This is a genomic window from Kosakonia pseudosacchari (assembly GCF_015167415.1).
Taxonomy (GTDB): domain Bacteria; phylum Pseudomonadota; class Gammaproteobacteria; order Enterobacterales; family Enterobacteriaceae; genus Kosakonia; species Kosakonia pseudosacchari.
In genome coordinates this window covers 2592366-2650036 of sequence record NZ_CP063425.1, presented here as the reverse complement: position 1 = coordinate 2650036, position 57671 = coordinate 2592366, and the positions used below count along the sequence as shown (strand labels likewise).

55 protein-coding genes, 2 tRNA genes, 2 other RNA genes, 1 pseudogene and 1 other annotated feature (2 of these 61 cut by a window edge) are annotated in these 57671 nt (G+C 52.6%); of the genes and pseudogenes, 34 read left to right on the top strand and 26 right to left on the bottom strand.

Features of this window, described 5'->3' with window-relative positions; translation table 11 throughout:
* The 4 genes in view from IP581_RS12425 to narI are tightly spaced (each overlapping or abutting the next) and all read left to right on the top strand, a layout consistent with a single transcriptional unit that may run on beyond the window.
* On the top strand, nt 1–2488 hold the 3' portion of the coding sequence (locus IP581_RS12425) for a nitrate reductase subunit alpha (protein WP_193820509.1). It extends 1256 nt beyond the left edge of the window; only the last 2488 of its 3744 coding nucleotides appear in the window; the start codon falls outside the window, past its left edge; the stop codon is at nt 2486–2488.
* A complete protein-coding gene (gene narH / locus IP581_RS12420) occupies nt 2485–4020 on the top strand; it encodes a nitrate reductase subunit beta (RefSeq protein ID WP_097399700.1) in 1536 nt (511 codons plus the stop codon). The genes IP581_RS12425 and narH overlap by 4 nt, the downstream gene beginning before the upstream one ends.
* Entirely contained in the window at nt 4017–4727 is a 711-nt protein-coding gene (gene narJ, locus IP581_RS12415) for a nitrate reductase molybdenum cofactor assembly chaperone (RefSeq protein WP_193820508.1), read from the top strand. The genes narH and narJ overlap by 4 nt, the downstream gene beginning before the upstream one ends.
* Nucleotides 4727–5404, top strand: a complete 678-nt coding sequence (gene narI / locus IP581_RS12410; protein ID WP_193820507.1) for a respiratory nitrate reductase subunit gamma — start codon at nt 4727–4729, stop codon at nt 5402–5404. Before narJ ends, narI begins: the two co-directional genes overlap by 1 nt.
* 31 nt (nt 5405–5435) lie before the next feature.
* Here narI and IP581_RS12405 read toward each other — a convergent pair whose 3' ends face one another.
* Entirely contained in the window at nt 5436–6323 is an 888-nt protein-coding gene (locus tag IP581_RS12405) for a DMT family transporter (RefSeq protein WP_193820506.1), read from the bottom strand.
* 109 nt (nt 6324–6432) lie between these two features.
* Here IP581_RS12405 and IP581_RS12400 point away from each other — a divergent pair, with 109 nt between their 5' ends.
* Nucleotides 6433–6876, top strand: a complete 444-nt coding sequence (locus IP581_RS12400) for an Lrp/AsnC family transcriptional regulator (RefSeq protein ID WP_193822690.1) — start codon at nt 6433–6435, stop codon at nt 6874–6876.
* 160 nt (nt 6877–7036) lie between these two features.
* Here IP581_RS12400 and IP581_RS12395 read toward each other — a convergent pair.
* The 6 genes from IP581_RS12395 to IP581_RS12370 all read right to left on the bottom strand — a co-directional run bounded on the left by IP581_RS12395 (nt 7037) and on the right by IP581_RS12370 (nt 9106).
* A non-coding RNA gene (locus IP581_RS12395) (RtT sRNA) lies at nt 7037–7169 on the bottom strand.
* 44 nt (nt 7170–7213) lie between these two features.
* A non-coding RNA gene (locus IP581_RS12390) (RtT sRNA) lies at nt 7214–7346 on the bottom strand.
* Nucleotides 7347–7390: 44 nt separating this feature from the next.
* Nucleotides 7391–7475 (bottom strand) — tRNA-Tyr (locus IP581_RS12385).
* A 34-nt stretch (nt 7476–7509) separates the two neighbouring features.
* Nucleotides 7510–7594, bottom strand: a tRNA-Tyr gene (locus IP581_RS12380).
* Between the two features lie 162 nt (nt 7595–7756).
* Nucleotides 7757–8599, bottom strand: coding sequence for a formyltetrahydrofolate deformylase (gene purU, locus IP581_RS12375; protein WP_016495830.1), 843 nt, complete (start codon nt 8597–8599; stop codon nt 7757–7759).
* Nucleotides 8600–8647: 48 nt separating this feature from the next.
* Entirely contained in the window at nt 8648–9106 is a 459-nt protein-coding gene (locus tag IP581_RS12370; protein ID WP_193820505.1) for a YchJ family protein, read from the bottom strand.
* A 110-nt stretch (nt 9107–9216) separates the two neighbouring features.
* Here IP581_RS12370 and rssA point away from each other — a divergent pair, with 110 nt between their 5' ends.
* The 3 genes from rssA (at nt 9217) to galU (ending at nt 12339) form a co-directional block, all read left to right on the top strand.
* Complete coding sequence (gene rssA, locus IP581_RS12365) at nt 9217–10125, top strand: patatin-like phospholipase RssA (RefSeq protein WP_086868640.1); 909 nt, start codon at nt 9217–9219, stop codon at nt 10123–10125.
* Nucleotides 10126–10215: 90 nt separating this feature from the next.
* Entirely contained in the window at nt 10216–11229 is a 1014-nt protein-coding gene (gene rssB, locus IP581_RS12360) for a two-component system response regulator RssB (protein ID WP_086868641.1), read from the top strand.
* A 198-nt stretch (nt 11230–11427) separates the two neighbouring features.
* Nucleotides 11428–12339, top strand: a complete 912-nt coding sequence (galU, locus tag IP581_RS12355) for a UTP--glucose-1-phosphate uridylyltransferase GalU (protein ID WP_086868643.1) — start codon at nt 11428–11430, stop codon at nt 12337–12339.
* A gap of 273 nt (nt 12340–12612) precedes the next feature.
* On the opposite strand, the gene hns is transcribed toward galU, so the two are convergent.
* A complete protein-coding gene (gene hns, locus IP581_RS12350; protein ID WP_017457162.1) occupies nt 12613–13026 on the bottom strand; it encodes a histone-like nucleoid-structuring protein H-NS in 414 nt (137 codons plus the stop codon).
* 546 nt (nt 13027–13572) lie between these two features.
* Between hns and tdk the strand changes: the two genes are divergently transcribed.
* Complete coding sequence (gene tdk / locus IP581_RS12345; protein ID WP_193820504.1) at nt 13573–14187, top strand: thymidine kinase; 615 nt, start codon at nt 13573–13575, stop codon at nt 14185–14187.
* Nucleotides 14188–14252: 65 nt separating this feature from the next.
* On the opposite strand, the gene adhE is transcribed toward tdk, so the two are convergent.
* Nucleotides 14253–16931, bottom strand: a complete 2679-nt coding sequence (gene adhE / locus IP581_RS12340; RefSeq protein ID WP_086868647.1) for a bifunctional acetaldehyde-CoA/alcohol dehydrogenase — start codon at nt 16929–16931, stop codon at nt 14253–14255.
* A 486-nt stretch (nt 16932–17417) separates the two neighbouring features.
* Between adhE and IP581_RS12335 the strand changes: the two genes are divergently transcribed.
* The 7 genes and pseudogenes from IP581_RS12335 (at nt 17418) to tnpA (ending at nt 25178) form a co-directional block, all read left to right on the top strand.
* Nucleotides 17418–18056 carry a YchE family NAAT transporter gene (locus IP581_RS12335; RefSeq protein WP_370447798.1) on the top strand — a complete coding sequence of 213 codons (639 nt, stop codon included), beginning with the start codon at nt 17418–17420 and terminating at the stop codon, nt 18054–18056.
* 848 nt (nt 18057–18904) lie between these two features.
* Nucleotides 18905–20536, top strand: coding sequence for an oligopeptide ABC transporter substrate-binding protein OppA (gene oppA / locus IP581_RS12330; protein WP_025263594.1), 1632 nt, complete (start codon nt 18905–18907; stop codon nt 20534–20536).
* A gap of 128 nt (nt 20537–20664) precedes the next feature.
* Nucleotides 20665–21585 carry an oligopeptide ABC transporter permease OppB gene (gene oppB, locus IP581_RS12325; protein ID WP_016495840.1) on the top strand — a complete coding sequence of 307 codons (921 nt, stop codon included), beginning with the start codon at nt 20665–20667 and terminating at the stop codon, nt 21583–21585.
* A 14-nt stretch (nt 21586–21599) separates the two neighbouring features.
* Nucleotides 21600–22508 (top strand): oligopeptide ABC transporter permease OppC, encoded by a 909-nt coding sequence (gene oppC / locus IP581_RS12320; protein ID WP_086868649.1) that lies wholly within the window; start codon nt 21600–21602, stop codon nt 22506–22508.
* An 11-nt stretch (nt 22509–22519) separates the two neighbouring features.
* Nucleotides 22520–23533 (top strand): ABC transporter ATP-binding protein, encoded by a 1014-nt coding sequence (oppD, locus tag IP581_RS12315; RefSeq protein WP_045513483.1) that lies wholly within the window; start codon nt 22520–22522, stop codon nt 23531–23533.
* Nucleotides 23530–24534 carry a murein tripeptide/oligopeptide ABC transporter ATP binding protein OppF gene (gene oppF, locus IP581_RS12310; RefSeq protein WP_016495843.1) on the top strand — a complete coding sequence of 335 codons (1005 nt, stop codon included), beginning with the start codon at nt 23530–23532 and terminating at the stop codon, nt 24532–24534. The genes oppD and oppF overlap by 4 nt, the downstream gene beginning before the upstream one ends.
* Before the next feature lie 184 nt (nt 24535–24718).
* A pseudogene (gene tnpA / locus IP581_RS12305) lies at nt 24719–25178 on the top strand (IS200/IS605 family transposase).
* Between the two features lie 120 nt (nt 25179–25298).
* On the opposite strand, the gene IP581_RS12300 reads toward tnpA, so the two are convergent.
* The gene (locus tag IP581_RS12300; RefSeq protein ID WP_016495844.1) at nt 25299–25628 is read right to left on the bottom strand and encodes an HI1450 family dsDNA-mimic protein; all 330 of its coding nucleotides are present in this window, start codon (nt 25626–25628) and stop codon (nt 25299–25301) included.
* A 30-nt stretch (nt 25629–25658) separates the two neighbouring features.
* On the bottom strand, nt 25659–27119 hold the full coding sequence (gene cls, locus IP581_RS12295; RefSeq protein WP_016495845.1) for a cardiolipin synthase: 1461 nt from the start codon (nt 27117–27119) through the stop codon (nt 25659–25661).
* Between the two features lie 140 nt (nt 27120–27259).
* Between cls and IP581_RS12290 the strand changes: the two genes are divergently transcribed.
* The 3 genes from IP581_RS12290 to IP581_RS12280 all read left to right on the top strand — a co-directional run bounded on the left by IP581_RS12290 (nt 27260) and on the right by IP581_RS12280 (nt 28476).
* On the top strand, nt 27260–27433 hold the full coding sequence (locus IP581_RS12290) for a YciY family protein (RefSeq protein WP_017457170.1): 174 nt from the start codon (nt 27260–27262) through the stop codon (nt 27431–27433).
* Nucleotides 27434–27498: 65 nt separating this feature from the next.
* Nucleotides 27499–28119: a LysE family translocator gene (locus IP581_RS12285; protein ID WP_193820503.1), complete on the top strand. Its 621-nt coding sequence runs from the start codon at nt 27499–27501 to the stop codon at nt 28117–28119.
* A gap of 18 nt (nt 28120–28137) precedes the next feature.
* A complete protein-coding gene (locus tag IP581_RS12280) occupies nt 28138–28476 on the top strand; it encodes an SMR family transporter (RefSeq protein ID WP_086868654.1) in 339 nt (112 codons plus the stop codon).
* A gap of 178 nt (nt 28477–28654) precedes the next feature.
* Here IP581_RS12280 and IP581_RS12275 read toward each other — a convergent pair whose 3' ends face one another.
* Nucleotides 28655–28951, bottom strand: a complete 297-nt coding sequence (locus IP581_RS12275) for a YciI family protein (protein WP_016495849.1) — start codon at nt 28949–28951, stop codon at nt 28655–28657.
* Between the two features lie 221 nt (nt 28952–29172).
* On the opposite strand from IP581_RS12275, the gene tonB reads away from it, so the two are divergent.
* Complete coding sequence (gene tonB / locus IP581_RS12270) at nt 29173–29892, top strand: TonB system transport protein TonB (RefSeq protein WP_193822689.1); 720 nt, start codon at nt 29173–29175, stop codon at nt 29890–29892.
* A 28-nt stretch (nt 29893–29920) separates the two neighbouring features.
* Here tonB and yciA read toward each other — a convergent pair whose 3' ends face one another.
* From yciA to IP581_RS12250, 4 genes are all read right to left on the bottom strand, one after another.
* Nucleotides 29921–30319: an acyl-CoA thioester hydrolase YciA gene (gene yciA, locus IP581_RS12265; RefSeq protein ID WP_086868656.1), complete on the bottom strand. Its 399-nt coding sequence runs from the start codon at nt 30317–30319 to the stop codon at nt 29921–29923.
* A 100-nt stretch (nt 30320–30419) separates the two neighbouring features.
* Nucleotides 30420–30962, bottom strand: coding sequence for a septation protein A (locus tag IP581_RS12260; protein WP_016495852.1), 543 nt, complete (start codon nt 30960–30962; stop codon nt 30420–30422).
* Between the two features lie 51 nt (nt 30963–31013).
* Nucleotides 31014–31757, bottom strand: coding sequence for a YciC family protein (locus IP581_RS12255; protein WP_193820502.1), 744 nt, complete (start codon nt 31755–31757; stop codon nt 31014–31016).
* 24 nt (nt 31758–31781) lie between these two features.
* Nucleotides 31782–32186 (bottom strand): YkgJ family cysteine cluster protein, encoded by a 405-nt coding sequence (locus IP581_RS12250; protein ID WP_086868661.1) that lies wholly within the window; start codon nt 32184–32186, stop codon nt 31782–31784.
* A gap of 281 nt (nt 32187–32467) precedes the next feature.
* Between IP581_RS12250 and ompW the strand changes: the two genes are divergently transcribed.
* The gene (gene ompW, locus IP581_RS12245) at nt 32468–33103 is read left to right on the top strand and encodes an outer membrane protein OmpW (protein WP_086868663.1); all 636 of its coding nucleotides are present in this window, start codon (nt 32468–32470) and stop codon (nt 33101–33103) included.
* A 294-nt stretch (nt 33104–33397) separates the two neighbouring features.
* Here ompW and IP581_RS12240 read toward each other — a convergent pair whose 3' ends face one another.
* The 6 genes from IP581_RS12240 to IP581_RS12215 form a co-directional block, all read right to left on the bottom strand.
* Nucleotides 33398–34639 (bottom strand): chloride channel protein, encoded by a 1242-nt coding sequence (locus IP581_RS12240; RefSeq protein ID WP_228007759.1) that lies wholly within the window; start codon nt 34637–34639, stop codon nt 33398–33400.
* A 132-nt stretch (nt 34640–34771) separates the two neighbouring features.
* The gene (gene trpA / locus IP581_RS12235; RefSeq protein WP_193820500.1) at nt 34772–35581 is read right to left on the bottom strand and encodes a tryptophan synthase subunit alpha; all 810 of its coding nucleotides are present in this window, start codon (nt 35579–35581) and stop codon (nt 34772–34774) included.
* Nucleotides 35581–36774 carry a tryptophan synthase subunit beta gene (gene trpB / locus IP581_RS12230; protein ID WP_086868667.1) on the bottom strand — a complete coding sequence of 398 codons (1194 nt, stop codon included), beginning with the start codon at nt 36772–36774 and terminating at the stop codon, nt 35581–35583. The genes trpA and trpB overlap by 1 nt, the downstream gene beginning before the upstream one ends.
* Before the next feature lie 12 nt (nt 36775–36786).
* Complete coding sequence (gene trpCF / locus IP581_RS12225) at nt 36787–38145, bottom strand: bifunctional indole-3-glycerol-phosphate synthase TrpC/phosphoribosylanthranilate isomerase TrpF (protein ID WP_193820499.1); 1359 nt, start codon at nt 38143–38145, stop codon at nt 36787–36789.
* A gap of 3 nt (nt 38146–38148) precedes the next feature.
* On the bottom strand, nt 38149–39744 hold the full coding sequence (trpD, locus tag IP581_RS12220; RefSeq protein WP_097399711.1) for a bifunctional anthranilate synthase glutamate amidotransferase component TrpG/anthranilate phosphoribosyltransferase TrpD: 1596 nt from the start codon (nt 39742–39744) through the stop codon (nt 38149–38151).
* Nucleotides 39744–41306, bottom strand: coding sequence for an anthranilate synthase component 1 (locus IP581_RS12215; protein ID WP_193820498.1), 1563 nt, complete (start codon nt 41304–41306; stop codon nt 39744–39746). Before IP581_RS12215 ends, trpD begins: the two co-directional genes overlap by 1 nt.
* 26 nt (nt 41307–41332) lie before the next feature.
* Nucleotides 41333–41427, bottom strand: a sequence feature (Trp leader region).
* A 145-nt stretch (nt 41428–41572) separates the two neighbouring features.
* Here IP581_RS12215 and rnm point away from each other — a divergent pair.
* The 3 genes from rnm (at nt 41573) to rluB (ending at nt 44076) form a co-directional block, all read left to right on the top strand.
* Nucleotides 41573–42469: an RNase RNM gene (gene rnm, locus IP581_RS12210; protein WP_193822688.1), complete on the top strand. Its 897-nt coding sequence runs from the start codon at nt 41573–41575 to the stop codon at nt 42467–42469.
* Nucleotides 42466–43086, top strand: a complete 621-nt coding sequence (locus IP581_RS12205; RefSeq protein WP_016495863.1) for an L-threonylcarbamoyladenylate synthase — start codon at nt 42466–42468, stop codon at nt 43084–43086. Before rnm ends, IP581_RS12205 begins: the two co-directional genes overlap by 4 nt.
* A gap of 99 nt (nt 43087–43185) precedes the next feature.
* Nucleotides 43186–44076, top strand: coding sequence for a 23S rRNA pseudouridine(2605) synthase RluB (gene rluB, locus IP581_RS12200; protein WP_097399714.1), 891 nt, complete (start codon nt 43186–43188; stop codon nt 44074–44076).
* Nucleotides 44077–44283: 207 nt separating this feature from the next.
* Here the strand turns inward: rluB and cobO are convergent, their stop codons facing one another.
* Nucleotides 44284–44874 (bottom strand): cob(I)yrinic acid a,c-diamide adenosyltransferase, encoded by a 591-nt coding sequence (cobO, locus tag IP581_RS12195; RefSeq protein WP_097401102.1) that lies wholly within the window; start codon nt 44872–44874, stop codon nt 44284–44286.
* A complete protein-coding gene (locus IP581_RS12190; protein WP_193820497.1) occupies nt 44871–45626 on the bottom strand; it encodes a YciK family oxidoreductase in 756 nt (251 codons plus the stop codon). The genes cobO and IP581_RS12190 overlap by 4 nt, the downstream gene beginning before the upstream one ends.
* A 214-nt stretch (nt 45627–45840) precedes the next feature.
* On the opposite strand from IP581_RS12190, the gene sohB reads away from it, so the two are divergent.
* The gene (gene sohB, locus IP581_RS12185; RefSeq protein ID WP_086868677.1) at nt 45841–46887 is read left to right on the top strand and encodes a protease SohB; all 1047 of its coding nucleotides are present in this window, start codon (nt 45841–45843) and stop codon (nt 46885–46887) included.
* A 30-nt stretch (nt 46888–46917) separates the two neighbouring features.
* Here sohB and IP581_RS12180 read toward each other — a convergent pair whose 3' ends face one another.
* Entirely contained in the window at nt 46918–47169 is a 252-nt protein-coding gene (locus IP581_RS12180; protein ID WP_193820496.1) for a YciN family protein, read from the bottom strand.
* Nucleotides 47170–47564: 395 nt separating this feature from the next.
* On the opposite strand from IP581_RS12180, the gene topA reads away from it, so the two are divergent.
* The 6 genes from topA (at nt 47565) to acnA (ending at nt 55054) form a co-directional block, all read left to right on the top strand.
* Complete coding sequence (topA, locus tag IP581_RS12175) at nt 47565–50162, top strand: type I DNA topoisomerase (RefSeq protein WP_086868681.1); 2598 nt, start codon at nt 47565–47567, stop codon at nt 50160–50162.
* 180 nt (nt 50163–50342) lie between these two features.
* Nucleotides 50343–51317, top strand: coding sequence for an HTH-type transcriptional regulator CysB (gene cysB, locus IP581_RS12170; protein ID WP_193820495.1), 975 nt, complete (start codon nt 50343–50345; stop codon nt 51315–51317).
* A gap of 317 nt (nt 51318–51634) precedes the next feature.
* Nucleotides 51635–51796, top strand: coding sequence for a YmiA family putative membrane protein (locus IP581_RS12165; protein ID WP_082071763.1), 162 nt, complete (start codon nt 51635–51637; stop codon nt 51794–51796).
* Nucleotide 51797: 1 nt separating this feature from the next.
* Entirely contained in the window at nt 51798–51968 is a 171-nt protein-coding gene (locus IP581_RS12160) for a hypothetical protein (RefSeq protein WP_193820494.1), read from the top strand.
* A 138-nt stretch (nt 51969–52106) separates the two neighbouring features.
* A complete protein-coding gene (gene ymiC, locus IP581_RS23905; RefSeq protein ID WP_228007861.1) occupies nt 52107–52205 on the top strand; it encodes a small membrane protein YmiC in 99 nt (32 codons plus the stop codon).
* A 173-nt stretch (nt 52206–52378) separates the two neighbouring features.
* The gene (gene acnA / locus IP581_RS12155) at nt 52379–55054 is read left to right on the top strand and encodes an aconitate hydratase AcnA (protein ID WP_193820493.1); all 2676 of its coding nucleotides are present in this window, start codon (nt 52379–52381) and stop codon (nt 55052–55054) included.
* Between the two features lie 47 nt (nt 55055–55101).
* On the opposite strand, the gene ribA is transcribed toward acnA, so the two are convergent.
* On the bottom strand, nt 55102–55689 hold the full coding sequence (ribA, locus tag IP581_RS12150; protein ID WP_016495874.1) for a GTP cyclohydrolase II: 588 nt from the start codon (nt 55687–55689) through the stop codon (nt 55102–55104).
* Between the two features lie 196 nt (nt 55690–55885).
* On the opposite strand from ribA, the gene pgpB reads away from it, so the two are divergent.
* From pgpB to lapB, 3 genes are all read left to right on the top strand, one after another.
* Nucleotides 55886–56650, top strand: coding sequence for a phosphatidylglycerophosphatase B (pgpB, locus tag IP581_RS12145; protein WP_193820492.1), 765 nt, complete (start codon nt 55886–55888; stop codon nt 56648–56650).
* A 140-nt stretch (nt 56651–56790) separates the two neighbouring features.
* Nucleotides 56791–57099 (top strand): LapA family protein, encoded by a 309-nt coding sequence (locus IP581_RS12140; protein ID WP_086868689.1) that lies wholly within the window; start codon nt 56791–56793, stop codon nt 57097–57099.
* Nucleotides 57100–57105: 6 nt separating this feature from the next.
* Nucleotides 57106–57671: the start of a lipopolysaccharide assembly protein LapB gene (gene lapB, locus IP581_RS12135; RefSeq protein WP_193820491.1), read on the top strand. Its footprint extends 604 nt past the window's final position; only the first 566 of its 1170 coding nucleotides appear in the window; the start codon lies at nt 57106–57108; its stop codon lies off the right edge, out of view.

The window sequence follows — 57671 nt, the reverse complement described above, 5'->3', positions numbered from 1 at the left end:
CCTGCTGGGCAAACACGACGAGATCGCGCAGGTCGGCTTCCCGTATTTCGGTGGCGACAATACTGAGCATTTCGCTGGCGTTGAGCTTGATAACGTCCTGATGCACAAGCTGCCGGTGAAACGCCTGCAACTGGCGGATGGCACCAGCGCGCTGGTCACCACGGTTTACGACCTGACCATGGCGAACTACGGCCTGGATCGCGGCCTGGGTGATGAAAACTGCGCCACCCGTTACGACGAAGTCAAAGCTTACACACCGGCCTGGGCTGAGAAAGTTACCGGGGTTTCACAGGCGCAAATTATCCGCATCGCCCGTGAATTTGCCGATAACGCCGATAAAACGCACGGTCGTTCGATGGTGATCATCGGCGCCGGGATGAACCACTGGTATCACCTCGATATGAACTACCGTGGGATCATCAATATGCTGATCTTCTGCGGTTGCGTGGGGCAGAGCGGCGGCGGCTGGGCACACTACGTTGGCCAGGAAAAACTGCGTCCGCAAACCGGCTGGCAGCCGCTGGCATTTGCCCTCGACTGGCAGCGTCCGGCGCGTCATATGAACAGTACCTCCTATTTTTATAACCACTCCAGCCAGTGGCGTTACGAGACGGTAACCGCCCAGGAATTCCTGTCGCCATTAGCGGATAAATCCCGCTATACCGGTCATCTGATCGACTTTAACGTGCGCGCTGAGCGTATGGGCTGGCTGCCGTCCGCGCCACAACTGGGCACCAACCCGCTGCGTATCGCCGCTGAAGCGGAAAAAGCAGGCATGAGCGCGGTCGATTACACCGTCAAATCACTGAAGGACGGATCACTGCGTTTCGCGGCGGAGCAGCCAGAAAACGGCAAAAACCACCCGCGTAACCTGTTTATCTGGCGCTCCAACCTGCTGGGTTCCTCGGGTAAAGGCCACGAGTTTATGCTTAAGTACTTGCTGGGTACCGAACACGGTATTCAGGGCAAAGATCTGGGCAAACAGGGCGGTGTGAAACCGGAAGAAGTGGAATGGCATGACAACGGTCTCGACGGCAAACTGGATCTGGTGGTGACGCTTGATTTCCGTCTCTCCAGCACCTGTCTCTACTCCGATATCGTGCTGCCAACCGCCACCTGGTACGAAAAAGACGACATGAATACCTCGGATATGCATCCGTTTATTCATCCGCTCTCCGCCGCTGTTGACCCGGCGTGGGAATCCAAAAGCGACTGGGAAATTTATAAAGGCATCGCCAAATCCTTCTCCGCGCTGTGCGTTGGTCATTTAGGTAAAGAGACCGATGTCGTGACGCTGCCAATTCAGCATGACTCCGCCGCTGAACTGGCGCAGCCGCTGGGTGTGAAAGACTGGAAAAAAGGCGAATGTGACCTGATCCCGGGCAAAACTGCGCCGCACATTATTCCGGTAGAACGCGATTACCCGGCAACCTACGAGCGCTTTACCTCTATTGGCCCGCTGATGGAAAAAATCGGCAACGGGGGTAAAGGAATCGCCTGGAATACCCAGAGCGAAATGGATCTGCTGCGTAAGCTCAACTACACCAAAGCGGACGGTCCGGCGAAAGGGCAGCCGATGCTCAATACCGCCATCGATGCGGCAGAAATGATCCTCACGCTGGCACCGGAAACCAACGGCCATGTGGCGGTGAAAGCCTGGGCGGCGCTCAGTGAATTTACCGGTCGTGACCATACGCATCTGGCCACGAATAAAGAAGAAGAGAAGATCCGCTTTCGCGATATTCAGGCGCAGCCGCGCAAAATCATCTCCAGCCCGACCTGGTCAGGTCTTGAAGATGAGCATGTTTCCTACAACGCCGGTTACACCAACGTGCATGAGCTGATTCCGTGGCGCACGCTCTCTGGTCGTCAGCAGTTGTATCAGGATCATCAGTGGATGCGTGACTTCGGCGAAAGCCTGCTGGTGTACCGTCCGCCGATTGACACCCATTCAGTGAAAGAAGTGATGGGCGTGAAATCCAACGGTAACCCGGAAAAAGCGCTGAACTTCCTGACGCCGCACCAGAAATGGGGCATCCACTCCACCTACAGCGACAATCTGCTGATGCTGACGCTGGGGCGCGGTGGCCCGGTGGTGTGGATGAGCGATAAAGATGCCAAAGAGATCGGCATTGAGGATAACGACTGGATCGAAGTCTTTAACGCCAACGGCGCGTTGACGGCGCGTGCGGTTGTCAGCCAGCGTGTGCCGGCCGGTATGACCATGATGTACCACGCGCAGGAACGTATCGTGAACCTGCCTGGTTCAGAAATTACCGGGCAGCGCGGCGGGATCCATAACTCCGTTACCCGTATTACCCCGAAACCGACCCATATGATCGGCGGCTACGCCCAGCTGGCTTATGGCTTTAACTACTACGGCACGGTCGGTTCCAACCGCGATGAGTTCGTGGTGGTGCGTAAGATGAAGAACATTAACTGGTTGGATGGCGAAGGCAATGACCAGGTACAGGAGAGCGCAAAATGAAAATTCGTTCACAAGTCGGCATGGTGCTGAATCTCGATAAGTGCATCGGCTGTCATACCTGTTCAGTGACCTGTAAAAACGTCTGGACCAGCCGTGAAGGTATGGAATACGCGTGGTTCAACAACGTGGAAACCAAACCGGGCACCGGTTTCCCGACCGACTGGGAAAACCAGGAAAAATGGAAGGGCGGTTGGATCCGCAAAATCAACGGCAAACTGCAACCGCGCATGGGTAACCGTCCGATGTTGCTGGGTAAAATTTTCGCTAACCCGCACATGCCGGAAATTGATGATTACTACGAGCCGTTTGATTTTGACTACCAGCGTTTGCATAACGCGCCGGAAGGCAAACATCAGCCGATTGCCCGCCCGCGTTCGGTAATAACCGGTCAGCGGATGGACAAAATCACCGCTGGCCCGAACTGGGAAGATGATTTGGGCGGTGAGTTCGACAAACTGAGCCGCGATCAGAACTTCGAGAACATGCAGAAGGCGATGTACGGCCAGTTTGAAAACACCTTCATGATGTATCTGCCGCGCCTGTGCGAACACTGCCTGAACCCGGCCTGTGTCGCGACATGCCCGAGCGGTGCCATCTACAAGCGTGAAGAAGACGGCATTGTGCTGATCGATCAGGATAAATGTCGCGGCTGGCGCATGTGCGTAACCGGCTGCCCGTACAAAAAAATCTACTTCAACTGGAAGAGCGGCAAATCCGAGAAGTGCATTTTCTGCTATCCGCGTATTGAAGCGGGTATGCCGACCGTGTGCTCGGAAACCTGCGTTGGCCGTATTCGTTACCTCGGCGTGCTGCTGTATGACGCTGACGCGATTGAAAATGCGGCCAGCACCGAGAGCGAAAAAGATCTCTACCAGCGTCAACTGGATGTGTTCCTCGATCCAAACGACCCGGCGGTGATCGCTCAGGCGCTGGAAGATGGCGTGCCGCAGAGCGTGATTGACGCGGCGCAGAAATCGCCGGTCTACAAAATGGCGATGGACTGGAAACTGGCGCTGCCGCTGCATCCGGAATACCGCACATTGCCGATGGTCTGGTACGTGCCGCCTCTGTCACCGATCCAGTCTGCCGCTGACGCGGGCGAACTGGGCAGCAACGGCATCCTGCCAGATGTGGAAAGCCTGCGTATTCCGGTGCAATACCTGGCCAATCTACTGACCGCAGGCGATACCGGCCCGGTTCTGCTGGCGCTGAAGCGGATGCTGGCAATGCGCCACTTCAAACGTGCGGAAACCGTTGACGGTGTTGAAGATACCCGCGCACTGGAAGAAGTTGGCCTGACAACTGCCCAGGCGCAGGAGATGTACCGTTACCTCGCGATTGCTAACTACGAAGATCGTTTCGTGGTGCCGTCGAGCCACCGTGAGCTGGCACGTGAAGCCTTCCCGGAGAAAAACGGTTGTGGCTTTAGCTTCGGTGATGGTTGCCACGGTTCGGACAGCAAATTCAACCTGTTCAACAGCCGTCGCATTGACGCGGTGGATGTGACAGTGAAAACGGAGCCGCGCCCATGATTGAACTGGTGGTCATTTCCCGTTTGCTTGAGTACCCGGATGCTGCCTTATGGCAGCACCAGCAGGAAGTTTTCGATGTGCTGGCATCGGGCGAAAACCTGACAAAAGCCGACGCGCAGCAGGTTGGCGTCTTCCTGCGTGATCTGACGTCTCAGGATCTGCTGGACGCGCAAGCGAACTACAGCGAATTGTTTGATCGTGGTCGTGCAACCTCGCTGCTGCTGTTCGAACACGTTCATGGTGAATCCCGCGATCGCGGGCAGGCGATGGTCGATCTGCTGGCGCAATATGAGCGCCACGGCTTGCAGCTGGATAGCCGTGAATTGCCGGATCATCTGCCGCTCTATCTGGAGTATCTGGCGCAGTTGCCTCTGGCTGAGGCTATCGGTGGTTTGCAGGATATCGCGCCAATCCTCGCGCTGTTAAAAGCGCGTTTAGCGCAGCGCGAAAGCCACTATGCCACGCTGTTCGATGCGCTGTTATCACTGGCGAATACCCAGGTGGATAACGCGCAGGTCGCGGAAAAAATTGCCGGTGAAGCCCGCGATGATACGCCGCAGGCGCTGGATGCCGTATGGGAAGAGGAGCAGGTGAAATTCTTCGCCGAACAGGGCTGCGGGGATGCCGACATCACTGCGCATCAGCGTCGTTTTGCGGGTGCCGTTGCGCCGCAATATCTGAATATCACAACCGGAGGAGAGCGCTAATGCACTTCCTAAATATGTTCTTCTTTGACATCTATCCGTACATTGCCGGGGCGGTTTTCCTGCTCGGCAGTTGGCTGCGCTACGACTATGGTCAGTACAGCTGGCGGGCGGGCTCCAGCCAGATGCTGGATCGTAAAGGGATGACGCTGGCTTCGAACCTGTTCCATATCGGTATTCTGGGGATCTTTGCCGGTCACTTCCTCGGTATGTTAACGCCGCACTGGATGTATGAGTCCTTTCTGCCGATTGACGTGAAGCAGAAGATGGCGATGATTGGCGGCGGTGCCAGCGGGGTGCTGTGCCTGGTGGGCGGTTTGTTGCTGCTGAAACGCCGTCTGTTCAACCCGCGTATTCGTGCGACGTCTACCGCTGCGGATATCCTGATCATGTCGCTGTTGATGGTGCAGTGTGCGCTGGGTCTGCTGACCATTCCGTTCTCTGCCCAGCATATGGATGGCAGCGAGATGATGAAACTGGTGGGTTGGGCGCAGTCCGTGGTGACCTTCCAGACGGGGGCTTCCGCGCATCTTCAGGGCGTGGCTTTTATCTACCGCGTGCATCTGGTGCTGGGCATGACGCTGTTTGTGCTGTTCCCGTTCTCGCGCCTGGTGCATATCTGGAGTGCGCCGGTGGAGTACCTGACGCGCAAATACCAGATTGTTCGCGCCCGTCGCTAATCAGAAAAAGCCCCGCAACGCGGGGTTTTTTTTACTGTCGCGTTGGCATTATCGCGGGCGAGCTTTTTCGCTCACCCCAGCCAAGGTTATTGCCGGCGGCAGCCAGCAGGATTAACACACCTCCCGCCATTTGCACCGCGCTTAATGTATGCCCAAACAGCGCGTTATCCACCACAATCGCCACCAGCGGATAGATAAACGACAGCGAGCCAATCAGCGGTGTGGGTAACTTTTGTATCGCGCTATACAACAGCTGATACATCACGCCGGTATGCACAATACCGAGTGTTAGCAGAATGCCCCACGGCAATGTCCCGCCAGTCGTGGGCAGATGAACCAGCGGCAATAACATTACCGTGCCGGTTAATACCTGAATCAGGGCGATATGCTGTGGCGGAAGTTGCTTAAGGTGGCGGGCAATTAACGCGGTGACGGCATAGAAAAAAGCAGCGCCCAGCGCCATGGCAATGCCGATAAGCCACTGCGCGTTCGGATGATGTAATTCACTGAGCAACAGGAGCACCACCCCGGAAAACGCCAGTAACAGCCATCCCCATTTCGCCAGCGTGACGCGCTCGCCGAGCAACATACTCATCAGCACTAACATAAAAGGCTGGGTGTTGTAGACCACCGTGGCGAGCCCCATTGAAATGCGGCTGTAAGCGGCAAACAGCAGCAGCCAGTTAATCACCAGCGCGATGCCGCCCGCTATTACCAGCAGTAACACCGGGAACGCAAGGCGCGCGAACGGTTGTCCGCCAACGCGGATAAAAAGAAATAGCGCGCCTGCGCCAATCAGGCAGCGCCAGAACACCACATCAATCACTGGCAAACCGCTAAGCAATACAAATGCGCCAATCGACCCGGAAATCAGCATCGCCAGGCTCATCTGCCAGGTGCCATTAGGGATAGTTTTCATTTTTCATCTCCTGAACGTTGTTGGCATATTGTGAAAAAACGGCGGCCAGCTTTATATGGTTGTTGTAAGGTGTATGATGACTAATTCCTTTAAAAATTAGGTGAAGATGATGGATTACCTTATTGACGATATCGACAGGGCTATTCTTGCCTGCCTGGCAGAGGATGCGCGCCAGTCACTGAAGGTATTAAGTGCGCGAGTGGGGCTGACATCGCCCAGCACGGCAGAGCGCGTGAAACGGCTGGAAGAGCGCGGCGTGATAGAAGGCTATGGCGCGCGCGTAAACCTGACCGCGCTGGATTACCGCTTGCAGGCGCTGGTGCGTGTTCGCCCGATGCCCGGTATGTTGCAGAAAGTGGATAAAATGCTCCAGGCGCTGCCGGAATGCATCGAGTGTGACAAAGTGACTGGGGAAGATTGCTTTGTGATGCGGTTGGTGGTGCGCTCAATCGAGCAACTGGATAACTTGCTTGATGGCATTGCCGAATATGCGCAGTGCAATACATCGATAGTGAAGAGTTCACCGGTTAAACGTCGGTTACCGCCGCTGTGAGGTTCAACTGCCAGCCGCGCGGCGCGCCTGGTTTTCCCCGTTGCGGCAACGTTCTCTCGCGTTGCTCGAGTCGAACCTTAATCGAAGGTTCTCGTCCTTTCCGGATCGGTAAGGCATGCAGGAACTGGACAGTTTGAATACAGGGTTTTATTTGAAGAGATGGTGGTGGGGGAAGGATTACTCGTCGCTTGCGCTCCTCGCCCTTCGGGCCGTTGCCTGCGGCAACGTTCTCTCGCATGCGCTCGAGTCGAACCTTAATCGAAGGTTCTCGTCCTTCCCGGATTGGTAAGGTATGTAAGAACTGAGCGGTTTGAATACAGGGTTTTATTTGAAGAGATGGTGGTGGGGGAAGGATTACTCGTCGCTTGCGCTCCTCGCCCTTCGGGCCGTTGCCTGCGGCAACGTTCTCTCGCATGCGCTCGAGTCGAACCTTAATCGAAGGTTCTCGTCCTTCCCGGATTGGTAAGGTATGTAAGAACTGAGCGGTTTGAATACAGGGTTTTATTTGAAGAGATGGTGGTGGGGGAAGGATTCGAACCTTCGAAGTCGATGACGGCAGATTTACAGTCTGCTCCCTTTGGCCGCTCGGGAACCCCACCAGGGGAAAATCAAATTGTCGATGCATGATGTAGATGGTGGTGGGGGAAGGATTCGAACCTTCGAAGTCGATGACGGCAGATTTACAGTCTGCTCCCTTTGGCCGCTCGGGAACCCCACCACGGGGTAAAGCAATTTCTTACTGGCATGCTTCCATCTCGGGAAGCGCGGCGCATCATATCAAATGACGCGCCGCTGTAAAGCGTTGAAACGAGAAAAATGAATCAGTTGTCTGCTTTTTGCCCGTAACGATGCAAAGCCGAACAACGCATTTAATGAACGGTTAAAGAATAATCGTGCGGTTGCCGTAAACGAACACGCGTTGCGCTAAAACCTGATACAACGCGCGGCTCAATACGTTCTTCTCGACATCCCGACCCGCGCGCATCATATCCTCGGCGGTATAGGTGTGATCGACATGAATCACGTCCTGCATAATGATTGGGCCTTCATCCAGATTGTCATTCACATAGTGCGCAGTAGCACCAATTATCTTCACGCCACGCTCGTAAGCCTGATGATAGGGGCGTGCGCCGATGAAAGCGGGCAGGAATGAGTGGTGAATATTGATGATTTTATTCGGAAAGCGAGACACAAACTCTGGCGTTAATACGCGCATATATTTTGCCAGCACCACGTAATCCGGCTGGTGCGCTTCGATGGCCTGCGCCATCTGCTGGTCGTGGGCTTCACGCGTCAGCCCTTCATGGCTAACCAGTTCAAACGGGATATCAAAACGTTCAACTAAAGACCGCAGCGTTTCATGGTTGCCAATCACGGCGGCAATATCGACATCCAGGCCGCCGTAATTGGCTTTCATCAGCAAATCGCCAAGGCAGTGCGCCTCTTTGGTGACCAGAATGACGACGCGGCGGCGACCGGCTGGATTCAGCTCACGCACAGAACCTTCCGGGAGCGCACTATCGAGATCCGCAAGCAGCGTGGCGTCGTTAAAAATGCCTTCGAGCTCGGTACGCATAAAGAAGCGACCGGTGCGGTGATCGACAAACTCATTATTCTGCACAATGTTCAGTTCGTGCTTGTAACAAATGTTCGTGATCCGCGCGATGAGGCCTTTCTGGTCTGGGCAAATGGTGCGCAAAATTTTACGTTGTGTTGAATGCATTGCCGGGTAAATCCTGTTGATGGTGTTTGCTGTAAGGTGTTGGCAGGCCTATTGCCCGCAGCACTTTTTAAATTTTTTACCTGACCCGCAAGGGCAGGGATCGTTACGGCCAAATTGCGGCCGCGTTCCGTCGATATAGTACCACTGGCCGTTCTCCTTTAAGAATCGGGAACGTTCGATAATTGCGCCGTCTTTGCCGTGCTCATTAAACCGCGCCACAAAGCTGACGAAGCCTTCGTTATCCTTTTCGCCGTAAGCATGTTCAAATACCGTCAGACCGCGCCATGTGGTCGCCGCAAAGCTCGCTTCAATTTGCTGGCGGAACGCCTCAGCGCCACAAGACGGGTGCCAGGTTTTTACCAGGTACTCTGACTGATGTAATACAAAAGCCGTATAGCGCGATCGCATCAGGCGTGACGGATCCGGCGCAACCTGCCTGCCAGACAGATAAGGCTGGCAACATAGGCTATACTCCAGAGCGCTACCGCAAGGGCAAGATTGTGACAAAATAGCATTCCAGGAATAAAAATAACGGCGCGTTAGCGCCAGGGTAGCGATATGTTAACTGAGCCGTAGCGCTGTGGCTACAGTAAGCCGGGGGAAGTAAAATAAGCGTTATGAGAAAGGTAAAAATTGGTCTGGCGCTCGGTTCCGGCGCGGCCAGAGGTTGGTCACATATCGGCGTGATTAATGCTTTACAGCGCGCGGGTATCGAAATTGATATTGTAGCGGGGTGTTCGATTGGTTCACTGGTCGGTGCCGCTTACGCGTGTGGACGTCTGCCGGCGCTGGAAAAATGGGTACGCTCTTTTCGCTACTGGGATGTGTTGCGACTGATGGATCTCTCCTGGCAGCGCGGTGGTCTGTTGCGTGGTGAACGCGTGTTCAATCAGTATCGCCAGTTGTTGCCGTACGCGGATTTTACTCACTGCCAGAAACGCTTTGGCGCCGTGGCAACCAACCTTAGCACCGGGCGCGAGCTCTGGTTCACTGAAGGTGATTTACATCATGCTGTTCGCGCCTCCTGTAGTATGCCCGGATTAATGTCACCGGTTCCGCATAATGGTTACTGGCTGGTGGATGGCGCGGTGGTGAATCCCGTACCGGTTTCCCTTACCCGTGCGCTGGGCGCTGATGTGGTGATTGCGGTGGATTTGCAGCATGACGCCCACCTGATGCAGCAAGATCTGCTGTCGGTAAATCTTTCTAATAATGATAAAGACAGCGACACTGTTGCCACGCAGCGTTGGCATCAACGCCTGCGTGAACGGCTGGGGCGGATAACGCCAAAACGGCCGATCGCGCCCACGGCGATGGAAATCATGAGCACCTCGATTCAGGTGCTTGAGAACCGACTGAAACGTAATCGTATGGCTGGCGATCCGCCAGATATCCTGTTGCAACCTCTCTGCCCACAAATTTCGACGCTCGATTTTCATCGGGCGGATGCTGCTATTGCAGCGGGGCAACTGGCGACAGAAAAGAAAATGGATGAATTGCTTCCTTTAGCACGAACCCTTTCGTAAGTAGATTTTTTATAGACTTCAGCAAATTCTGACAGGCGATTATCGGTGAAGCATGCCACTATTGATCTATCGTCAGGCAGGGGAGATAAGATGACGCAGCCGTTGGCCGGAAAACAGATACTGATCGTTGAAGACGAGCCCGTTTTCCGCTCTCTGCTGGATTCGTGGTTGCAATCTTTAGGCGCGATAACGCTGCTGGCAGAAGATGGGGTCGTCGCGCTTGAGCTGTTGGCAGCAAACAAACCCGATCTGATGATTTGCGATCTTGCTATGCCGCGCATGAATGGCCTTGTTCTCATTGAGACGTTACGCAATCGGGGTATGCAAACGCCGGTGCTCGTAATATCGGCGACAGAAAATATGGCCGATATCGCTAAAGCATTGCGTCTTGGTGTTCAGGATGTCGTTCTTAAACCCGTTAAAGATCTTAATCGATTAAAAGAAACGCTCTTCGCCTGCCTTTATCCCAATATGTTTAATTCGCGCGTTGAGGAAGAGGAGCGCTTGTTTCAGGACTGGGACGCGCTGGTCGATAATCCTCAGGCCGCGGCGAATTTACTGAAAGAGCTCCAGCCCCCGGTGCAACAAGTTATTTCCGGTTGCCGGGTTAATTATCGCCAACTGGTTTCTGTGGAAAGCCCCGGTCTGGTGCTTGATATCGCGCCGATATCAGGTCAGGACCTGGCGTTTTATTGTCTGGATGTGACGCGCGCAGAAAATAATGGTGTGCTGGCGGCACTGCTGTTGCGAGCCTTATTTAATGGGTTGCTGCAAGAACAACTTTCTCATCAGCGCCAGCGCTTACCCGAGATGGGCGCGCTGCTCAAGCAGGTAAACCAATTATTGCACCAGGCTAATTTACCCGGCCAGTTTCCACTGCTTGTGGGCTATTACCACAGTGAATTGAAAAATCTGATACTCGTTTCAGCTGGCCTTAACGCAACGTTAAATACCGGCGATCATCAAATTCAAATCAGCAATGGGGTGCCTCTCGGTACGCTTGGTAATACCTATTTAAATCAGCTGAGTCAGCGTTGCGACTCCTGGCAATGTCAGGTATGGGGCGCTGGCGGGCGTCTGCGTTTAATGTTGAGCGCGGAATGAGCGATCGAATCATACATTGCAGATAGATTTACCCTCCGCATAAAAACGGGTGGTACTATCGCCGCAGTTTATGCGTATTAGTCCTAATTAGATGTAAGCGCGTCCTTTTCAGACCTGGTCGATGGGTTGGTACTGATATACTCAGACGCGAGTTAATTCATGAACATGTTCAAGCATGGACAGTCCAGGAGATTTTCAATGGCTGCAATAAATTCGAAAGTGACTAAAGCAGTAATCCCGGTTGCGGGATTGGGAACCAGGATGTTACCAGCGACTAAGGCAATTCCTAAAGAAATGTTACCGCTGGTTGATAAGCCATTAATTCAGTATGTCGTAAATGAGTGTATCGCTGCCGGCATTACTGAAATCGTTCTGGTAACACATTCATCTAAAAACTCTATCGAAAACCACTTCGATACCAGCTTCGAACTCGAAGCAATGTTGGAAAAACGCGTAAAACGTCAGTTGCTGGAAGAAGTTCAGTCTATTTGCCCGCCGCACGTGACTATTATGCAGGTGCGCCAGGGGCTGGCGAAAGGCTTGGGACACGCTGTATTGTGTGCACACCCGGTAGTCGGTAACGAGCCCGTAGCGGTTATTCTGCCGGACGTGATTCTGGATGAATATGAATCCGATCTCTCCCAGGATAACCTGGCAGAGATGATTAAACGTTTTGACGAAACCGGTGCCAGCCAGATCATGGTTGAGCCTGTGGATGATGTTACGGCTTACGGCGTGGTGGATTGCAAAGGCGCAACGCTGAATCCGGGTGATAGCGTTCCGATGGTGGGGGTGGTTGAAAAACCAAAAGCGAATGTCGCGCCATCTAATCTTGCCGTTGTAGGTCGCTATGTTCTGAGCGCAGAAATTTGGCCGCTGCTGGCGAAAACTCCTCCGGGAGCAGGCGATGAGATCCAGCTTACCGATGCTATCGATATGCTGATCGAAAAAGAAACCGTAGAAGCCTATCATATGAAAGGCAAAAGCCATGACTGCGGTAATAAACTTGGCTATATGCGCGCATTCGTAGAGTACGGGATTCGTCACAATTCGCTGGGTGCGGAATTTAAAGCCTGGCTCGAAGAAACCGTAGGTGCCGGGAAAGCATAATACGCTTTCTATAGCCGGAATAAGGCCGGAGATAATAGTGCAGCGCACTGCTTATCTCCGGCCTTTTTTATTTTTGAATGTTCCGAATGAGAAGGTTACATCGAAGCTGCACAGAAGATATAGCACGAAACAATAAATGAATTGCCCAGGATTTGAGCAATATGCATTTGAAAAACGTATATTCCAGATGCCATACACTATATTTGTGAAGAGAATGTGTGCTTTGTCAAAAAAATCCCGCCAGTTGGCGGGATCCTTTGAAATCTGGCTTGATTACTCTTCGATCAGGAAATCGTCGAGTTGTTTACCTTGCTCGTCCATTGCTTTTTTGATGACTGCCGGAGTACGACCCTGACCCGTCCAGGTTTTGGTCTCGCCATTTTCATCAACATAGCTATATTTAGCCGGGCGTGCTGCACGTTTTGCTTTAGTACCGGTCTTAGCGGTAACCATGCTGTTCAGCAATTCGTTCGGATCAATACCGTCAGCGATCAGCATTTCACGATATTGTTGTAATTTACGCGTACGCTCTTCAACTTCGGCTGCGGCAGCGCTTTCTTCCTCTCGGCGCTCATTAACCACAACTTCTAATTTCTCCAGCATCTCTTCGAGCGTTTCCAGAGTGCATTCTCTTGCTTGCGCACGAAGAGTACGGATGTTGTTCAGAATTTTAAGTGCTTCGCTCATTGTAGTAATCTCAAACTTATATTGGGGTGGTTTGTCGGGCTAATAATAGAGCGTTAATTTCGTCAGTGCAATAGCTGTGAATGTAAGGAATTCAAAATGCCGCTTTATTAAGTCGATTTATAAATATCGCTAACTTAAATTTTTCTTGAAGAAACGCACAAAAAAACCGCTTATACCGATGTACTGTCAGCGCCGCTGACAGCGTGTTTATGCATTAACTTCTGATTAATCCGATCCGCGTTTATAGCCATTATGGATAAATATCGACCTTGGGTATTCCGGTGTGGAAAGTGCTTCTTCCTTAAATTATTAATAATTTCCATATGTTTGGGTGAGAATGTTCCGATTAAAAAATTTGTAAGATCATGAATTTCTTATTGCTGTTTCTTTGGCAGTAACAACACCGATGATTAACTATTGGAATATGTGTGAGTCCGCTATTGAGGAGTGATTTACTTCATTCGCGAAGCGACGACAGGACGACCAGATAAAATATGGTACACTTCGCGCCGGGAATATCACACTTTGATTGGGGTTTTGCACGCAATGGCACAGCTTTATTTCTACTATTCAGCAATGAATGCGGGGAAATCAACGGCGTTACTACAATCCTCTTACAATTATCAGGAAAGAGGAATGCGCACGGTGGTTTATACCGCCGAAATTGACGATCGCTTCGGAGCAGGCAAGGTTAGCTCTCGTATCGGTTTATCTTCACCTGCGCGTTTGTTTAATCACAACTCGTCGTTGTTTGACGAAATCAACGCTGAGCATCAACAACAAGCTGTGCACTGTGTGCTGGTTGACGAGTGCCAGTTTTTAACGCGTGAACAGGTTTATGCGTTATCTGAAGTTGTCGATCAACTGGATATTCCTGTGCTCTGTTATGGTTTGCGCACGGATTTTCGCGGTGAGTTATTTGTGGGCAGCCAGTATTTGCTGGCATGGTCGGATAAACTGGTTGAGCTAAAAACTATCTGTTTCTGCGGGCGTAAAGCCAGTATGGTGCTGCGCCTTGATCAAGCGGGGCGCCCTTATAACGAAGGGGAACAGGTGGTCATTGGCGGTAATGAACGCTATGTATCCGTGTGCCGCAAACACTACAAAGAAGCCCTGCTAGAAGGATCTTTAACGACGATTCAGCAACGTGCCAGAGGTTAGCTTTTCGTTTTCTCTCGTTAGCAATAAAAAACCCGCCGAAGCGGGTTTTTTATTAGCGTTAACAATTAAGCGAGTTTCTTCGCTTTTTTGTCTGCTTTAACTGGAGCAGCTTCAGCTTTCACTGCTGCCACTTCACCTTCTTTGTACTCACGACCGTAGAAAGTATCCAGCAGGATCTGTTTCAGTTCAGAGATCAGCGGATAGCGCGGGTTAGCACCGGTACACTGGTCATCAAACGCATCTTCAGACAGCTTGTCCACGTTGGCCAGGAAGTCAGCTTCCTGAACGCCAGCTTCACGGATAGATTTCGGAATACCCAGTTCAGCTTTGATGCTTTCCAGCCATGCCAGCAGTTTTTCGATCTTCGCTGCAGTACGGTCACCGGCAGAAGTCAGACCTAAATGGTCGGCGATTTCTGCATAACGGCGGCGTGCCTGCGGGCGGTCATACTGACTGAACGCAGTCTGCTTAGTCGGGTTGTCGTTCGCGTTATAGCGAATAACGTTACAGATAAGCAGGGCGTTAGCCAGACCATGCGGAATGTGGAACTGCGAACCCAGTTTGTGCGCCATGGAGTGGCACACACCAAGGAAGGCGTTGGCAAAGGCGATACCGGCGATGGTAGCAGCACTGTGAACGCGTTCACGAGCAACCGGGTTTTTGGAACCTTCGTTGTAAGAAGCTGGCAGGTTCTCTTTCAGCAATTTCAGCGCTTGCAGCGCCTGGCCGTCAGAGAATTCAGAAGCCAGTACGGAAACGTAAGCTTCAAGCGCGTGAGTTACCGCATCCAGGCCACCGAAGGCGCACAGGGATTTCGGCATATCCATCACCAGGTTGGCATCGACAATCGCCATATCCGGCGTCAGAGCATAGTCTGCCAGTGGATATTTCTGACCGGTAGCATCATCCGTTACTACCGCAAACGGCGTAACTTCAGAACCGGTACCGGAAGTGGTGGTGATAGCGATCATTTTCGCTTTCACGCCCATTTTCGGGAACTTGTAGATACGTTTACGGATATCCATAAAGCGCAGCGCCAGTTCTTCGAAATGGGTTTCCGGATGTTCGTACATCACCCACATAATTTTTGCGGCGTCCATCGGGGAACCACCGCCCAGGGCGATAATCACGTCCGGTTTGAAGGAGTTCGCCAGCTCAGCACCTTTACGCACGATGGTCAGTGTCGGGTCTGCTTCAACTTCAAAGAACACTTCGGTTTCAACACCGGCCGCTTTCAGTACCGATGTAATCTGGTCTGCATAACCGTTGTTGAACAGGAAACGGTCAGTCACGATAAGCGCGCGTTTGTGACCATCAGTAATCACTTCATCCAGCGCGATTGGCAGAGAGCCACGGCGGAAGTAGATAGATTTCGGAAGTTTGTGCCACAACATGTTTTCAGCTCGCTTAGCAACGGTTTTCTTGTTGATCAGGTGTTTCGGACCAACGTTTTCAGAGATGGAGTTACCACCCCAGGAACCACAACCCAGAGTCAGGGAAGGTGCGAGTTTGAAGTTATACAGGTCACCGATACCACCCTGAGAAGCCGGGGTGTTAATCAGGATACGCGCGGTTTTCATCTTCTGACCGAAGTAAGAAACACGTTCCTGCTGGTTATCCTGGTCGGTATACAGGCAAGAGGTGTGACCGATGCCACCCATGGCGACAAGTTTCTCAGCTTTTTCGACCGCGTCTTCGAAATCTTTCGCGCGGTACATTGCAAGCGTCGGGGACAGTTTTTCGTGTGCGAACGGCTCGCTCTCATCGACAACTTTCACTTCACCAATCAGGATCTTAGTGGTCGTAGGAACGGTGAAACCGGCCAACTCAGCGATTTTGTAAGCAGGCTGACCAACGATAGCGGCGTTCAGCGCACCATTTTTCAGGATAATGTCCTGAACTGCTTTCAACTCTTTACCCTGAAGCAGGTAACCGCCGTGGCTGGCGAAACGCTCACGAACCGCGTCATAGACAGAATCAACAACAACAACGGACTGTTCAGAAGCACAGATAACGCCGTTATCAAAGGTTTTAGACATCAGTACGGACGCCACTGCACGTTTAATATCGGCAGTTTCATCAATCACAACCGGGGTGTTACCTGCACCTACACCGATAGCCGGTTTACCGGAGCTGTATGCCGCTTTTACCATGCCCGGGCCGCCAGTGGCGAGGATCAGGTTGATATCCGGGTGGTGCATTAATGCGTTGGACAGTTCAACAGACGGTTGGTCAATCCAGCCGATCAGATCTTTCGGAGCACCAGCGGCAATAGCTGCTTGCAGTACGATATCAGCCGCTTTGTTGGTGGCATCTTTAGCGCGCGGATGCGGGGAGAAAATGATTGCGTTACGGGTCTTCAGGCTAATCAGCGATTTAAAGATCGCGGTGGAGGTTGGGTTAGTGGTTGGAACAATACCACAGATAATGCCGATGGGTTCTGCGATGGTAATGGTGCCGAAGGTGTCATCTTCAGACAGCACGCCGCAGGTTTTCTCATCTTTATACGCGTTATAAATATATTCGGAAGCGAAGTGGTTTTTAATCACTTTGTCTTCAACGATACCCATGCCGGATTCGGCGACCGCCATTTTTGCCAGCGGGATACGAGCATCTGCGGCGGCCAGAGCGGCAGCACGGAAGATTTTATCTACTTGCTCTTGAGTAAAGTTGGCATATTCACGCTGGGCTTTCTTCACGCGTTCAACGAGTGCGTTAAGTTCAGCGACATTAGTAACAGCCATAATGCTCTCCTGATAATGTTTAAACTCTTTTAGTAAACCAGCTGCCTAATTGGAAAGTATAGACAGACCGGCTGCAGGTTGCGTAAATTTCGTAAAAACAAAGAGTTAACGCTAAACCATCCACCACTGATTTACTGAAAGAGCCTCGAGGATACAACGCACTTACTGACACTTTTGAGCTCTTTTCGTGCCATCAAGATTACCCACTTCTGAGTAAGCATTGCGTGATCTACATCAAATTTCAGCGAAGCTGACACCTTTCAGCAGCCCGTTTTTGGGCATTTGTAGCAAATGTTAATGGCATATGGCCAGGCGCGCTCTAAGATTATCACAATTCCCACAACTGAATAACATGCTGTATTGCTGCGAATTTCCACGGAAATCATGATGAACTGCGCGGCGAAAACGCGTATCTTCTGCATGGATTTTCCTGTCGCGCCGATAGGTTATTTATCTGACAACGTTACGGAACCTACTGTGGAGCACATCGTGTTCGATCTTCCCCTCTATTTTAAATTTTTTATTGGCCTGTTTGCGTTGGTCAACCCGGTCGGCATTATTCCGGTCTTTATCAGCATGACCAGCTACCAGATGACCGCCGCGCGGAATAAAACGAATCTCACCGCCAATCTTTCCGTAGCCATTATTCTCTGGACGTCACTGTTTCTTGGGGATGCGATATTGCAGCTGTTTGGTATTTCGATCGATTCGTTCCGTATTGCCGGGGGCATTCTGGTGGTGACTATCGCCATGTCGATGATCAGCGGGAAACTGGGTGAAGATAAGCAGAACAAACAAGAGAAGTCAGAGACAGCCATCCGCGAAAGTATCGGCGTGGTGCCGCTAGCTTTACCTCTAATGGCGGGGCCGGGGGCGATCAGTTCCACGATTGTCTGGGGAACGCGCTACCACACGGTTGAGCATCTGATCGGTTTCACCGTCGCGATCGCGCTGTTTGCACTCAGCTCCTGGGGGCTATTTCGTATCGCGCCCTGGCTGGTGCGTTTGCTTGGGCAAACGGGTATTAACGTCATTACACGTATTATGGGGTTATTACTCATGGCGCTCGGTATTGAGTTTATTGTTGCCGGGGCGAGATCGCTATTTCCTGGTTTGCTGAACTGATTCACTTCTTCCTTTAATAGGACCAGGAAATAAAAGGTTGTCGTTATGCTTTCTTTTATATAGCGATAGCCGTTGTATAGAGAAAAATCGCTGTAAAGGAACGCGCAAAATCAGCAAAACATATGACGAATCCGCAAAACAGCAGAAAGTATAATAAATTACACTAATCAGAAAATCTTTTTTCTATCAGTGGATTATAAGTATAACGAATCTCTGCTGTGCGGAATTCGCGCAATCACACCTGTTATTTCTGTCACATCATACTATTGGGCTTGCCGTGACATACTTGAAATGATATTAGTACTTTCAATCTTCTCGCAGATGAATGTGCTAAAAAGTAGTCAATTGTTGCTTTTTTGTGCAAAAAAGCACAGCATCAGTCGAAAAACATCACACGGTGGTGGTGTTCATTTATCTCATTGATAATAATAGATAAAAAAGTAACAGGGAGGCTGAAAAGCTATCGCCTTGCGGTTGATGCTGCGCCGTAAAAGAGAAATGGTTAACAAATTTGCAAAATGTATTGGCGGCAGAAGAGGGCATTTGTTATTTTCCGCCCATTATGTTTCTCGACCTTATAATTTGCAGAATAAACAGCTCAGATGAGAATCGTTTTCATATAAAACTATTCTCATAGTGAATACAGCGCGTCTCGACAGGGGAGACGCGTAACAGAATCGACGCAAGATTGCCGTTTGAGCAGTCCGTAATAAAAAAGTCGGTGATAGCAGCAGTAAAAAAAGATGTCTGATAGCGCCAAAAAGCTCCTGCGCTATACAGGCCCCCAACAGGGGATGAAACACGCTGGCGTGAACGTCAGTAATTATAATGAGTGGAGTAACAACACAATGTCCATCATCACAAAGAAAAGTCTGGTAGCTGCGGGGATTTTGACTGCGCTAATTACCGGTAATGCGGCAATGGCTGCCGACGTACCGGCAGGAGTTCAACTGGCGGAGAAGCAAACGCTGGTTCGTAACAACGGTTCTGAGGTGCAATCTCTCGACCCGCATAAAATCGAAGGCGTTCCTGAATCCAACATCAACCGCGACCTGTTTGAAGGTCTGCTGATCTCCGATGTTCAGGGGCATCCGACTGCCGGTGTCGCAGAGACATGGGATAATAAAGATTTTAAAGTCTGGACCTTCCATCTGCGTAAAAACGCGAAATGGTCCGACGGTACGCCTGTAACGGCGCATGATTTTGTTTATAGCTGGCAGCGCCTGGCGGATCCGAAAACCGCCTCTCCGTATGCGAGCTATCTGCAGTACGGTCACATCGCCAATATCGACGATGTTATCGCTGGCAAAAAACCGACCAGCGATCTTGGCGTAAAAGCAATTGATGATTACACCTTCGAAGTTACCCTGAGCGAGCCGGTTCCTTATTTCTATAAACTGCTGGTTCACCCATCTGTTTCCGCTGTGCCTAAAGCCACCATTGAAAAATTCGGCGAAAAATGGACGCAGCCGGCTAACATCGTGACCAACGGTGCTTACAAACTGAAAGATTGGGTGGTCAACGAACGTATCGTTCTTGAGCGCAACACCAATTACTGGGATAACGCGAAAACCGTTATTAACCAGGTCACTTACCTGCCAATCTCTTCTGAAGTGACAGACGTTAACCGCTACCGCAGCGGCGAAATCGACATGACTTATAACAACATGCCGATCGAACTGTTCCAGAAACTGAAAAAAGAGATCCCTAAAGAAGTACACGTTGACCCGTACCTGTGCACTTACTACTACGAAATCAACAACCAGAAAGCCCCGTTCACTGACGTTCGCGTTCGTACCGCGCTGAAACTGGCGCTGGATCGCGACATCATCGTCAACAAAGTGAAAAACCAGGGCGATCTACCGGCATACAGTTACACGCCGCCGTACACCGATGGTGCAAAACTGACTGAACCGGCCTGGTTCAAAATGACCCAGGAACAGCGCAACGCTGAAGCGAAAAAACTGCTGGCCGAAGCGGGCTACACCGCAGACAAACCGCTGTCGTTCAGCCTGCTGTATAACACTTCCGATCTGCATAAAAAACTGGCGATCGCTGTGGCTTCCATCTGGAAGAAAAACCTTGGCGTAGACGTGAAGCTGGAAAACCAGGAGTGGAAAACCTTCCTCGACACGCGCCATCAGGGCACCTTTGATGTTGCACGTGCGGGCTGGTGTGCGGACTACAACGAGCCGACCTCCTTCCTGAATACCATGCTCTCTGACAGCTCCAACAACACCGCGCACTATAAGAGCCCGGCGTTTGACAAGCTGATCGGCGACACGCTGAAAGTGACTGACGAAGCACAGCGCAGCGAACTTTATTCCAAAGCTGAACAGCAACTGGATAAAGACTCGGCGATCGTTCCGGTTTACTACTACGTGAACGCCCGTCTGGTGAAAACCTGGGTTGGTGGTTACACCGGTAAAGACCCGATGGATAATATCTACGTTAAAAACTTGTATATTATCAAGCATTAATGGCAATGAGTGGGGCAGGGCGACCTGCCCCACAGTGTCTTATTTTATCGCACCAGAACACACATCGGTCGCAGGCTTAACCGCCTGAAAGAGAATGTGTAAAAGGCACAGGCCAGAAGGTACGGGCAATGTTGAAATTTATCCTACGTCGCTGTCTTGAAGCGATCCCAACACTTTTCATTCTTATTACCATCTCGTTCTTTATGATGCGTCTCGCGCCGGGAAGTCCATTTACCGGTGAACGTGCGCTGGCGCCAGAGGTTATGGCGAATATTGAAGCGAAATATCATTTAAACGACCCGATCACTACGCAATATTTCAGTTATCTGAAACAGCTGGCGCATTTCGATTTCGGGCCGTCATTCAAATACAAAGACTACACCGTGAATGACCTGGTAGCGGCAAGCTTCCCGGTTTCCGCAAAATTAGGTGCGGCGGCCTTTATTCTGGCGATTGTCTTTGGCGTTACGGCCGGTGTCGTCGCCGCGCTTAACCAGAACACCCGGTGGGACTATACGGTTATGGGGCTGGCAATGACCGGGGTCGTTATCCCGAGCTTCGTTGTTGCGCCATTATTGGTGATGATCTTCGCCATCGTGCTGAAGTGGCTGCCCGCGGGCGGCTGGAATGGCGGAGCACTGAAATTCATGATCCTGCCGATGGTGGCGTTATCACTGGCTTATATTGCCAGCATCGCGCGTATCACTCGCGGTTCGATGATTGAAGTCCTGCACTCAAACTTTATTCGCACTGCGCGTGCCAAAGGTTTACCGATGCGCCGGATCATTTTCCGTCATGCGCTCAAACCCGCACTGCTGCCAGTGCTCTCCTATATGGGCCCGGCGTTTGTCGGCATCATTACCGGTTCCATGGTTATCGAGACCATTTATGGTCTGCCGGGTATTGGCCAGCTGTTCGTTAATGGCGCGCTGAACCGTGACTATTCGCTGGTGCTGAGCCTGACCATCCTGGTTGGCACGCTGACCATTCTGTTTAACGCGATTGTTGATGTGCTGTATGCCGTTATCGATCCGAAGATCCGTTATTAATACTGGAGTTCGCCATGATGTTAAGTAAGAAAAACAGCGAGGCGCTGGAAAACTTCAGTGAGAAACTTGAAGTCGAAGGACGAAGCCTGTGGCAGGATGCGCGCCGTCGCTTTATGCATAACCGTGCTGCGGTGGCGAGTCTGATCGTATTACTGCTGATAGCCCTGTTTGTGACATTAGCGCCGATGCTGTCGCAGTTTAGCTATTTCGATACCGACTGGGGCATGATGTCCAGCCAGCCGGATATGGAGTCCGGTCACTATTTTGGTACTGATTCTTCCGGTCGCGACCTGCTGGTGCGTGTGGCGATCGGCGGGCGTATCTCGCTGATGGTGGGTATCGCTGCCGCGCTGGTGGCCGTTATCCTGGGGACGCTGTACGGTTCACTTTCCGGCTACCTGGGCGGTAAAACGGACTCGGTGATGATGCGTTTGCTGGAGATCCTCAACTCCTTCCCGTTTATGTTCTTCGTGATCCTGCTGGTGACATTCTTTGGGCAAAACATTCTGCTCATCTTTGTTGCTATCGGTATGGTTTCCTGGCTCGATATGGCGCGTATTGTGCGCGGCCAGACCTTAAGCCTGAAACGTAAAGAGTTTATCGAAGCGGCGCAGGTGGGCGGAGTTTCTACCGCCAATATCGTTGTGCGCCACATAGTGCCAAACGTGCTGGGCGTGGTGGTGGTGTATGCCTCACTGCTGGTGCCAAGCATGATCCTGTTCGAGTCCTTCCTGAGCTTCCTCGGTCTGGGCACCCAGGAGCCGCTGAGCAGCTGGGGCGCGCTGTTAAGCGACGGTGCGAACTCAATGGAAGTGTCGCCGTGGTTGCTGCTGTTCCCGGCAGGTTTCCTGGTTATCACTTTGTTCTGTTTTAACTTTATCGGCGATGGCCTGCGTGATGCCCTCGATCCGAAAGACCGTTAAGGAGTGCTGTTATGAGCATAACTGAAACCTCATTCGCGTCGGCGACGCAGCAGCAATCCAATCTCCTGCTGGACGTGAAAGATCTGCGTGTTACCTTCCAGACCCCGGATGGCGATGTCACCGCGGTGAATGACCTTAACTTCTCGCTGCGTGCCGGTGAAACACTGGGTATCGTGGGTGAATCGGGTTCCGGTAAATCCCAGACAGCGTTTGCGCTGATGGGGTTACTGGCGGCGAACGGGCGCATTGGCGGCTCGGCGACGTTCAACGGCAAAGAGATCCTTAACCTGCCGGAGCAGGCGCTGAACAAACTGCGCGCCGAGCAGATCTCGATGATTTTCCAGGACCCGATGACTTCGCTGAACCCGTATATGCGCGTGGGTGAGCAGTTGATGGAAGTCCTGATGTTGCACAAAGGCATGAACAAAGCGGAAGCATTTGAAGAGTCCGTCAAAATGCTCGACGCGGTAAAAATGCCGGAAGCGCGTAAACGCATGCGCATGTATCCGCACGAATTTTCCGGCGGTATGCGCCAACGTGTAATGATCGCAATGGCGTTATTGTGCCGGCCAAAACTGTTGATTGCCGATGAACCGACTACCGCGCTGGACGTGACTGTTCAGGCGCAGATCATGACCCTGTTGAATGAGCTGAAACGCGAATTCAACACCGCAATCATTATGATCACCCATGACTTAGGTGTTGTCGCCGGTATCTGTGACAAAGTGCTGGTGATGTACGCTGGCCGTACCATGGAGTATGGCAAAGCGCGTGATGTGTTCTATCAGCCATCGCATCCGTACTCGATCGGCCTGCTGAACGCGGTACCGCGCCTCGACACGGAGGGCGAAGCGTTGTTGACCATTCCGGGCAACCCGCCGAACCTGCTGCGTCTGCCGAAAGGCTGCCCGTTCCAGCCGCGCTGCCCGCACGCGATGGAAATCTGTAACAGTGCTCCACCGCTGGAGGAGTTTGCCCCGGGCCGTTTGCGCGCCTGCTTTAAATCGGTGGAGGAACTGGTATGAATACTGCGATTGACGAGAGAAAAGTGCTGCTAGAAATCGCCGATTTAAAGGTGCATTTCGACATTAAAGATGGCAAACAGTGGTTCTGGCAACCGCCGAAAACCCTGAAAGCAGTTGATGGCGTTACGCTGCGTCTGTACGAAGGGGAAACCCTCGGCGTGGTGGGAGAATCCGGTTGCGGTAAGTCGACTTTTGCTCGCGCCATTATTGGTCTGGTGAAAGCCACCGACGGAAAAGTGGCCTGGCTGGGTAAAGATCTGCTGGGAATGAAGCAGGAAGAGTGGCGCGACGTCCGCAGTGATATCCAGATGATTTTCCAGGATCCGCTGGCATCACTGAACCCACGTATGACCATCGGTGAAATCATCGCCGAACCGCTGCGCACCTATCATCCGAAAATGTCGCGCCAGGAAGTGCGCGACCGCGTTAAGACGATGATGATGAAAGTGGGGCTGCTGCCGAACCTGATAAACCGCTATCCGCATGAATTCTCCGGTGGACAGTGTCAGCGTATCGGTATTGCCCGCGCGCTGATCCTCGAACCGAAACTGATTATTTGTGATGAACCGGTTTCCGCGCTGGATGTGTCAATTCAGGCGCAGGTCGTTAACCTGCTGCAACAACTGCAACGTGAAATGGGGCTGTCGCTGATCTTTATCGCCCACGACCTGGCGGTGGTGAAGCATATCTCCGACCGTGTGCTGGTAATGTACCTCGGTCATGCTGTAGAGCTTGGCACTTATGACGAGGTGTACCAGAACCCGCTGCATCCGTATACCAAAGCGCTGATGTCGGCGGTGCCGGTTCCGGACCCGGATCGGGAAAAGAACAAGACGATACAGCTGCTGGAAGGGGATTTGCCGTCACCAATCAACCCGCCGTCGGGCTGCGTGTTCCGTACTCGCTGCCCGATTGCCGGGCCTGAATGTGCACAGACGCGTCCGGTGCTCGAGGGTAGCTTCCGTCATGCGGTCTCTTGTCTGAAAGTCGACCCGCTATAATCCACGCATAAAAAAGGGCTGACAACTGTCAGCCCTTTTTTGTCTATAGAAAACCCCCAGCTAGGCTGGGGGTTCCGGAAAGCTTTCAGCTTTAAGCCAGTTATTAAAACCCCTTTTGATTTGTTAAAACAGCTTGCGGTCTGGCAACTGCAAAAGTTCAACAAGAAATCAAAAGGGGGGCCCGATGGGGGACGAAAAGAGCTTAGCGCACACCCGATGGAACTGTAAATATCACATAGTTTTTGCGCCAAAATACCGAAGACAGGCGTTCTACGGAGAGAAACGCCTGGCGATAGGCAGCATTTTAAGAAAGCTGTGTGAGTGGAAAAAACGTACGGATCCTGGAAGCGGAATGCTGCGCAGATCATATCCATATGCTTGTGGAAATCCCGCCCAAAATGAGCGTATCCGGCTTTATGGGATATCTGAAAGGGAAAAGCAGTCTGATGCTTTATGAGCAGTTTGGCGATCTGAAATTCAAATACAGGAACAGGGAATTCTGGTGCCGGGGATATTACGTAGATACGGTAGGGAAGAACACGGAGAAGATACAGGAATACATAAAGCACCAGCTTGCAGAGGATAAAATGGGCGAGCAATTGTCGATCCCTTATCCGGGCAGCCCGTTTACGGGCCGTAAGTAAAGAAGTTTGATGCAAATGTCAGATCGTATGCGCCTGTTAGGGCGCGGCTGGTAACAGAGCCTTACAGGCGCATCTGAAAAACCTCCGGCTATGCCGGAGGATATTTATTTCTTTCCGCGCTTATTCGCGCCAGAGAATATGGCAAAGTTTGTGATCTTTTTCGCGGCACAGTAAGACGCGTGCGAAGATGTCATTGATTTCGCCGCCGTCGGTATCCGCAAGGCCAATGACTACCTCAGCGAAGAAGTCCGGGTTTAAATCGTAATCCACATGTTCCTGCCAGTCTTCGCCCGGATCGAACAACTCAGCGCCGCCACGCTCTTCAAACTGTAAGTTGAAAAGAATGATGTCCGCCGGGTCGAGATTGTCCGCTGCCAGTTCGAGGAAGATGTCGTAAGCCTGCTCAAGGGTTTCGTCTTCGGTCAGGCGATTATTCAGATCCATTTCCATGATTACCTCTTCACGTCTGTTGGGCACGTTTTACAGCAACGGACTGAAGAAGTAAAACAGTCGTTCAGCAATGCGGTGCCAGAACGGCCGTTTTACCCACAAACGGGCATCAAGTAAGCGGGAGCGGGAGATGTAATCATCCTGCACGGCCGCCAGATCGCCACCAAAACCAGCATCGTCAATCACCAGCGTAATTTCGAAATTCAGCCACAGGCTACGCATATCCAGATTCACGGTACCGATGAGACTCAGTTCGCCATCAACCAGCACGCTTTTGGTATGCAGCAAACCGCCTTCGAACTGGTAAATTTTTACGCCTGCGGCCAGCAACTCGCCAAAAAAGGCCCGGCTGGCCCAGCCGACCAGCAGCGAATCGTTTTTACGCGGCAGAATAATACTCACGTCCACACCGCGCTGCGCTGCCGTACAAATCGCATGCAGCAGGTCGTCGCTGGGCACGAAATAGGGCGTGGTCATAATTAAATATTCGCGTGATGCGTAGACGGCGGTTAGCAATGCCTGGTGGATTAGATCTTCCGGAAACCCTGGTCCGGAAGCAATGGTATGAATGGTGTGCCCGCTGGCCTCCTCAAAAGGCATGATGTTGGCATCAGGTGGCGGTGGAAGAATGCGTTTTCCGGTTTCTATTTCCCAGTCGCAAGAGTAAACAATCCCCATTGCCGTGGCGATTGGACCTTCCATCCGCGCCATTAAATCGACCCACTGACCGACGCCAGCATCTTGTTTAAAGAAACGCGGATCGACCAGATTCATGCTGCCGGTGTAGGCGATGTAATTATCAATCAACACGATTTTTCGATGCTGGCGTAAATCCATGCGGCGCAGGAAAACACGCATCAAATTCACTTTCAGCGCCTCGACCACTTCAATGCCGGCGTTTCGCATCATGGTTGCCCACGGGCTGCGGAAAAAGGCAACGCTGCCAGCAGAATCCAGCAACAAGCGACAGTGTACACCGCGGCGCGCTGCGGCCATTAACGATTCGGCCACCTGATCCGCCATTCCGCCAGGTTGCCAGATGTAGAACACCATCTCGATATTGTGGCGGGCGAGCTGAATGTCACGGATCAATGCCTGCATCACATCATCGGTCGAGGTGAGTAACTGCAACTGGTTGCCCTTAACCCCGGCAATCCCCTGGCGTCGCTCGCAGAGCTTGAAAAGCGATGACGCCACACCGCTGTTTTCTGTCGCAAAAATATGTTTGAAATTTTTTAAATCATTCAGCCATTTGGCGGTGGAAGGCCACATAGCGCGGGCGCGCTCGGCGCGACGTTTTCCAAGATGCAGTTCACCAAGGGAAAGATAGGCGATGATCCCAACCAGCGGCAGGATGTAAATAATCAATAACCACGCCATGGCAGAGGTGACAGCGCGGCGTTTCATCAATATGCGCAGTGTTACACCAGCAATCAGTAGCCAGTAACCTAAGACAATCAGCCAACTCATTACCGTGTAAAAAGCGGACATAGATAAAAATCCTTTTAAAAAAACGTATTTCATGAGTGTACGCATCCGCATTCATCTGGCAAATAAAAACGCTGAAAAGCGCTGGCCTGGCGAAGTTGACGGACTATAATGGCGTTTCTGTTAAGTTTTGAGTTGTAAAAATGAAGCGTAGTCGAACGGAAGTGGGGCGCTGGCGTATGCTGCGGCAGATGAGCCGCCGTAAAGCACGCTGGCTGGAAGCGCAATCACGTCGCAATATGCGCATCCACGCCATCAGGAAATGTGGCGTAAACCGTCATCGTAATGTGCTGTTATTCGCTATTTACGATCTTTAAAATCCGGGCACCGAACAGGTGCCCGCGATCGTTTCTGGGCTTAATGCTAAAGAGGGAATTGCCGTATGTCGGTAATGGATAATCTGCTGGCTTTTACCTTCGCCGCCACGCTTTTGACATTAACACCGGGGCTGGACACGGCGCTGATACTGCGCACCGCGACAGTTGAAGGGCGCAAAGAGGCGTTTAAAGCACAGATGGGAATCAACACCGGTTGCCTTATCTGGGGCGCAATGGTGGCATTTGGCCTGGGCGCGCTGATCGCCGTGTCTGAACTGGCGTACAACATCCTCAAATATTGCGGTGCCGCCTATTTATGCTGGTTGGGTCTGAATATGTTGCTGCGCCCGCGCCGATCGTTTGTTTCAGTAGCTACAAGCGAAACAAAATCGCAGAACTGGTTTATCAAAGGGATGTTCGGCAATGTGCTTAACCCGAAAGTGGGCATTTTTTATGTCTCATTTTTGCCGCAGTTTATCCCGCAGGGACAACCGCCGATCGCATGGACGTTTGGCCTGGTTTTTATTCATCTTTTCCTGGGCACCTGCTGGTCGACGCTGTTGATTACTGCCACGCGCCCATTAGCGTCATTCCTGCGTAAAGAAAAAGTCATACGCTGGATGGATCGTTGTACGGGCATGGTCTTTTTGCTGTTTGCCACCCGTCTGGCGCTCAGTAAACGTTAAAATTGTTCGGTAACCTATATGAATAAAGAAGCCTTTATTTTTCTCAGTATCGCCATTGTGATGGAAGTTATTGCCACCACGGCGCTGAAATCTTCCGACAGCTTTACCCGTTTATTACCCGCTATTATCAGCATTGCCGGGTATTGCATTGCGTTCTGGTGCCTGACAATTACGATGCGCACTCTTCCTACCGGGGTGATTTATGCAATCTGGTCAGGTGCGGGTATTGTGCTGATAGGTCTTGCTGGCTGGCTGGTACATGGGCAAAAACTGGATATGCCGGCAATCATGGGGATGGGGTTAATTATCGCCGGGGTGGTGATTATTAATCTTTTTTCCAAAAGCATTGGGCATTAAATAATAAAATGCCAGACCTCAGCGATCTGCCTGTCGATATATATTTCGCAACAGGTGGGCGATCGCGCTAATACGCCGCGATTTGCGTAGGCGCTGAACTCACCAGCAGGATGTGACGTGTCGCCTGGTTCTGAACCACCGGTAACGTAAAAGACCCGCCGGGGCGGGTCTTTTCTTTTTAGAATACTTTCTTGAACGGCTTCACTGTCACGTTCTGATAAACCCCGGCAGCGACGTAAGGATCGGCTTCTGCCCAGGACTTCGCCGCTTCCAGCGATTCAAACTCAGCAATCACCGTCGAGCCAGTGAAACCCGCAGCCCCTGGATCGTTGCTGTCGACAGCCGGCATTGGGCCAGCAGTCAGCAGGCGGCCTTCATCGTGCAGCAGTTGCAGTCTCGCCAGATGGGCAGGGCGCACGGACAAACGTTTTTCGAGCGAGTCAGCAATATCTTCAGCAAAAATAACGTACAGCACGGGCAGAACTCCTTACAGAATAAGAAAGCCATACCCTATGTGAAAGGTGAAATGACTGCAATGTAAAGATGGCAATGGCAGTAACATCCATGCAAAGTATGCGGCTTTTTTATCCATTTACCCGACTAAATCACCTGCGCATACGATGGCTTGTTGAATATGATTGCTATTTGCATTTAAAATCTAGCTCTGGTTTTTTAACTGACACGATTATGACTTCAATGACTCTTGATTTACCTCGCCGCTTTCCCTGGCCAACGCTATTGTCCGTCGGTATTCACGGCGCCGTCGTGGCGGGTCTGCTCTATACATCGGTACATCAGGTCGTTGAACTTCCTGCGCCCGCGCAGCCTATTACGGTAACGATGGTTTCGCCTGCCGATCTGGAGCCTCCCCAGGTTGCTCAACCGCCGGAGCCGGTGGCTGAACCGGAACCCGAGCCGGAACCCGTTCCTGAGCCACCGAAAGAAGCGCCAGTGGTGATTGAAAAAACCAAACCGCAGCCAAAACCTAAGCCAAAACCGAAACCGGAGAAAAAGATCGAGCAGCCGAAGCGCGAAGTGAAACCGGCAACGCCGCAACCGGCCTCGCCGTTCCAGAATAACGCGCCCGCGCGTCCGGTCGCGAATCCGACGCCGTCGGCGGCAACCCAGCCAGCGCCAGCGGTTCCTGCCGGCCCGCGTGCGCTGAGCCGCAATCAGCCGCAGTATCCGGCTCGCGCACAAGCGCTGCGTATTGAAGGCCGGGTAAAAGTGAAGTTTGATGTCACCGCTGATGGCCGCGTTGAGAACGTTGAAGTATTGTCGGCGCAACCAGCGAATATGTTTGAGCGCGAAGTAAAAGCGGCAATGCGAAAATGGCGTTATGAGTCCGGGAAACCGGGTTCGGGATTAATTGTGAATATTGTGTTCCGCCTGAATGGCGGTGCTTCAATGGAATAAAAAAAGCCTCCGCAAGGAGGCTTTTTTCTTAGTCCTGCGGTAGCGGGCGCGGTTTACCTTCGTTATCCACGGCGACGTAAATAAACAGCGCTTCCGTGGCTTTATAACGCTGACCAATTGGCTCGGATGAGACCTTCTTCACCCACACTTCAATATTAATGGTCACTGAGGTGTTGCCTCGTTTAACGCAGCGTGCATAACAGCATACCACGTCGCCCACCGCGACCGGGCGAAGAAAAGTCATGCCGTCAACGCGCACCGTCACCACGCGACCATGCGCAATTTCCTTGGCTTGTATTGCCCCGCCAATATCCATTTGTGACATTAACCAGCCGCCGAAAATATCGCCGTTGGCATTGGTGTCTGCTGGCATTGCTAATGTGCGTAAAACAAGCTCTCCCTGGGGAGTGTCCTGAGGGGTTGTCATTGTTATCTCTTCTGCTATGAGGGATTTATGGCGGGATGCTACTACGAATGCGGGGCGTTCGGAAAGAAAAAAGCCAGGCGCGCTGGCCTGGCTTTTAGTCTCAGGATTTGTCGTCCTGCGCGGGCATATGGCGGTAGATATAAACACCGCTTAACACGGTGAAGAGTAGCGTCAGGGCGGTTAAGCCAAACACTTTGAAATTCACCCAGATATTTTGCGGCAGCCAGAAGGCAATGTAGATATTCGCCAGACCACACAAAATAAAAAACAGAGCCCAGGCGATGTTCAGTTTGCCCCAAACGGCCTCCGGCAGCGCGATCTCTTTGCCAAGCATGCGCTGGATCAGCGGCTTTTTCATGACCCACTGGCTGAAGAGCAGCGCGGCAGCGAACAGGGCGTAAATCACCGTCACCTTCCATTTGATAAACTCATCGTTATGGAAGAAAAGGGTCAGCCCGCCGAATACGGCGACCAGCACAAAAGTAATCAGCGCCATCTTTTCTACTTTGCGATAACGCACCCAGCTGTAAATCAGCACGATAGCGGTCGCGATAATCAGCGCCGTGGTCGCCGCATAGATATCGTACAGTTTGTAAAAGGCGAAAAAGACCACCAACGGCAGAAAATCAAGAAACTGCTTCATTCTACGATTCCATCATAAGGGGTTGCCCGCAGGCGCGGGCAACCGGAACAATCACGAACGCATCAACATATAGAGGCGGAACAGATAAACCAGCAGCGCCGCTGAAATCAGGTTGCTCAGCGTATTGGCAATGACTTCGCCTCCTTCTACAGTGAACACCGCAAAGTTATGTGCGAACAGCAGCAGTAATGTTTTCGCCAGCAACCAACCTATCACCGCCGGCGCGACAAGACGCATATTCGCCCAGGCAAGGCGCATGCTGTTACGCATGGCAGCGAAAATCCCTGTTTTATCCTGCACCAGGATCACCGGGGCGAAAGCGAGCAGGATCGCCAGAATGACGCCCGGGACAATCACGAACATAATGCCGATTTGCACGATAAACGTGGTCAGCAGGATGAGTAAAAATAGCTTCGGCAACAGTGGCGCACTGGCACCAATCGCCCGCAAGGCGCTAATGCGCTGACCCGCAGAAATCATCTGGATCATCAGCAGTACGCCACCAACGAGAATGGCATTGCCAACAAGGCCGGAAAATGTCGACGCTGCAGAGGCGCGCAGCAGCACTCGTTGCTGCTCCGGCGTCATATTCTGCACCAGTTCAAACAACCCGACGCTGCCTGCAAGGTTATCCCCTTCACTTAAAATGGAGAGTTGCTCTTCACTGGGCTTAAAGGCGCTCCCAAGCAAGAACGTGATAAACGCACAAAGCAATGCAATCAGAAGAATAGTAACGAACTGATTACGAAAAAAATTCCCCGTGTCACGGTAAACGGACTTCGCCGTGATAGACATGCACTCTCCTTGAGTATAGCGGTGTTAAATTGCGGGCAATTGTACCCCGAATACACGCTCAGTGGCAGCATCGCTGCTTGTATGGAAAAGCATATCTTTGTAAAGAGGCGCTAAACCGTAGCGCGCGCGAGCACGATCGCAGGCTTCATTGACCTTTCCGTCTTCGCCGGACATCGCAAATTCCCGGCAGGGCGACGGTCTGTTCTCATAAATACTGCAACTGGCCGACTCGCCTGGCGTACCTTGTAGCGCCGTGCAGCGGCTCTGCTTTTGGTTGGTTCCGCTCATACAGCGCAGAAAGGGGGTTAGCGGCTCGGTGAGGTGAGCCGGGACAGGGCCGCCAGCGTCATCCGCTTCAGCCCAATAGAAAGAGACTCGAAAATACGCACAACAGGCTCCGCACGACATGCACGGATTCATATCACTCATAGCACACCTGCACTTAACGACGCATCAACATCAATTGTCAGGCCAATAAATTATCGCTGCTGCAGAATGCGCACAAGATGGACGAACAGGTATTTTTTTAACCATCTCACAAAGCGAAAATTGATTTAAATACAAAAGTTAATGAGTGTAACGAGCAGTGAAAATTAACCCAGATCAATGAATGTTAAATTACGGGGTTAAGTGTGATCTGTGTTGGATCACTTTGTACTCAGTTATAGGTATATTCACGGCGCGATAAAAACCTTAAACATGGAGTGGATATGAAGAAGTTAGCCGTGGCAGCATTGATCCTGAGTAGTCTTTCGACAGGGGTATACGCGCATGAAGCTGGCGAGTTTTTCATTCGAGCCGGTTCCGCGACGGTACGTCCGACGGAAGGTTCTGATAACGTTTTAGGCGCTCTGGGCAGTTTTAATGTCAGCAATAACACCCAACTTGGCGTTACGATGAGCTGGATGGCGACCGACAACATCGGCGTTGAATTACTCGCCGCGACGCCGTTTCGCCATCGCGTTGGCACCGGTCCAACCGGCGACATCGCCACTGTGCACCACCTGCCGCCGACATTAATGGCGCAGTGGTATTTCGGTGATTCACAGAGCAAACTGCGCCCGTACCTTGGGGCAGGGGTAAACTACACCACTTTCTTTGATGAGAAGTTTAACGATACCGGGAAAGCGGCCGGGCTGTCGGATTTGAGCTTGAAAGACTCCTGGGGCGTGGCGGGACAAGCCGGTGTGGATTACTTAATCAACCGCAACTGGCTGATTAATATGTCAGTCTGGTGGATGGATATCGATACGGATGTGCGTTTTAAAGCCAATGGTGAGCAACAAAGCGTACATACTCGCCTGGATCCGTGGGTGTTTATGTTCTCTGCTGGCTACCGTTTTTAAGCGTATTGTGGAAACTGGTTTCCCGATAACCAGTTTCCACGCATTTCTACGCCCTATCACCAGCCTATTTAACCGCTTCCAACACCATCACGCTACGCACATCAGACGCAAAGAGCCCCACAAGCATATCCTGTGCGTCTTAAGCAACGAAACGCAGAGACAATTTGCGAGGCCGAAAGTGAGATGACGCATTACGAATGCCAACCTGTAGCACGCTTTCGCGCCGCTATCGGCGTATTCGTGACAAGCCCGCTGACACATCATCCCGCGCCATAAACGAACGCCCCGAACGCGCTACTCGCAATAGCGGCAGGTCATATACGCACCCGCTACACAGAGGGTCAACGGCACAAAAAAACTGAAATCCATGCCGGTGAATTCCAGCAGCAGCACAATGGCGGTGAGTGGCATTTGCATGGATGAGGCGAGAAAAGCCGCGCCGCCAGTCAGGGCGAATTCCGCCATACTGCCATCGGGGAAAAATTGCCCCACCAGCAGGAACATCAACGCGCCCAGCAGGGCTCCGATCGCCAGCCCTGGCGTGAGCAGGCCACCTTCGGCTCCGCTACGCAGTACCATCCAGATACTCAGCACTTTCAACCCAATCAACATTGCCGCCAGCGGCAGCGTAACGTCTCCGCCGAAACTAAGTTGTACCGGTCCGCGGCCATTGCCTGGTAATTGTGGAAACCAGATAGCGAGCAAGCCGAGGCAGACAAAAGCGATAAAACAGAAGACCGGCATCTGCCAGTTGCTTTTCACCTGGGCCCGCGCGCTTTTTGTCATCCGCCGGAACAGACTGGCGGCATAGCCGAACAACGGGCCGGACAGGGTCGCCCAGATAATCAAAGAGAGGGGCGCTGTGGGAGCGGTAAAGAGATACTGTCGCTCGTTGCCTAGCACCAGCGACGCCACAAATGCGGCAAGCGCGCAGGTAACAATGGCGGCAATGACCGCATCCCAACTTATCGTGACCAGCAGAACCTCAAGGGTGAAAATCGCGCCCGCCAGCGGGACGTTATACACCGCCGCCAGACCGGCACCTGCGCCGCAGGCGATCAATAATCTGGTCTCTTGTGCATTTAATCCGATATGCCTTGCAACTCTTTCGCCAAACAGAGCGCCGACTTCACGCGGGGCGCTTTCCCGCCCGAGCGGTGAGCCCATCGCTACGGTGACAACTTGCAACAGCGCATGGGTTAAGGTGGTGAAAGCGGGCATCGGGCGTTGAACATCTTTTAGCGCAGCGACCACGCTAACGCGTTTTTTTGCATAGCGCGCCAGCAGCCACCAGCCCCAGCCTGCCACCACACCCGCAGCCGCAAGGGAAGTAAAACGGCGCAGGGCGCTGGCATCCGTTACGCCCTGCAGAAAGGGAGCGCCACCGATCAGCGATTGCTGGCTATAACCGAAAGCGAGGTGCTGGATGGCATGCAGCAGAAGGGCAATCAACATGCCCGCCGCACCGGAAAGTAACCCGGTCAGCAGCAGGGCCAGCCAGCGACGTTGCCAGCCAGAATCAGGGATCTCACGCATGGTGTTTTTATCGGCATCCTTATTTTTCGGATTATTATTCCACAGAAAAGATGAACCTTTTAACAATGCGCCAGGAAAATGAGGGGATAAACAGGAAAGAGCACCGCCTGCATCAACAGGCGGTGCGGGAGGTTAACGCGGTAAAGTAGCGCCTTTCAGGCTCTGCACAAAGGCTTTCAGTTCAGCCAGCATTGCCGTCGGGTTGGCGAGATTTTTCTCGATGATTTTCACAATCGCTGAACCGGAAATCGCCCCGGCGGCACCCGCTTCTACGGCTGCGCTAACCTGATCTGGTGCGGAAATACCGAAGCCCTGCAGCGCAGGCGCAGCGTGATACTCGGTAAGTTTTTCCACCAGATGGTGCAGTGGCAGCGCCGCACGGTTTTCCGCGCCTGTTACCCCGGCGCGCGAAAGCAGATAGGTATACCCCCGGCCATAAGAGGCAATCTGGCGCAGCAAATCGTCGTCCGCGTTTGGCGGGCAAATAAAGATAGGCGCGATATTGTGGCGCAACGCCGCCTGGCGGAACGGTGCGGACTCTTCAATCGGCACATCTGCCACCAGCACGGAATCAACGCCGACTTTTGCACACTGGGCATAGAATTCGTCAATACCCCGGCTGAAAACCAGGTTGGCATACATCAGCAAGCCAATAGGGATTGTCGGGTGCTTCTGGCGAATGGCCGCCAGCATTTCGAAGCATTGTGACGGTGTCACTCCAGCAGCAAAAGCGCGCAGCGTGGCGTTCTGAATGGTCGGGCCGTCAGCCAGCGGATCGGAAAACGGGATCCCCAGCTCCAGCGCATCCGCACCCGCTTCAATCAGCGTATCAATGATTTTGAGCGACTGTTCCAGGGAGGGATCGCCCAGCGTGACGAAGGGAACGAATGCACCTTCTTTGCGCGCGTTTAGCTGTTTGAATAAATTGTCATAGCGTTCCATCAGATTTCCCCTCGCGCTTTCAGGATGTCATGTACGGTAAAAATGTCTTTGTCGCCGCGCCCGGAAAGGTTCACCACCAGCAACTGCTCTTTGTCCGGGTTCTCGCGCATCATTTTTAGCGCATGGGCGAGGGCGTGCGAGGATTCCAGCGCCGGAATGATGCCTTCATGACGGCACAGGGTTTTGAATGCGTCCAGCGCTTCGTCATCGGTGATGGAAACATAGTCGGCACGCCCGGTACTGTTGAGGTAGGCATGCTGCGGCCCAACAGACGGGAAATCTAGACCTGCAGAGATGGAGTAAGACTCTTCAATCTGGCCTTCATCTGTCTGCATCATCGGTGACTTCATGCCAAAATAGATGCCCACGCGGCCATGTTTCAGCGGTGCGCCGTGCTCGCCAGTTTCAATACCGTGACCTGCCGGTTCCACACCAATCAGGCCGACCGAGGTTTCGTCGATAAAGTCGGCAAACATACCGATCGCGTTAGAACCACCGCCCACGCAGGCGATAACGGCATCCGGCAGACGTCCCTCTTTTTCAAGGATCTGCGCTTTGGTCTCTTCGCCGATCATGCGCTGGAATTCGCGAACAATGGTCGGGAAAGGGTGCGGACCCGCCGCCGTTCCCAGCATATAGTGCGCGGTTTCATAGCTACCAGACCAGTCGCGCAGCGCCTCGTTACAGGCATCTTTCAGCGTGGCGGAGCCGCTATGTACCGGGATCACTTCCGCACCCATTAAGCGCATGCGGAACACGTTAGGTGACTGGCGTTCAACGTCTTTCGCGCCCATATAAATGCGACATTTCAGCCCAAGCAGGGCGCTCGCCAGCGCCGATGCCACGCCATGCTGACCCGCCCCCGTTTCGGCGATAATTTCGGTTTTGCCCATGCGTTTTGCCAGCAGCGCCTGACCCAGCACCTGGTTGGTTTTGTGCGCGCCGCCGTGCAGCAAATCTTCACGCTTGAGGTAAAGCGTGGTGCGCGTGCCGGCGGTAATGTTCTGGCATTTGGTCAGCGCGGTCGGGCGTCCGGCGTAGTTTTTCAGCAGGTCGTTAAATTGTTGCTGAAACTCGGCATCACTCTGCGCGCTGACAAAGGCCTCTTCGAGCTGGCGCAGCGCCGGCATCAGGATTTGCGGAACGAACATTCCGCCAAACTCGCCAAAATAGGGATTCAGTAGTGTCGTCATTATCTTCTTTCCTTAATAAGCGCGCAGTGTGCGGAAAACCGAGGCCAGTTTGCTGGCATCTTTGATACCCGGCTCCGACTCCACGCCTGAATTAAAATCGAGTCCGGCACAGCCGGTTTTCGCCGCCTGCACGCAATTGTCTGCGCTCAGGCCACCGGCCAGGATCACGTTATCCAGCGGTTCGCCTGCCAGTAGCGACCAGTCGAAACTTTTACCGCTGCCGCCCTGGCCGTTATCAAACACGTATTTATCGACGTGCCGGAAGCGCCGCTCGGGCAGGCTGTCGCCAACGCTGAGCGCTTTCCAGATTTGCGTCTTCGCTGGCAGACGCTCGCGCAGCGTATCGATATAAGCCTGATCTTCATCGCCATGCAGTTGGACGGCAACCAGATCCAGCGCGTTAACGTTAGCCACTACCTCTTCTGGATCTGCATTGCGGAACACCCCGACATATTGTAGCGGTGCGGCCTGTTTCACCGCTTGCGCCTGCGCTTGCGTTACGGCGCGCGGAGAACTGGCAACGAAGATCAAGCCGCCGTAAATGGCGCCGGCCTGATGTGCTGCCTGCGCATCTTCCGGGCGGGTCAGCCCGCAGACTTTGTTTTCACCCAGCAAAACGCGTTTCACCGCCGCATCAAGATCGTCATGGGACATCAGCGCGGAACCAATCAGAAACCCATTGGCAAAATGGCTGAGTTCACGCACCTGGGCATAAGTGTTGATGCCAGATTCGCTGATAACCGTCACGCCCGTGCCAAGGCGTGGTGCGAGTTCACGGGTGCGGTTCAAATCGATGGAAAGGTCGCGCAGGTCACGGTTGTTGATGCCGACCACTTTCGCTTCCAGCGCGATAGCGCGTTGCAATTCCTCTTCATTACTGACTTCCGTCAGCACGCCCATATTCAGGCTATGCGCGACAGCGGCAAGCTGGCGATACTGCTCATCGTCGAGTACCGAAAGCATCAGCAGGCACGCGTCTGCCTGGTAGTGACGCGCCAGGTAAATCTGATAAGCGTCAATAATAAAGTCTTTGCACAGGATTGGCTGCGGCGCGATGCCGCTGACAATCGGCAGAAAATCAAAACTGCCCTGGAAATATTTTTCATCCGTCAACACGGAAATCGCCGACGCATGATGTTTGTAGATAGCTGCAATGCGCGCCGGGTCAAAATCATTGCGGATCACGCCCTTGGAGGGCGAAGCTTTTTTGCACTCCAGAATGAACGCTGTCCGCGCACCTTGCAGGGCATCGTAGAAGCGACGCGTGCTTGGCACGACATCGTTCTGAAAACTGGCCAGCGGTTGTTGCTCCTTGCGCGCCGCTACCCATACGGCTTTATCGGCGACGATTTTCGCTAAAACGGTCTGCATTTTTTATCCTCTTGCCGCAAGTGCGGTGACTTTGTCGTAGGCTGCTCCGCTGTGCAGCACATCCAGAACTTTTTGCGCGTTGGCCTGTAAATCCTCTTCACCGTGCAGACGCATCAACATGGCGACATTGGCGGCGACGGCGGCTTCATGCGCGGCCTCACCTTTACCCTGGAGTAAGCGTGTCAGAATGTCACGGTTTTCTTCCGGTGTACCGCCCGCCAGCGCCTCCTGATGGTACGGCGTCAGGCCAAAATCGGCAGCGGTGAGTTGGTAACTTTTGATTTCGCCATCGTGCAATTCAGCAACCAGTGTAGGTGCATGCAGTGATACTTCGTCCATGCCGCCGCTATGCACGACCGCCGCACGTTGATAACCGAGTACGCGCAGGGTTTCGGCAATCGGCAGCACCAGCTCCGGGCTGTAGACGCCGATCAGCGCCAGCGGCGGATGCGCCGGGTTAATCAACGGGCCGAGCACGTTGAACAGGGTTCGGGTTTTCAACTGCTGGCGTACCGGCATTGCGTGGCGAAAACCGGTGTGGTACTTCGGTGCAAACAGGAAACAGACACCCAGCTCATCCAGCGCGGTACGCGATTTATCGGCATTCATGTCCAGATTGATACCAAATGCCGCCAGCAAATCCGAAGATCCGGAACGGCTCGAAACGCTGCGATTGCCGTGTTTGGCGACTTTCAGCCCGCACGCCGCGGCGACAAATGCGCTGGCGGTGGAAATATTGATGCTGTTGCTGCCGTCGCCACCCGTGCCGACAATATCGGCAAAAGCATAGTCCGGGCGCGGGAACGGCGCGGCATTCTCCAGCAGTGCAGTGGCGGCTCCGGCGATCTCATTGGGATGCTCACCGCGAATTTTCATACTCACCAGTGCGGCCGCCAGTTGTTCCGGCTTCAGCTCGCCGCGCACCACCGCAGAGAAAAGCTGGTGGCTCTCCTGCTGGCTGAGCGTTTGCGCCTGATAGAGTTTTTCCAGAATCGGTTGCAGGGTATTCGTCTGCTCCAGTTTTTGCAGCGCCCATGCCAGGGTTTGCTCCAGCAAACGTGCGCCTTGCGTGGTTAAAATCGACTCCGGGTGGAACTGGAAACCACACACGCGATCGGCGTCGTGACGTACCGCCATCACCATGCCGTTAAAGTGGGCATTGATGGTTAATCCTGCCGGGATGTTACTGCCCACCAGCGAGTGGTAACGCGCAACGGGAAGCGGGTTGCTTAAGCCCGCGAACATGGCCTGGCCATCGTGTTCGATACTTGAGGCTTTACCATGCAGGATTTCACCCGCCTGGCCGACGTAGCCGCCATAGGCTTCAACAATCGCCTGGTGACCGAGGCAGATGCCGATAATCGGTAACTTGCCGCGCATCCGCGTAAGCAGTTCCGGCATGCAGCCCGCTTCAGAAGGTGCCCCCGGGCCAGGTGAAAGCATCAGCACCGGGTTTTGCATCGTCTGAAGGCGGTCAATCAAGGTCTGTGCCGGAACATGGTTACGGTAAATCACCACGTTGTGTCCGCTCGCACGCAGCTGATCCGCCAGGTTGTAAGTAAAGGAATCGATATTATCAAGCAGCAGAATGTCAGCCATCAGAAAGTCTCCTGAGCGTGGTGTGCGGTGGCGATAGCGCGCAGAACCGCGCGGGCTTTATTACGGGTTTCATCGGCTTCAGATTGCGGAACGGAATCCAGCACTACACCAGCGCCTGCCTGTACCGTTGCCACACCATCCTCCACCCACGCAGAACGAATCACGATGCAGGTATCCAGATCGCCATGCGCAGTGAAATAACCCACCGCACCGCCGTAACTACCGCGGCGCGCGCCCTCCGCTTTAGCAATTAACTGCATTGCACGCACTTTCGGCGCACCGCTCAGGGTGCCCATGTTCATGCAGGCGCGGTAGGCGTGCAGAACATCAAGATCCTGACGCAGTTCACCCACCACGCGTGAAACCAGGTGCATGACGTAAGAGTAGCGATCGACTTTGGTCAAATCGGCGACATAGCGGCTGCCGGGGGTGCAGATGCGCGCCAGATCATTGCGCGCCAGATCCACCAGCATTAAGTGTTCTGACAGCTCTTTGTGGTCGGTACGCATCTCCAGCTCAATGCGGCTGTCAAGATCGCGATCCAGCGAACCATCCGGGCGGCGTCCGCGTGGACGTGTGCCGGCGATAGGGTAGATCTCAATCTGGCGGTTGCTGGCGTCGTATTTCAGCGAGCTTTCCGGGGAGGCTCCGAACAGGGTGAAATCGTTATCCTGCATGAAGAACATGTACGGGCTGGGATTGCTCTTTTTTAACACTTCATAAGCAGCCAGCGGCGAAGGGCAAGGTAGGGTGAAGCGGCGAGAAGGCACCACCTGGAAAATCTCGCCCGCGCGAATCGCTTTTTGCATGTCGCGAACCACTGCGCCGTACTCTTCATCACTCTGGTTGCAGTCGCAGCGCATATGTTCAACTTTCTCGACCGGCAACGGCTCGGCGGGCCGATCCAACTGCTGGCGCAGGGTGTCGATGCGCTGAAGCAGGCGGTCTTTTTCCTGTGCTGAAGGGGTAAATAAGCTGGCCTGGATACGCGTTTGCTGTTTCTGGTGGTCGATCACCAGTAAGGTTTCGGCGAGATAAAAGCAGTAGTCCGGGCAACGGCGATCGTGCGTCAGCTGCGGTAAGTCTTCAAAACCGGCCACCAGGTCATACGCGAACAAGCCGCCAAAAAACATGGCTTCGCGTTCATCGGCAGGGACATCGACCAGGTTTTGTAACAAGCGAAAAGCATCAAACACGGAAAGCGAGCAGAGACGTGCATCTTCGTCCAGCAGGCTGCTGACCGGCGGGAACCGCAGTTCGCGACCTTCAGGCAGCAGGGTGTTTTCAACACCGGCCGGAAGGGCGTTATCCAGCAGCGCCAGCAGTGCGGCGCCATTTTCAGTTAATGCTGAAATAGTGACAGTGTCACCCAGCGCGGTGATACGCAATGCGCTATCAACCAGCAACAGGCTTTTTAAGTCGCTTTTACTGTCAATATCTGCTGATTCCAGTAGCAACGTTGCCGGGCGGGTGGCGCACAATTGATGGAACAGCGCCGTCGGGTTACTGCGGTAGCTGGCGTTGCTGGTCAGAAGTTCGAGTGCTGGTTTTTGCGTTTGCATAGTCGCTCTCATTATTTATTTTGTTCAAAAAAAAGCCCGCTGGATGAGCGGGCCTGGTATCGGTATGCTGAATGCGCACGTGATCTCACAGCCCTTGTCAGGGAGTGCGCCACCAGCGAGTAACAGAGAAATGTGCATTCATGTTTGCGATACCTTGTTGTGTGAACTTGCGTACTAGTTAACTGGTTCAGGAAAAGAAAGTCAACCTCGAATTCAGAAAATATTCTCTGGACTGTATGATAGGCGACAAACCGACGTCCTGATGAATTAGCGGAGCCGCTTTGAGCGACACGAATTACGCCATTATTTACGATCTTCACAGCCATACGACGGCCTCTGATGGTCTGCTTTCCCCCGAACAACTGGTGCATCGTGCGATTGAAATGCGCGTCGGTACGCTGGCGATAACCGACCACGATACCATCGATGCCATTCCTGTTGCCCGTGCGGAAATTGTCCGCGCCGGGCTGGATTTACAGCTTATCAGCGGTGTGGAGATCTCCACCGTCTGGGAAAATCACGAAATACATATTGTTGGTCTGAATATTGATATTGACCACCCGGCGATGCGCACTTTTTTGCAGGCGCAATCTGAACGCCGGGTTCAGCGGGCGAAGCTGATTGCTGAACGTTTAGAAAAAGCGCACATTCCCGGTGCGTGGGAAGGCGCTCAACGGCTGGCGCAGGGGGCGAACGTAACGCGCGGGCACTTTGCCCGTTTCCTGGTGGAACAGGGCAAAGCGAGCAATATTGCCGATGTGTTTAAAAAGTATCTTGCACGGGGGAAAACGGGATACGTTCCTCCCCAGTGGTGTACAATAGAACAAGCTATTGATGTGATTCATCATTCTGGCGGAACGGCAGTAATGGCCCATCCTGGTCGCTATAACCTTTCTGCTAAATGGCTGAAAAGACTGCTGGCGTATTTTGCACAGTGCGGCGGTGAGGCGATGGAAGTCGCCCAATGCCAGCAGGCTCCCAACGAGCGAACGCAGCTCGCCGCGTATGCCCGTCAGTTTGGTTTACTGGCGTCGCAAGGGTCGGATTTCCATCAGCCTTGCCCATGGATTGAACTGGGGCGCAAACTCTGGCTTCCGGCCGGTGTTGATGGCGTATGGCTGAAATGGGAGCAGCCGCAACAGAACAGAGAGAGGGAAGTATGAGTCAATTTTTTTATATTCATCCGGAAAACCCCCAGCCGCGTTTGATTAACCAGGCGGTAGAAATTGTGCGTAAAGGCGGCGTCATCGTGTATCCCACCGATTCCGGTTATGCGTTGGGCTGCAAAATTGAAGACAAAGGGGCGATGGAGCGTATTTGCCGCATTCGCCACCTGCCGGATGGCCACAACTTCACGCTGATGTGCCGTGATTTATCGGAACTGTCGACCTATGCTTTTGTCGATAATGTGGCCTTTCGCCTGATTAAAAATAATACGCCTGGCAATTACACGTTTATCCTGAAAGGTACAAAAGAGGTGCCGCGCCGTTTATTGCAGGAAAAACGTAAAACGATTGGTCTGCGCGTGCCGTCAAACCCGATTGCGCTGGCGCTGCTGGAAACGCTCAACGAGCCGATGCTTTCCACCTCGTTAATGCTGCCGGGCAGTGATTTTACCGAATCCGATCCGGATGAAATTAAAGATCGGCTGGAAAAAGTGGTGGATTTAATTATCCACGGTGGCTATCTCGGTCAACAACCGACGACGGTGGTGGATTTAACTGAATCAACACCGGAGGTTATTCGCGAAGGGGTTGGCGACGTTAAGCCTTTCTTATAGTGGCGCAAGCCGCTATACTACGCGGCCATTTCAGCAGCGGCTTCGCCGACCTGATGACCCTATTCGACGCCTGTGAAGGCGACACCTGAAGGAAGCTCTATGAGCGAGAAACTACAAAAAGTGCTGGCGCGAGCTGGCCACGGTTCCCGCCGTGAAATCGAATCTATTATTGAGGCTGGCCGCGTAAGCGTGGACGGCAAAATCGCCACGCTGGGAGATCGCGTGGAAGTGACGCCTGGTCTGAAAATTCGCATCGATGGTCACCTCATTTCGGTGAAAGAGTCCGTGGAGCAGATTTGCCGCGTGCTGGCGTACTACAAACCGGAAGGTGAACTCTGTACGCGTAACGATCCGGAAGGACGCCCGACTGTTTTTGATCGTCTGCCGAAACTGCGCGGTGCGCGCTGGATCGCGGTAGGTCGCCTCGACGTTAATACTTGCGGCCTGTTGCTGTTTACCACCGATGGTGAACTGGCGAACCGCCTGATGCACCCGAGCCGTGAAGTTGAGCGTGAATACGCCGTCCGAGTCTTTGGCGAAGTCGATGATGCGAAATTGCGCGATCTGTCGCGTGGTGTGCAGCTGGAAGATGGGCCGGCGGCGTTCAAAACCATCAAGTTCAGCGGGGGCGAAGGCATTAACCAGTGGTACAACGTCACCCTGACTGAAGGGCGTAACCGTGAAGTGCGTCGCCTGTGGGAAGCGGTTGGCGTACAGGTCAGTCGCCTGATCCGCGTACGCTACGGTGATATTCCGCTGCCAAAAGGCTTGCCGCGCGGCGGCTGGACGGAGCTGGATTTAGCACAAACCAACTACCTGCGTGAGCTGGTGGGACTGGACGCGGAAACGCAATCCAAAGTGGCCGTGGAGAAGGATCGCCGTCGCATGAAAGCGAACCAGATCCGTCGTGCGGTGAAACGCCACAGCCAACCGGCTGGCAAGTCCGGTGGTGGTCGTCGTCCCGGCAGTTCACGTAATAAAAGCGACTGATTTTTATAAAGAATAAGAGAAAAGGGGCGAAAGCCCCTTTTTTTGTTGCGAGCCGAAAATCCTTGCCAGCGGATGTGGAGCTGATTTGGTTCAACCTGATCGCTTGCGTGAAATCTCACGTGCTGACAGACGTTGCTTGTTAAGATTCCGGCTCGGCTTCCTGAGACAAAAAAGCTCCGCTTTCGATGACCGAAGGCTTACATTGCGTCAGTAATCTATACCTTGTTGTGCTTTCACTCCCGCCTCAAAAGCGTGTTTCACTGGCCGTAATTCACTGACAGTATCCGCCAGGTCAAGAATATCGCGGTGGCAGCCGCGTCCGGTGATTATGACCGTCTGGTTTGCCGGGCGTTTGCGTAACGCCTCCAGTACCGTTTCCAGCGGCAGGTAATCATAAGCCACCATATAGGTCAGTTCATCCAATAGCACCATATCAAGCGCAGGATCGGCCAGCATTCGTTCGGCATGTTGCCAGACCGCCAGGCACGCGGCGGTGTCGCTTTCGCGGTTTTGTGTATCCCAGGTAAAACCGGTTGCCATCACCTGGAATTCCACGCCCAGTGGCTCCAGCAGGTTGCGTTCGCCATTCGGCCACGTCCCTTTGATAAACTGAATCGCGCCCACTTTTTTTCCATGGCCGACGGCGCGTGTTGCAGTACCGAACGCGGCGGTGGTTTTCCCTTTGCCGTTCCCGGTAAAGACAATAATGATCCCGCGTTCATCCTGCGCGGCGGCGACGCGCGCATCGACACGCTCTTTTACGCGCTGCTGGCGCTGCTGATAGCGTTCTTCGCTCATTGTGAAATTCCTGGTTTGCGCCCCGGTTGGGCATCAAAACTCATCCCGGTTTTACGGCGGCTGTCATCGCCCATCAGCCACAGGTAAAGCGGCATAATATCGGCGGGGGTTTTCAGTTTATCTGGATCTTCGGTTGGAAAGGCGCTGGCACGCATTTTGGTGCGCGTACCGCCAGGGTTAATACAGTTGACCCGCACACGGTTTTGATACTCTTCGGCCAGTACCTGCATCATCCCTTCGGTGGCAAATTTCGACACAGCGTAAGCGCCCCAGTTGGCACGTCCCTTGCGTCCAACACTCGAGGAGGTGAAAACCAGAGAGCCGCAGTCCGATTTAAGTAATAAAGGAAGAAGCGCCTGAGTGAGATAAAAGGTGGCATTGACGTTGACCTGCATCACCTCGTTCCAGACGGCCGGAACCTGCTCGCTCATTGGCGCGACATCCCCGAGTAAACCGGCATTATGCAATACACCGTCCAGGCGCGGCACGGTCGCCGCAATGGCATCGGCCAGTTGCTGGCACATTTCCGGGGTACAATTTGCCATATCGAGGGTAAACCACTGCGCGCGCTGGCCTTCTTGTTCAACCTCGCGCGCAACTTGCTGTAATTTCGCTTCGTTTCGGCCCAGTAAAATGAGGCTCGCGCCGTGGCGGGCGTAGGTCAGCGCCGCTTCTTTACCGATGCCGTCGCTGGCACCGGTCACCAGAATAATGCGATCGTTTAACAAATCGCGTTGTGGCTGATAATACACACTCTCTCCTCAGGCCAGGGCCTGTTATCGCCTTCACATGTTGGCTTTATGCCTTAAACAGAGGGCTATTTCAATCAGCCTGCGGGAAGGTTACGCGACCTTTACGAAAAAATTCAGCAACATGGCACATTGTACCAATGGCTTACGCGAGACGTGCCAGCATCGCTCATGTACACTGGTGCGATTGTCGAGTGGTGTAATCGAGGTGGTATGCATGGAATTACTGTCTGAGTATGGCCTGTTTCTGGCCAAAATCGCGACTGTGGTCGTGGCGATAGCTGTTGTAGCCGTGCTGATTGTTAATTTGACACAGCGCAAACGCCAGCGGGGAGAGCTGAAAGTCACCCGTTTGAGTGAGCAATATAAAGAGATGCAAGAGGAGATGTCAGTCTCCTTGCTGGATGAGCATCAACAGAAACGTTGGCACAAAGCGCAGAAGAAAAAACTGAAGCTGGAAGCGAAAGCGGCAAAAGCGAAGGCGAAGGACAGTGAACAGCAAGAAAAAGGCACACCGCGTGCCTATGTGCTCGATTTTAAAGGCAGCATGGACGCGGGCGAAGTCAACGCATTACGTGAAGAGATAACCGCGGTGCTGGCGGTGGCAACGCCGCAGGATCAAGTTGTTGTGCGCCTGGAAAGCCCGGGAGGCGTGGTACATGGTTACGGTCTTGCCGCTTCCCAGTTACAACGTCTGCGTGACAAGCACATTCCATTGACCATCGCTGTCGACAAAGTGGCTGCCAGCGGCGGCTATATGATGGCTTGTGTGGCCGATAAAATTGTTGCGGCACCGTTCGCAATCATTGGTTCTATCGGCGTGGTAGCGCAGATCCCCAACTTTAACCGCTTCCTCAAAGGCAAAGAGATCGACATTGAGCTGCACACGGCGGGCCAGTTCAAACGTACTCTGACACTGCTTGGCGAAAATACGGAAGAAGGGCGGCAGAAATTTCGCGAGAGCCTGAACGAAACTCACGATCTGTTTAAAGGTTTTGTTCACCAGATGCGGCCTGAACTGGATATTGAAAGCGTGGCGACGGGCGAGCACTGGTACGGCTCCCAGGCACTTGATAAAGGGTTGATTGACGCCATTGGCACCAGCGACGATCTGCTGTTGGGTCTTATCGAAGATCACGAAGTGATTGGCGTGCGTTATCAGCAACGTAAAAAACTGATGGAGCGGTTTACGGGCAGTGCGATGGAAAGCATCGATCACTTGTTGATGCGCTGGTGGCAGCGCGGGCAAAAACCGATGATGTAAAAAACGCGAGGCTCAGGCCTCGCGTTTTCTTTAGTCGATCAGATGATATTTTTCAGAAAGCTCATGCGCTAAGTATTTGAACATATTGAATACCGCTGTGCTTTTCGCCGTCGGTAAGCCTTGCTCATCAAGAAAATACTCGCCGCTGAAAACCAGCACGCCGTTACGCTGGCTGACGCCGGTGGCGGCGATACCGGATAGCGTGTCTTCATGCTCACTGATAAGTCGATTAGCCAGTTCAAGCAGAGACTGGCGATCGATTGGCTGAGATGTCTCTTGCATTTTTCTACTCCTTCAAAAATTTCGTCAGTTTACCGCCGGCCCGGTTCCCGGGCAAATTTCCCTGTTTTTGCAAGGGCTTTGCCCGGTCGTTGTGCTGGCGCGATCCGCCTTTGCATGCTAATAAAGTTGCGTAACAAATTTTATCAGGTACAGTGTGACGCTTTCGTCAATCTGGCAACAGATTTGCTTGACATTCGACCAGAATATCGTTGTGCTACTCCGCCCTGGCGCGAAAAAGCCTGTAAACTCAGTCACCTGAACGCTCCGTTTTACGCGCTTTGTTAAAAAAAGGGTTGATATCCATTGACGCCGCCGCAATATTGAATGTTCGTCGCCGGTGGGTTGAAGCGACATGCGACGAATTTCTGGAAGAATTTAATTAGGTAAAGGTGAATATGGGTAAAGCTCTCGTTATCGTTGAGTCCCCGGCAAAAGCCAAAACGATCAATAAATATCTGGGTAATGACTATGTGGTTAAATCCAGCGTTGGTCATATCCGTGATTTGCCGACCAGTGGCTCAGCACCCAAAAAGAGCGCAGACTCAGCCTCCGCCAAAACGGCTAAGAAGCCTAAAAAGGATGAACGCGGCGCTCTTGTCAATCGCATGGGGATCGACCCATGGCACAACTGGGATGCACATTATGAAGTGCTGCCAGGCAAAGAGAAGGTGGTTTCCGAGCTGAAGTCGCTGGCGGAAAAAGCCGACCACATCTATCTCGCAACCGACCTTGACCGCGAAGGGGAAGCCATTGCGTGGCACCTGCGGGAAGTGATCGGTGGCGATGAGAAACGCTACAGCCGTGTAGTGTTCAACGAAATTACCAAGAATGCGATTCGTCAGGCCTTTGAAAAGCCGGGCGAACTGAATATTGACCGTGTGAATGCTCAACAGGCGCGCCGTTTTATGGACCGCGTGGTGGGCTACATGGTTTCTCCACTGCTGTGGAAGAAAATTGCCCGCGGCCTTTCCGCTGGCCGTGTACAGTCCGTAGCCGTGCGTTTGGTTGTGGAGCGTGAACGCGAAATTAAAGCGTTTGTGCCGGAAGAGTTCTGGGAAATTGATGCCGCCACAGCAACGCCGAATGGCGATACGCTGCCGCTGCAGGTGACCCATGAAGGTGATAAAGCCTTCCGTCCGGTTAATCGCGAGCAAACCATGGCGGCGGTCAGCCTGCTGGAAAAAGCGCGTTATACAGTGCTGGAGAGGGAAGATAAACCGACCAGCAGCAAGCCGGGTGCACCCTTTATTACTTCTACGCTGCAACAGGCCGCCAGTACGCGTCTGGGTTTTGGCGTGAAGAAAACCATGATGATGGCGCAGCGTCTGTATGAAGCGGGCTACATCACCTATATGCGTACCGACTCGACAAACCTGAGTCAGGACGCTGTGTCGATGGTGCGCAGCTATATTACTGATAACTTCGGTAAAAAGTACTTGCCGGAGAATGCCAATCAGTACGCCAGCAAAGAGAATTCTCAGGAAGCGCACGAAGCTATTCGTCCTTCTGATGTCGCGGTGTTAGCTGAATCGTTAAAAGACATGGAAGCCGACGCGCAGAAGCTTTATCAGCTGATCTGGCGCCAGTTTGTCGCCTGTCAGATGACGCCTGCGCAGTATGATTCCACAACGCTGACTGTCGGCGCGGGCGATTTCCGTCTTAAAGCTCGTGGTCGTATCCTGCGTTTTGATGGCTGGACAAAAGTCATGCCCGCGCTGCGCAAAGGCGATGAGGATCGTACGTTGCCTGCGGTGAATAAAGGCGATGTTCTTTCGCTTATCGAGTTAACGCCGGCCCAGCATTTTACTAAGCCGCCTGCGCGTTTTAGCGAAGCTTCGCTGGTAAAAGAGCTGGAAAAACGTGGTATTGGCCGCCCGTCTACCTATGCGTCGATCATCTCGACCATTCAGGACCGGGGCTATGTGCGTGTTGAAAGCCGCCGTTTCTACGCGGAAAAAATGGGTGAAATTGTTACCGATCGTCTGGAAGAGAATTTCCGCGAACTGATGAACTACGATTTTACCGCACAGATGGAAGACAGCCTCGACCGCGTGGCGAACCACGAAGCCGAATGGCGCAAGGTGCTGGATAGCTTCTTTGGCGATTTCTCTCGCCAACTGGAACAAGCTGAACAGGATCCTGAAGCGGGCGGTATGCGTCCGAACCAGATGGTGCTGACCAGCATCGACTGCCCGACATGTGGCCGTAAAATGGGTATTCGCACCGCCAGCACCGGGGTTTTCCTTGGCTGTTCCGGCTATGCGTTACCGCCGAAAGAGCGCTGCAAAACCACCATTAACCTGGTGCCGGAAAACGAAGTGCTCAATGTGCTGGAAGGCGAAGACGCGGAAACCAACGCGCTGCGTGCTAAACGTCGTTGCCAGAAATGTGGTACGGCGATGGACAGCTACCTGATCGATCCGAAGCGTAAACTGCATGTCTGTGGTAATAACCCGACCTGCGATGGCTACGAGATTGAAGAGGGCGAATTCCGCATCAAAGGCTATGACGGCCCAATCGTTGAGTGTGAAAAATGCGGTTCTGAAATGCACCTGAAAATGGGGCGTTTTGGTAAGTATATGGCTTGCACCAACGATGAATGTAAAAACACGCGTAAGATCCTGCGTAATGGTGAAGTGGCACCGCCGAAAGAGGATCCGGTACCGTTGCCGGAACTGCCGTGCGAAAAATCGGATGCCTATTTTGTTCTGCGTGATGGCGCAGCCGGTGTGTTCCTCGCGGCGAATACGTTCCCGAAATCTCGCGAAACACGTGCACCGCTGGTAGAAGAACTGTACCGCTTCCGCGACCGTCTGCCGGAAAAACTGCGCTATCTTGCGGACGCGCCGCAGGAAGATCCGCAAGGCAATAAAACCATTGTGCGTTTCAGCCGTAAGACCAAACAGCAATATGTTGCTTCGGAAAAAGACGGGAAAGCGACCGGGTGGTCAGCGTTTTATATCGACAATAAATGGACTGAAGCTAAAAAGTAGTGTTTTCAGCCGTATACCTTCAGGGGCCGGTTTTCCGGCCCTTTTTATTTGCGCGTTATTATTCTTTGTTCGCTGCTATACACGGAAGCTATAAATGATATAGTTGTTATAGCTAACCGCTTTTTTATTATCAAATCGTATTAAGCGATAACCCCGTTTGCGTACTTCGGATGGTCTGTTATGAAACTACAGCAGCTTCGTTATATCGTCGAGGTGGTGAATCACAACCTCAACGTCTCTTCCACGGCGGAAGGGCTCTATACCTCTCAGCCTGGCATCAGTAAACAAGTTCGCATGCTGGAAGATGAACTCGGCATACAAATCTTCGCCCGCAGTGGCAAACACCTCACTCAGGTAACGCCCGCCGGACAGGAAATTATCCGCATTGCGCGTGAAGTATTGTCCAAAGTTGACGCAATTAAATCGGTGGCGGGGGAACACACCTGGCCGGATAAAGGCTCGCTGTATGTCGCTACCACGCATACACAAGCGCGATATGCACTGCCTAATGTGATTAAAGGGTTTATCGAACGTTATCCGCGCGTTTCATTACACATGCATCAGGGATCGCCAACACAGATTGCTGAAGCGGTTTCCAAAGGCAATGCTGATTTCGCCATCGCCACTGAGGCATTGCATCTTTACGATGATCTGGTCATGTTACCGTGCTACCACTGGAATCGCTCAATCGTGGTGACACCCGATCACCCGCTGGCGTCTAAGCAGTCCGTCAGTATCGATGAGCTGGCGCAATATCCGCTGGTGACGTACACCTTTGGCTTCACTGGACGCTCGGAGCTCGATACGGCGTTTAATCGTGCCGGGTTGACGCCACGAATTGTTTTTACCGCGACAGATGCGGACGTGATCAAAACGTATGTCAGACTGGGGCTGGGGGTAGGGGTTATTGCCAGCATGGCGGTGGATCCGATCTCCGATCCGGACCTTGTTAAGCTCGATGCGCATGAGATCTTCAGTCACAGCACCACAAAAATAGGTTTCCGTCGCAGCACCTTCCTGCGTAGTTATATGTATGATTTTATTCAGCGCTTCGCGCCGCATTTAACGCGCGATGTTGTCGATGCAGCTGTGGCGTTGCGTTCTAATGATGATATAGAAGCCATGTTTAAAGATATTAAGTTGCCGCAGAAATAATGCCGGAGGGTATCTTATCGCCCGAAAAGATACCCATAATGTCTCCTAAAGCCAAATTAGAATTATCTTCATCTTTAATACAATCACCTTTCAGGGTGATTGCCTTCACAATTTTAAAGCCGACACTGTCACTATTTAGCGACAAAAATAGAAACTAAATTGCCGCTCTGCAAATTTATTACTTCAATAATTTATTTCGGGTCAAAAGATTAAATATTTCTTTGGAATTGGTGAGTAAATTCACTGGATTTTCGGCTAAAGTTCTTTTAGGATTTGTCTCATCTCATGATTAATTACACCGATTGTTGGTACCCAAAATGATAAGTGATGTCGATTGTACGAGGTTAGCAATGCCATCAGGAAGTGAAGAGCCGCAAAGGGACCCTGAGCTGAAGCGTAAAGCCTGGCTGGCGGTATTTCTTGGCTCTGCCGTGTTTTGGGCAGTCGTTGCGTTATTGATCTGGAAATTCTGGGGTTAAAATGGCTATAGCAGGTCGATTCGAACCGGTTAAGCAAGTATGTCAGTTACATGACACGCCAGCTAAAGCGAAAAAGAAACCTGTGACCACTATTCCGGCTTCCTGGAAGCTGACGCCGCAGCAGCAAGCTTTTATTGACGCCTTCTCTGAAGACGACATCAAAAAACAATAAATATATCATCAGAATAAACATGGGAAATTATCCCGGCTATTCATTGATGCGTTCTTTTGTACTCTTTAATTAATACACAGCATAAATGAATTGAGTAATGACTCAGTTTTAATGAATAGATTTTCTGGTAATAAATTTATGAGTAATGATTGCGGAATGAAATATTGGTCATGGTTAGCCGCTTTTTCTGTTTCCATCCTTTTCTGGGGACAGATTGTCTGGGCTGCCCTTCGGTAATGAATTGAAAAACCTCGCATCTGCGAGGTTTTTTATTTCCATTCTCCTCAAAGATTTTCCCTTTTGTAGCAATTTTGGTTGTTATCAAAACGTTACGATATGTTTGTGTTATCTTTAATAACAGACCCTGAAGAGCATCAGGGTAAGCAATCCCTGTCATTAAGGAGGAGCACATGTCGTCAACCCTACGCGAAGCCAGTAAGGACACGTTGCAGGCAGAGAACAAAACTTATCACTACTACAGCTTGCCGCTGGCCGCTAAACAACTTGGGGATATCTCCCGGTTACCCAAGTCGCTAAAAGTTTTACTCGAAAATCTCCTGCGCTGGCAGGACGAGGAATCCGTCACTGAAGAAGATATCCGCGCCCTGGCCGGTTGGCTCAACAGTGCGCATGCCGATCGTGAAATCGCTTATCGCCCGGCAAGGGTCCTGATGCAGGACTTTACCGGTGTTCCCGCCGTCGTTGACTTAGCGGCGATGCGTGAAGCGGTAAAACGCCTGGGAGGCGATACCGCCAAAGTGAACCCGTTATCCCCGGTCGATCTGGTGATTGACCACTCTGTGACCGTTGACCACTTCGGCGACGATGACGCCTTCGAAGAGAACGTCCGCCTTGAAATGGAACGTAACCATGAGCGTTATGTTTTCCTGCGCTGGGGCCAGCAGGCGTTTAGCCGTTTCAGTGTGGTGCCGCCAGGGACAGGAATATGCCATCAGGTGAATCTCGAATACCTCGGCAAAGCAGTCTGGAGCGAATTACAGGATAAAGAGTGGGTTGCCTATCCGGACACACTTGTCGGCACCGATTCACACACCACCATGATTAATGGCCTCGGGGTGTTGGGCTGGGGTGTGGGGGGGATTGAAGCCGAAGCGGCGATGCTTGGGCAACCGGTCTCAATGCTGATCCCTGATGTCGTTGGGTTTAAACTGAGCGGTAAATTGCAGGAAGGGATCACGGCAACCGATCTGGTGTTGACGGTCACGCAGATGCTGCGCAAACACGGTGTTGTCGGTAAATTTGTTGAGTTTTACGGCGATGGCCTTGATTCGCTGCCGCTTGCCGACCGTGCCACCATTGCCAATATGGCTCCGGAATATGGCGCAACATGCGGCTTTTTCCCTATCGATGGCGTGACGCTTGATTATATGCGTTTGAGTGGTCGTAGCGAAGAGCAAGTTGCACTGGTTGAGGCTTATGCGAAAGCACAAGGTATGTGGCGCAACCCGGGCGATGAGCCCGTTTTTACCAGCACCCTTGAACTGAACATGCATGACGTTGAAGCGAGTCTCGCCGGGCCAAAACGTCCTCAGGATCGCGTTGCGCTGAGCGATGTGCCGAAAGCCTTTGCCGCCAGTTCAGAGCTTGAACTGAATACGGCGCAAAAAGATCGTAAACCGGTTGAATATGTATTGAACGGTCATAAATACGAATTGCCGGACGGGGCGGTAGTCATTTCTGCGATTACCTCCTGTACCAATACCTCGAACCCGAGTGTGTTAATGGCGGCCGGTTTGCTGGCGAAGAAAGCGGTGACGCTGGGGCTCAAACGCCAGCCATGGGTAAAAGCCTCGCTGGCGCCGGGTTCTAAAGTGGTTTCGGATTATCTGGCGCAGGCGCGATTAACGCCTTATCTGGATGAACTGGGCTTTAATCTTGTCGGTTACGGTTGTACCACCTGTATTGGTAACTCCGGGCCATTACCAGAGCCGATTGAACAGGCGATTCGTGAAGGAGATCTCACCGTTGGTGCGGTGCTTTCGGGTAACCGCAATTTCGAAGGGCGTATTCACCCCCTGGTAAAAACGAACTGGCTCGCTTCACCGCCGTTAGTGGTGGCTTATGCGCTGGCGGGCAATATGAATATCAACCTCGCTACCGACCCGCTCGGTCATGACCGCAAAGGTGATCCGGTCTATTTAAAAGATATCTGGCCAACCAGCAGTGAGATCGCGCGTGCGGTTGAGCAAGTCTCTACCGAGATGTTCCGCAAAGAGTATGCCGAGGTGTTTGAAGGCACGCCGGAGTGGAAGGCGATTGAAGTTGAGCGCTCCGATACTTATGGCTGGCAGAATGACTCGACTTACATCCGGTTATCGCCATTCTTTGACGATATGCAGGCGCAGCCAAAACCCGTGGAAGATATTCATGGCGCGCGGATCCTTGCCATGCTGGGGGATTCGGTCACCACCGACCATATTTCGCCAGCAGGCAGCATCAAAGCGGATAGCCCGGCAGGCCGCTATTTGCAAAGCCATGGCGTCGAACGCCGCGATTTTAACTCCTACGGTTCACGACGCGGCAACCATGAAGTGATGATGCGCGGGACATTCGCCAATATCCGTATTCGCAACGAAATGGTGCCGGGTGTAGAAGGTGGCATGACGCGTCATCTGCCGGGCAGTGAAGTGGTCTCTATTTATGATGCCGCTGTACGCTACCAGCAAGAGGGCACGCCGCTCGCGGTAATTGCCGGCAAAGAGTATGGTTCTGGCTCCAGCCGTGACTGGGCCGCGAAAGGGCCGCGCTTGCTGGGTGTTCGCGTAGTCATTGCGGAATCCTTTGAGCGTATTCACCGTTCCAACCTGATTGGCATGGGGATCCTGCCGCTTGAGTTTCCACAAGGTGTGACGCGAAAAACGCTGGCATTGACGGGGGAGGAAAAGCTGGACGTTGTCGATCTGCATAACATCACCCCGGGGGGAACCTTAGCCGTGACGTTAACTCGCGCTGATGGCAAACAGGAGACGCTGGCGTGCCGCTGTCGTATTGATACGGCGACGGAACTGACCTATTACCGCAACGATGGCATTCTGCATTACGTGATCCGTAATATGCTGAACTAAAAACAAAGGCCTGCATTTGCAGGCCTGTTTCATATCCGATGGGGCGCTTATTTCAGCAGATGCCCCATTTTTTCAGCTTTGGTATCCAGATAGTGCGCGTTTTTTGGGTTACGCCCGACGATCAGTGGGACGCGCTCCACAATGTTGATTCCCGCCTCGGTAAGGATCTCAACTTTTTTCGGATTATTGGTCAGCAGACGAACTTCGTCGACCGCCAGCAATTTGAACATATCCGCGCAAAGCGTGAAGTCTCGTTCATCGGCGGCAAAACCCAACTGATGGTTCGCTTCAACGGTATCATAGCCTTGATCCTGCAGCGCATACGCGCGGATTTTATTCAGCAAACCAATGTTACGACCTTCCTGACGATGATAAAGCAGTACGCCGCGACCTTCTTCTGCAATGTGATTAAGCGCTGCTTCAAGCTGAAAACCACAATCACAGCGCAGGCTGAACAGGGCATCGCCGGTCAGACACTCGGAGTGAACACGCGCCAGTACGGGCAGTTGCCCGGAAATATCACCGAAAACAAGGGCGACATGATCCTGCCCGGTTGCCAGTTCTTCAAAACCCACCATCAGGAAGTCGCCCCATGGGGTTGGCAGTTTGGCTTCTGCCACACGTTTAAGTTGCATGTGAATCTCCGGATTTTTAGTGGTGCACTACGCACCTTTAGCCTGATGGCCTTCTGTATAACCTCATTTTGCCACAATGCATTAAGCATCGCCTACTGGTGACCCACGCATTGCTGTTTAAACGCACAAATGCGCAGGTTTCAGCGGAAATGTTATTTTTCAGTTATATTGGTTCGCAAAATCAGAAGGAGAAAAGATGCTTTCTATTGCAAAGCGAACGACAGCGGGTGCAGCGATATTGTTGATAATGCCGCTGATAATGTGGGTTTCTGGCTGGAACTGGGAGCCGGGACAACCCCGCTGGTGGCTGCATTTTTTATACTGGTTAACAGAAACCGTTACCCAACCGTGGGGAATCATTACGCATGTCATATTGTGCGCGTGGTTTCTCTGGTGCCTGCGTTTTCGCATTAAAGCTGCGGTGATGCTGTTCGTCATTCTTGGCTGCGCGATTCTGGCAGGACAGGGGGTTAAATCCTTTGTCAAAGAGCGTGTTCAGGAGCCGCGACCTTTCGTCCTTTGGCTGGAAAAAACGCACGATGTTCAGGCCGAACAGTTCTACACTTTGAAGCGTAAGGAGCGGGGAGAGTTAGTGAAAAAACAACTCTCCAGCCAGCATGATATTCCTGGCTTTTTACGTAAACACTGGCAAAAAGAGACAGGTTTCGCTTTCCCTTCCGGACATACCATGTTTGCCGCAAGTTGGGCACTACTGGCCGTGGGGCTGCTGTGGCCACGCAGACGCACATGGACGATTGCTGTGCTGCTTGTGTGGGCGACAGGCGTGATGGGGAGCCGACTGCTGTTAGGCATGCACTGGCCGCGCGATTTGGTGGTTGCAACGTTGATATCCTGGTTGCTTGTGACGCTGGCGACCTGGCTTGCCCAGCGCATTTGCGGCCCGCTCACGCCGCCTGCGGAGGAAGTACCTGAAATCATTGCTCGCGATCAAGAGGGTTGATTTCCGCTGTTTCGCCCGCAAATCAGATTTTAACATCATGCATTTCCATTTCGCGCCGGGCGCTAAAATGGTAGTTTATAGGGCTGAATGCAGTCGTTGCATATAAATTCATCGCTCGGCAGCACATAACGGGACGTAATGTGAAATATTTACTCATTTTCTTACTGGTGTTAGCGATTTTTGTCGTGTCGATTACCCTTGGCGCGCAAAACGATCAGCAAGTCACGTTCAACTATTTGCTCGCACAGGGTGAATACAGGATTTCCACGCTGTTGGCCGTGCTGTTTGCTGCTGGTTTTATTATCGGCTGGCTGATTTGCGGCCTTTTCTGGCTACGCGTTCGCGTTTCTCTGGCGCGCGCCGAACGTAAAATCAAACGTCTTGAGCATCAGCTTACTCCTGCCACAAATGTTACGGTTACAACCGATTCAACGGCAGTGAAGGAATAATATTTTATGCTGGAGTTGTTGTTTCTGTTGTTACCTGTCGCGGCTGCCTACGGCTGGTATATGGGGCGCAGAAATGCTCAACAGACAAAACAGGATGAGGCTAACCGGCTGTCACGTGAATACGTCGCTGGGGTTAACCTTTTACTGAGTAATCAGCAAGATAAAGCGGTTGATCTGTTCCTCGACATGTTGAAAGAGGACACTGGCACCGTTGAAGCGCACCTCACTCTTGGCAACCTTTTCCGCTCTCGCGGCGAGGTTGACCGCGCGATTCGTATCCACCAAACACTAATGGAAAGTGCCTCGCTTTCTTATGATCAACGCCTGCTGGCAGTCCAGCAACTTGGGCGCGATTACATGGTCGCCGGAATGTACGATCGCGCGGAAGATATGTTTAACCAATTGGTGGATGAAACCGATTTTCGAGTCGGAGCGCTCCAGCAATTGCTGCAAATTTATCAGGCGACCAGCGAGTGGCAAAAAGCCATCGATGTCGCTGAGCGGTTGGTGAAACTCGGCAAGGATAAGCAGCGGGGCGAAATCGCACATTTCTACTGCGAGCTGGCGCTGCA

Coding starts and splice junctions, on each gene's coding strand:
- purU (WP_016495830.1), bottom strand. CDS start 8,599: ATGCATTCAACACAACGTAAAATTTTGCGCACCATTTGCCCAGACCAG.
- cls (WP_016495845.1), bottom strand. CDS start 27,119: ATGTCCGCTTTTTACACGGTAATGAGTTGGCTGATTGTCTTAGGTTAC.
- oppC (WP_086868649.1), top strand. CDS start 21,600: ATGATGTTAAGTAAGAAAAACAGCGAGGCGCTGGAAAACTTCAGTGAG.
- IP581_RS12285 (WP_193820503.1), top strand. CDS start 27,499: ATGTCGGTAATGGATAATCTGCTGGCTTTTACCTTCGCCGCCACGCTT.
- rluB (WP_097399714.1), top strand. CDS start 43,186: ATGAGCGAGAAACTACAAAAAGTGCTGGCGCGAGCTGGCCACGGTTCC.
- oppF (WP_016495843.1), top strand. CDS start 23,530: ATGAATACTGCGATTGACGAGAGAAAAGTGCTGCTAGAAATCGCCGAT.
- IP581_RS12160 (WP_193820494.1), top strand. CDS start 51,798: ATGGCTATAGCAGGTCGATTCGAACCGGTTAAGCAAGTATGTCAGTTA.
- trpA (WP_193820500.1), bottom strand. CDS start 35,581: ATGGAACGCTATGACAATTTATTCAAACAGCTAAACGCGCGCAAAGAA.
- galU (WP_086868643.1), top strand. CDS start 11,428: ATGGCTGCAATAAATTCGAAAGTGACTAAAGCAGTAATCCCGGTTGCG.
- pgpB (WP_193820492.1), top strand. CDS start 55,886: ATGCTTTCTATTGCAAAGCGAACGACAGCGGGTGCAGCGATATTGTTG.
- trpB (WP_086868667.1), bottom strand. CDS start 36,774: ATGACGACACTACTGAATCCCTATTTTGGCGAGTTTGGCGGAATGTTC.
- ribA (WP_016495874.1), bottom strand. CDS start 55,689: ATGCAACTTAAACGTGTGGCAGAAGCCAAACTGCCAACCCCATGGGGC.
- IP581_RS12400 (WP_193822690.1), top strand. CDS start 6,433: ATGGATTACCTTATTGACGATATCGACAGGGCTATTCTTGCCTGCCTG.
- cobO (WP_097401102.1), bottom strand. CDS start 44,874: ATGAGCGAAGAACGCTATCAGCAGCGCCAGCAGCGCGTAAAAGAGCGT.
- oppD (WP_045513483.1), top strand. CDS start 22,520: ATGAGCATAACTGAAACCTCATTCGCGTCGGCGACGCAGCAGCAATCC.
- hns (WP_017457162.1), bottom strand. CDS start 13,026: ATGAGCGAAGCACTTAAAATTCTGAACAACATCCGTACTCTTCGTGCG.
- ymiC (WP_228007861.1), top strand. CDS start 52,107: ATGAGTAATGATTGCGGAATGAAATATTGGTCATGGTTAGCCGCTTTT.
- IP581_RS12215 (WP_193820498.1), bottom strand. CDS start 41,306: ATGCAAACGCAAAAACCAGCACTCGAACTTCTGACCAGCAACGCCAGC.
- rssB (WP_086868641.1), top strand. CDS start 10,216: ATGACGCAGCCGTTGGCCGGAAAACAGATACTGATCGTTGAAGACGAG.
- acnA (WP_193820493.1), top strand. CDS start 52,379: ATGTCGTCAACCCTACGCGAAGCCAGTAAGGACACGTTGCAGGCAGAG.
- IP581_RS12205 (WP_016495863.1), top strand. CDS start 42,466: ATGAGTCAATTTTTTTATATTCATCCGGAAAACCCCCAGCCGCGTTTG.
- IP581_RS12300 (WP_016495844.1), bottom strand. CDS start 25,628: ATGGAAATGGATCTGAATAATCGCCTGACCGAAGACGAAACCCTTGAG.
- oppB (WP_016495840.1), top strand. CDS start 20,665: ATGTTGAAATTTATCCTACGTCGCTGTCTTGAAGCGATCCCAACACTT.
- IP581_RS12290 (WP_017457170.1), top strand. CDS start 27,260: ATGAAGCGTAGTCGAACGGAAGTGGGGCGCTGGCGTATGCTGCGGCAG.
- IP581_RS12180 (WP_193820496.1), bottom strand. CDS start 47,169: ATGCAAGAGACATCTCAGCCAATCGATCGCCAGTCTCTGCTTGAACTG.
- tdk (WP_193820504.1), top strand. CDS start 13,573: ATGGCACAGCTTTATTTCTACTATTCAGCAATGAATGCGGGGAAATCA.
- IP581_RS12280 (WP_086868654.1), top strand. CDS start 28,138: ATGAATAAAGAAGCCTTTATTTTTCTCAGTATCGCCATTGTGATGGAA.
- IP581_RS12240 (WP_228007759.1), bottom strand. CDS start 34,639: ATGCGTGAGATCCCTGATTCTGGCTGGCAACGTCGCTGGCTGGCCCTG.
- IP581_RS12405 (WP_193820506.1), bottom strand. CDS start 6,323: ATGAAAACTATCCCTAATGGCACCTGGCAGATGAGCCTGGCGATGCTG.
- adhE (WP_086868647.1), bottom strand. CDS start 16,931: ATGGCTGTTACTAATGTCGCTGAACTTAACGCACTCGTTGAACGCGTG.
- tonB (WP_193822689.1), top strand. CDS start 29,173: ATGACTCTTGATTTACCTCGCCGCTTTCCCTGGCCAACGCTATTGTCC.
- trpCF (WP_193820499.1), bottom strand. CDS start 38,145: ATGCAGACCGTTTTAGCGAAAATCGTCGCCGATAAAGCCGTATGGGTA.
- trpD (WP_097399711.1), bottom strand. CDS start 39,744: ATGGCTGACATTCTGCTGCTTGATAATATCGATTCCTTTACTTACAAC.
- narJ (WP_193820508.1), top strand. CDS start 4,017: ATGATTGAACTGGTGGTCATTTCCCGTTTGCTTGAGTACCCGGATGCT.
- rssA (WP_086868640.1), top strand. CDS start 9,217: ATGAGAAAGGTAAAAATTGGTCTGGCGCTCGGTTCCGGCGCGGCCAGA.
- ompW (WP_086868663.1), top strand. CDS start 32,468: ATGAAGAAGTTAGCCGTGGCAGCATTGATCCTGAGTAGTCTTTCGACA.
- topA (WP_086868681.1), top strand. CDS start 47,565: ATGGGTAAAGCTCTCGTTATCGTTGAGTCCCCGGCAAAAGCCAAAACG.
- oppA (WP_025263594.1), top strand. CDS start 18,905: ATGTCCATCATCACAAAGAAAAGTCTGGTAGCTGCGGGGATTTTGACT.
- IP581_RS12165 (WP_082071763.1), top strand. CDS start 51,635: ATGATAAGTGATGTCGATTGTACGAGGTTAGCAATGCCATCAGGAAGT.
- yciA (WP_086868656.1), bottom strand. CDS start 30,319: ATGACAACCCCTCAGGACACTCCCCAGGGAGAGCTTGTTTTACGCACA.
- IP581_RS12255 (WP_193820502.1), bottom strand. CDS start 31,757: ATGTCTATCACGGCGAAGTCCGTTTACCGTGACACGGGGAATTTTTTT.
- IP581_RS12250 (WP_086868661.1), bottom strand. CDS start 32,186: ATGAGTGATATGAATCCGTGCATGTCGTGCGGAGCCTGTTGTGCGTAT.
- narH (WP_097399700.1), top strand. CDS start 2,485: ATGAAAATTCGTTCACAAGTCGGCATGGTGCTGAATCTCGATAAGTGC.
- sohB (WP_086868677.1), top strand. CDS start 45,841: ATGGAATTACTGTCTGAGTATGGCCTGTTTCTGGCCAAAATCGCGACT.
- narI (WP_193820507.1), top strand. CDS start 4,727: ATGCACTTCCTAAATATGTTCTTCTTTGACATCTATCCGTACATTGCC.
- IP581_RS12260 (WP_016495852.1), bottom strand. CDS start 30,962: ATGAAGCAGTTTCTTGATTTTCTGCCGTTGGTGGTCTTTTTCGCCTTT.
- cysB (WP_193820495.1), top strand. CDS start 50,343: ATGAAACTACAGCAGCTTCGTTATATCGTCGAGGTGGTGAATCACAAC.